Source organism: Veillonella sp. ACP1, from assembly GCF_000286635.1.
Taxonomy (GTDB): Bacteria; Bacillota; Negativicutes; order Veillonellales; family Veillonellaceae; genus Veillonella; species Veillonella atypica.
The window spans coordinates 173,014-230,684 of the sequence record NZ_ALKL01000010.1 but is presented as its reverse complement, the minus strand read 5'-3'; the positions used below and the strand labels follow the sequence as shown (position 1 = coordinate 230,684).

The 57,671-nt window shown below is 37.7% G+C and carries 52 protein-coding genes, 1 other RNA gene and 1 other annotated feature (1 of these 54 running past the window's edge); of the genes, 1 reads left to right on the top strand and 52 read right to left on the bottom strand.

The features are described from left to right. The 29 genes from dprA to gatC form a co-directional block, all read right to left on the bottom strand. Nucleotides 1–282 carry the beginning of a DNA-processing protein DprA gene (gene dprA, locus HMPREF1151_RS04255; protein ID WP_009661170.1) on the bottom strand. Its footprint begins 855 nt before the window's first position, so only the first 282 of its 1,137 coding nucleotides appear in the window; the start codon lies at nucleotides 280–282; the stop codon falls past the left edge of the window. Next, complete coding sequence (locus tag HMPREF1151_RS04250) at nucleotides 266–1,837, bottom strand: YifB family Mg chelatase-like AAA ATPase (RefSeq protein WP_009661103.1); 1,572 nt, start codon at nucleotides 1,835–1,837, stop codon at nucleotides 266–268. The genes dprA and HMPREF1151_RS04250 overlap by 17 nt, the downstream gene beginning before the upstream one ends. Nucleotides 1,838–1,847: 10 nt before the next feature. Next, a complete protein-coding gene (locus HMPREF1151_RS04245) occupies nucleotides 1,848–2,249 on the bottom strand; it encodes a YraN family protein (RefSeq protein WP_005379862.1) in 402 nt (133 codons plus the stop codon). Between the two features lie 172 nt (nucleotides 2,250–2,421). Then, nucleotides 2,422–3,222: a ribonuclease HII gene (locus HMPREF1151_RS04240; protein ID WP_009661176.1), complete on the bottom strand. Its 801-nt coding sequence runs from the start codon at nucleotides 3,220–3,222 to the stop codon at nucleotides 2,422–2,424. Then, on the bottom strand, nucleotides 3,215–4,120 hold the full coding sequence (gene ylqF / locus HMPREF1151_RS04235; RefSeq protein WP_009661229.1) for a ribosome biogenesis GTPase YlqF: 906 nt from the start codon (nucleotides 4,118–4,120) through the stop codon (nucleotides 3,215–3,217). Before ylqF ends, HMPREF1151_RS04240 begins: the two co-directional genes overlap by 8 nt. A 91-nt stretch (nucleotides 4,121–4,211) precedes the next feature. Next, entirely contained in the window at nucleotides 4,212–4,553 is a 342-nt protein-coding gene (gene rplS / locus HMPREF1151_RS04230; protein ID WP_005377523.1) for a 50S ribosomal protein L19, read from the bottom strand. A 170-nt stretch (nucleotides 4,554–4,723) separates the two neighbouring features. Then, entirely contained in the window at nucleotides 4,724–5,095 is a 372-nt protein-coding gene (locus HMPREF1151_RS04225; RefSeq protein ID WP_009661172.1) for a MarR family winged helix-turn-helix transcriptional regulator, read from the bottom strand. A 146-nt stretch (nucleotides 5,096–5,241) separates the two neighbouring features. Then, nucleotides 5,242–7,293, bottom strand: a complete 2,052-nt coding sequence (glyS, locus tag HMPREF1151_RS04220; RefSeq protein ID WP_009661148.1) for a glycine--tRNA ligase subunit beta — start codon at nucleotides 7,291–7,293, stop codon at nucleotides 5,242–5,244. A 1-nt stretch (nucleotide 7,294) separates the two neighbouring features. Further along, nucleotides 7,295–8,170, bottom strand: a complete 876-nt coding sequence (glyQ, locus tag HMPREF1151_RS04215) for a glycine--tRNA ligase subunit alpha (RefSeq protein WP_005377537.1) — start codon at nucleotides 8,168–8,170, stop codon at nucleotides 7,295–7,297. Between the two features lie 875 nt (nucleotides 8,171–9,045). Then, complete coding sequence (locus HMPREF1151_RS09825) at nucleotides 9,046–9,468, bottom strand: hypothetical protein (protein ID WP_038141311.1); 423 nt, start codon at nucleotides 9,466–9,468, stop codon at nucleotides 9,046–9,048. 65 nt (nucleotides 9,469–9,533) lie between these two features. Continuing rightward, complete coding sequence (locus HMPREF1151_RS04200; protein WP_038141247.1) at nucleotides 9,534–10,121, bottom strand: hypothetical protein; 588 nt, start codon at nucleotides 10,119–10,121, stop codon at nucleotides 9,534–9,536. Nucleotides 10,122–10,770: 649 nt separating this feature from the next. Beyond that, the gene (locus HMPREF1151_RS04190; RefSeq protein WP_009661265.1) at nucleotides 10,771–11,217 is read right to left on the bottom strand and encodes a hypothetical protein; all 447 of its coding nucleotides are present in this window, start codon (nucleotides 11,215–11,217) and stop codon (nucleotides 10,771–10,773) included. Nucleotides 11,218–11,534: 317 nt separating this feature from the next. Further along, entirely contained in the window at nucleotides 11,535–12,521 is a 987-nt protein-coding gene (locus HMPREF1151_RS04180; protein ID WP_009661314.1) for a DUF805 domain-containing protein, read from the bottom strand. A 285-nt stretch (nucleotides 12,522–12,806) separates the two neighbouring features. Further along, complete coding sequence (locus tag HMPREF1151_RS04175; RefSeq protein WP_038141243.1) at nucleotides 12,807–13,163, bottom strand: hypothetical protein; 357 nt, start codon at nucleotides 13,161–13,163, stop codon at nucleotides 12,807–12,809. Between the two features lie 323 nt (nucleotides 13,164–13,486). Then, nucleotides 13,487–14,764, bottom strand: coding sequence for a nickel-dependent lactate racemase (gene larA / locus HMPREF1151_RS04170; protein WP_009661057.1), 1,278 nt, complete (start codon nucleotides 14,762–14,764; stop codon nucleotides 13,487–13,489). Nucleotides 14,765–14,819: 55 nt separating this feature from the next. Further along, the gene (gene larC / locus HMPREF1151_RS04165) at nucleotides 14,820–16,109 is read right to left on the bottom strand and encodes a nickel pincer cofactor biosynthesis protein LarC (RefSeq protein ID WP_009661245.1); all 1,290 of its coding nucleotides are present in this window, start codon (nucleotides 16,107–16,109) and stop codon (nucleotides 14,820–14,822) included. Continuing rightward, the gene (larB, locus tag HMPREF1151_RS04160; RefSeq protein WP_009661206.1) at nucleotides 16,106–16,861 is read right to left on the bottom strand and encodes a nickel pincer cofactor biosynthesis protein LarB; all 756 of its coding nucleotides are present in this window, start codon (nucleotides 16,859–16,861) and stop codon (nucleotides 16,106–16,108) included. The genes larC and larB overlap by 4 nt, the downstream gene beginning before the upstream one ends. Beyond that, nucleotides 16,858–17,604 carry an ATP-dependent sacrificial sulfur transferase LarE gene (larE, locus tag HMPREF1151_RS04155; protein WP_009661255.1) on the bottom strand — a complete coding sequence of 249 codons (747 nt, stop codon included), beginning with the start codon at nucleotides 17,602–17,604 and terminating at the stop codon, nucleotides 16,858–16,860. Before larE ends, larB begins: the two co-directional genes overlap by 4 nt. Nucleotides 17,605–17,924: 320 nt before the next feature. Next, a complete protein-coding gene (locus HMPREF1151_RS04150) occupies nucleotides 17,925–18,626 on the bottom strand; it encodes a DNA repair protein RecO (RefSeq protein ID WP_009661261.1) in 702 nt (233 codons plus the stop codon). Continuing rightward, complete coding sequence (locus tag HMPREF1151_RS04145; protein WP_005379916.1) at nucleotides 18,613–19,947, bottom strand: hemolysin family protein; 1,335 nt, start codon at nucleotides 19,945–19,947, stop codon at nucleotides 18,613–18,615. The genes HMPREF1151_RS04150 and HMPREF1151_RS04145 overlap by 14 nt, the downstream gene beginning before the upstream one ends. Before the next feature lie 35 nt (nucleotides 19,948–19,982). Beyond that, a complete protein-coding gene (gene era / locus HMPREF1151_RS04140) occupies nucleotides 19,983–20,882 on the bottom strand; it encodes a GTPase Era (protein ID WP_009661117.1) in 900 nt (299 codons plus the stop codon). Then, nucleotides 20,875–21,351: an rRNA maturation RNase YbeY gene (ybeY, locus tag HMPREF1151_RS04135; RefSeq protein WP_005379920.1), complete on the bottom strand. Its 477-nt coding sequence runs from the start codon at nucleotides 21,349–21,351 to the stop codon at nucleotides 20,875–20,877. The genes era and ybeY overlap by 8 nt, the downstream gene beginning before the upstream one ends. Before the next feature lie 5 nt (nucleotides 21,352–21,356). Further along, nucleotides 21,357–22,325: a PhoH family protein gene (locus tag HMPREF1151_RS04130; protein ID WP_005379967.1), complete on the bottom strand. Its 969-nt coding sequence runs from the start codon at nucleotides 22,323–22,325 to the stop codon at nucleotides 21,357–21,359. After that, complete coding sequence (locus HMPREF1151_RS04125; protein ID WP_009661049.1) at nucleotides 22,322–23,299, bottom strand: TIGR01212 family radical SAM protein; 978 nt, start codon at nucleotides 23,297–23,299, stop codon at nucleotides 22,322–22,324. The genes HMPREF1151_RS04130 and HMPREF1151_RS04125 overlap by 4 nt, the downstream gene beginning before the upstream one ends. A gap of 14 nt (nucleotides 23,300–23,313) precedes the next feature. Beyond that, on the bottom strand, nucleotides 23,314–25,059 hold the full coding sequence (locus HMPREF1151_RS04120; RefSeq protein WP_009661257.1) for a B12-binding domain-containing radical SAM protein: 1,746 nt from the start codon (nucleotides 25,057–25,059) through the stop codon (nucleotides 23,314–23,316). Between the two features lie 64 nt (nucleotides 25,060–25,123). Beyond that, complete coding sequence (locus HMPREF1151_RS04115) at nucleotides 25,124–25,489, bottom strand: transcriptional regulator (protein WP_009661180.1); 366 nt, start codon at nucleotides 25,487–25,489, stop codon at nucleotides 25,124–25,126. A 148-nt stretch (nucleotides 25,490–25,637) separates the two neighbouring features. Next, nucleotides 25,638–27,086 (bottom strand): Asp-tRNA(Asn)/Glu-tRNA(Gln) amidotransferase subunit GatB, encoded by a 1,449-nt coding sequence (gatB, locus tag HMPREF1151_RS04110; protein ID WP_009661268.1) that lies wholly within the window; start codon nucleotides 27,084–27,086, stop codon nucleotides 25,638–25,640. After that, entirely contained in the window at nucleotides 27,083–28,543 is a 1,461-nt protein-coding gene (gene gatA / locus HMPREF1151_RS04105) for an Asp-tRNA(Asn)/Glu-tRNA(Gln) amidotransferase subunit GatA (protein ID WP_005383425.1), read from the bottom strand. Before gatA ends, gatB begins: the two co-directional genes overlap by 4 nt. 11 nt (nucleotides 28,544–28,554) lie before the next feature. Continuing rightward, nucleotides 28,555–28,845, bottom strand: coding sequence for an Asp-tRNA(Asn)/Glu-tRNA(Gln) amidotransferase subunit GatC (gatC, locus tag HMPREF1151_RS04100; protein ID WP_005379966.1), 291 nt, complete (start codon nucleotides 28,843–28,845; stop codon nucleotides 28,555–28,557). Between the two features lie 668 nt (nucleotides 28,846–29,513). Here gatC and HMPREF1151_RS04090 point away from each other — a divergent pair. Further along, nucleotides 29,514–30,038 carry a hypothetical protein gene (locus tag HMPREF1151_RS04090; RefSeq protein WP_009661311.1) on the top strand — a complete coding sequence of 175 codons (525 nt, stop codon included), beginning with the start codon at nucleotides 29,514–29,516 and terminating at the stop codon, nucleotides 30,036–30,038. Between the two features lie 215 nt (nucleotides 30,039–30,253). On the opposite strand, the gene ligA is transcribed toward HMPREF1151_RS04090, so the two are convergent. From ligA to radA, 23 genes are all read right to left on the bottom strand, one after another. Further along, nucleotides 30,254–32,257, bottom strand: coding sequence for an NAD-dependent DNA ligase LigA (gene ligA, locus HMPREF1151_RS04085; RefSeq protein ID WP_009661309.1), 2,004 nt, complete (start codon nucleotides 32,255–32,257; stop codon nucleotides 30,254–30,256). Nucleotides 32,258–32,287: 30 nt separating this feature from the next. Beyond that, nucleotides 32,288–34,477, bottom strand: coding sequence for a DNA helicase PcrA (pcrA, locus tag HMPREF1151_RS04080; protein WP_009661228.1), 2,190 nt, complete (start codon nucleotides 34,475–34,477; stop codon nucleotides 32,288–32,290). Between the two features lie 110 nt (nucleotides 34,478–34,587). Continuing rightward, complete coding sequence (locus HMPREF1151_RS04075; protein WP_009661058.1) at nucleotides 34,588–35,529, bottom strand: manganese-dependent inorganic pyrophosphatase; 942 nt, start codon at nucleotides 35,527–35,529, stop codon at nucleotides 34,588–34,590. 150 nt (nucleotides 35,530–35,679) lie between these two features. Continuing rightward, nucleotides 35,680–38,889 (bottom strand): efflux RND transporter permease subunit, encoded by a 3,210-nt coding sequence (locus tag HMPREF1151_RS04070; RefSeq protein ID WP_009661073.1) that lies wholly within the window; start codon nucleotides 38,887–38,889, stop codon nucleotides 35,680–35,682. A gap of 10 nt (nucleotides 38,890–38,899) precedes the next feature. Next, complete coding sequence (locus tag HMPREF1151_RS04065; protein ID WP_009661294.1) at nucleotides 38,900–40,030, bottom strand: efflux RND transporter periplasmic adaptor subunit; 1,131 nt, start codon at nucleotides 40,028–40,030, stop codon at nucleotides 38,900–38,902. A gap of 260 nt (nucleotides 40,031–40,290) precedes the next feature. After that, nucleotides 40,291–40,632, bottom strand: a transfer-messenger RNA (tmRNA) gene (gene ssrA / locus HMPREF1151_RS09650). A gap of 29 nt (nucleotides 40,633–40,661) precedes the next feature. Further along, entirely contained in the window at nucleotides 40,662–41,825 is a 1,164-nt protein-coding gene (gene bioF, locus HMPREF1151_RS04060) for an 8-amino-7-oxononanoate synthase (protein WP_009661177.1), read from the bottom strand. 1 nt (nucleotide 41,826) lies between these two features. After that, the gene (locus tag HMPREF1151_RS04055) at nucleotides 41,827–42,555 is read right to left on the bottom strand and encodes a 6-carboxyhexanoate--CoA ligase (protein ID WP_009661214.1); all 729 of its coding nucleotides are present in this window, start codon (nucleotides 42,553–42,555) and stop codon (nucleotides 41,827–41,829) included. Continuing rightward, nucleotides 42,552–43,046: a hypothetical protein gene (locus HMPREF1151_RS04050; protein WP_005377617.1), complete on the bottom strand. Its 495-nt coding sequence runs from the start codon at nucleotides 43,044–43,046 to the stop codon at nucleotides 42,552–42,554. The genes HMPREF1151_RS04055 and HMPREF1151_RS04050 overlap by 4 nt, the downstream gene beginning before the upstream one ends. Nucleotides 43,047–43,201: 155 nt before the next feature. Next, nucleotides 43,202–43,582, bottom strand: coding sequence for a glucosaminidase domain-containing protein (locus HMPREF1151_RS04045; protein ID WP_005377606.1), 381 nt, complete (start codon nucleotides 43,580–43,582; stop codon nucleotides 43,202–43,204). 21 nt (nucleotides 43,583–43,603) lie between these two features. Then, the gene (smpB, locus tag HMPREF1151_RS04040) at nucleotides 43,604–44,074 is read right to left on the bottom strand and encodes an SsrA-binding protein SmpB (protein WP_005377596.1); all 471 of its coding nucleotides are present in this window, start codon (nucleotides 44,072–44,074) and stop codon (nucleotides 43,604–43,606) included. 31 nt (nucleotides 44,075–44,105) lie between these two features. After that, complete coding sequence (gene rnr / locus HMPREF1151_RS04035; protein WP_009661100.1) at nucleotides 44,106–46,445, bottom strand: ribonuclease R; 2,340 nt, start codon at nucleotides 46,443–46,445, stop codon at nucleotides 44,106–44,108. 70 nt (nucleotides 46,446–46,515) lie between these two features. Further along, complete coding sequence (gene secG, locus HMPREF1151_RS04030; RefSeq protein WP_005377589.1) at nucleotides 46,516–46,752, bottom strand: preprotein translocase subunit SecG; 237 nt, start codon at nucleotides 46,750–46,752, stop codon at nucleotides 46,516–46,518. A 5-nt stretch (nucleotides 46,753–46,757) separates the two neighbouring features. After that, nucleotides 46,758–47,426, bottom strand: coding sequence for an RNA polymerase sporulation sigma factor SigH (gene sigH / locus HMPREF1151_RS04025; RefSeq protein ID WP_009661189.1), 669 nt, complete (start codon nucleotides 47,424–47,426; stop codon nucleotides 46,758–46,760). Nucleotides 47,427–47,554: 128 nt separating this feature from the next. Next, entirely contained in the window at nucleotides 47,555–48,091 is a 537-nt protein-coding gene (locus tag HMPREF1151_RS04020; protein WP_009661160.1) for an NYN domain-containing protein, read from the bottom strand. Nucleotides 48,092–48,100: 9 nt separating this feature from the next. After that, nucleotides 48,101–48,838, bottom strand: a complete 738-nt coding sequence (gene rlmB / locus HMPREF1151_RS04015) for a 23S rRNA (guanosine(2251)-2'-O)-methyltransferase RlmB (protein ID WP_009661308.1) — start codon at nucleotides 48,836–48,838, stop codon at nucleotides 48,101–48,103. Continuing rightward, complete coding sequence (locus HMPREF1151_RS04010; RefSeq protein ID WP_009661203.1) at nucleotides 48,831–49,316, bottom strand: Mini-ribonuclease 3; 486 nt, start codon at nucleotides 49,314–49,316, stop codon at nucleotides 48,831–48,833. The genes rlmB and HMPREF1151_RS04010 overlap by 8 nt, the downstream gene beginning before the upstream one ends. Further along, on the bottom strand, nucleotides 49,306–50,754 hold the full coding sequence (cysS, locus tag HMPREF1151_RS04005; protein WP_009661119.1) for a cysteine--tRNA ligase: 1,449 nt from the start codon (nucleotides 50,752–50,754) through the stop codon (nucleotides 49,306–49,308). Before cysS ends, HMPREF1151_RS04010 begins: the two co-directional genes overlap by 11 nt. 49 nt (nucleotides 50,755–50,803) lie before the next feature. Then, nucleotides 50,804–51,009 (bottom strand) — a binding site (T-box leader). Nucleotides 51,010–51,227: 218 nt separating this feature from the next. After that, entirely contained in the window at nucleotides 51,228–52,181 is a 954-nt protein-coding gene (locus tag HMPREF1151_RS04000; RefSeq protein ID WP_232198011.1) for a bile acid:sodium symporter family protein, read from the bottom strand. A gap of 118 nt (nucleotides 52,182–52,299) precedes the next feature. Continuing rightward, complete coding sequence (gene gltX / locus HMPREF1151_RS03995) at nucleotides 52,300–53,760, bottom strand: glutamate--tRNA ligase (protein ID WP_009661302.1); 1,461 nt, start codon at nucleotides 53,758–53,760, stop codon at nucleotides 52,300–52,302. 2 nt (nucleotides 53,761–53,762) lie between these two features. Next, a complete protein-coding gene (gene ispD, locus HMPREF1151_RS03990) occupies nucleotides 53,763–54,935 on the bottom strand; it encodes a 2-C-methyl-D-erythritol 4-phosphate cytidylyltransferase (RefSeq protein ID WP_009661191.1) in 1,173 nt (390 codons plus the stop codon). Continuing rightward, on the bottom strand, nucleotides 54,928–56,076 hold the full coding sequence (locus tag HMPREF1151_RS03985; protein ID WP_009661299.1) for a PIN/TRAM domain-containing protein: 1,149 nt from the start codon (nucleotides 56,074–56,076) through the stop codon (nucleotides 54,928–54,930). Before HMPREF1151_RS03985 ends, ispD begins: the two co-directional genes overlap by 8 nt. 70 nt (nucleotides 56,077–56,146) lie before the next feature. Further along, nucleotides 56,147–57,523: a DNA repair protein RadA gene (gene radA, locus HMPREF1151_RS03980; RefSeq protein ID WP_005377590.1), complete on the bottom strand. Its 1,377-nt coding sequence runs from the start codon at nucleotides 57,521–57,523 to the stop codon at nucleotides 56,147–56,149. Nucleotides 57,524–57,671: the final 148 nt, after the last annotated feature.

The following is a 57,671-nucleotide window of genomic DNA, read 5'->3' as shown; positions in this document are numbered from 1 at the left end:
AGGAAATAATACGTCAAGGTACGTAATATATTCTATATGCCAGTTCTTAAGAGCCTTATAGATAGTCTGTAATCGTTCGTCGGTCGCCTCTTTCTCGATTTGTCTATATTTTGTGGACGGAATGCCTAGTATTGTCGATAGGTTCTTACGATTTTGTAAAGCGCACCATGCCTCATAAGGTCCTCCAAACTTTTCGATTAAATCACGTATCGTTGCCGCTCCTAGTGAAGAAATACTCTGCATGGCGGCAATGTAAAAATTACTTTCATACTGTTGCTCCATCATGAACTCCTATCCTCGACACATGATATGGAATGTGCCGATACATCATAGCTTCTGAAATATGTTCGTTTTCTATATATAAGGACCCATCTAAATCTGCAATGGTTCGACTCACCTTTAGCAATCGATCAAAGCTACGCCCTGTAAAATGAAATCGTTCATATACGTCTCCTAACAAGCCCCAGCAATCATCGCGTATATTACAAAGTTCACGAATAGCACCATGTGGCAAGGCACCATTTGACTTAAATGGTTGGTCTTGAAAACGTTCTAATTGCATCTGGCGCCCTTGCTCCACGAGTTGTTTCATATCTGCACTGCTCATAGAATCAGAATCCATACATAACATATCGTTAAAACTAGGTCTCTCTACAAGGATGAATAGATCTATGCGGTCCAATATAGGTCCAGATATTTTATGCTGATATCTTTCTAATTCTGTAGAGCTACAAACACACTCCTTATGAGGGTCCCCATAATACCCACAAGGACATGGATTAGCGGCGAGTATACATATAAAATCTGCTGGATAGTCATAACTATTTTGTAACCGATTCACAGTAATCATATGAGATTCTAATGGTTGTCGTAACGCATCTAATACATAGCGCGGAAATTCTGGTGCTTCATCAATAAATAGCACCCCTTTATGGGCTAATGTAATTTCTCCCGGTTTTGCATTACTACCGCCCCCTATAATGCTCGCCAAGGTCGCTGTATGGTGAGGACATCTAAATGGTCGCCTAGCAATCAGCGTATTCTTTTCGAGCAATCCTGCCACATCATGAATACGTGTTGTTTCGAGCCGTTCTTCCCAACTCAGAGGCGGTAAAATAGTTGGTAATCGTTCTGCTAGCATCGTCTTACCAGATCCAGGCGGACCTATCATCATCACGTGGTGAACACCTGAAGCAGCAATAACCATGGCTCTTTTTCCTAGTTCTTGCCCTTGCACATCCTTGTAATCAATGAGGCTGTTAACCGCGTCATCACAATCGTCATCAACAGTGTCTACACGATATTCATCCGGTCGTATTACAAGTTTCACAATATTCGCCAATGTATGTGCACCATAGGATGTAATTGCTTCTATATTGTGCAGCAATGATACATTATCTGTACTTGTAAAGATCGTAAGAATCTTCTCATCAAGTGCTTTTATAGCCATACTAAGAATGCCTTGTGTCTTTTTAAGACTGCCATCTAAGGATAATTCGCCTATAAACAGAGTTGATTGTAATAATTTTGTTAGTTTAGGTTTGCGTAATCTAATTTGACCTGATGCGGCTAATACGCCTATGGCTATGGGCAAATCTAATCCGGAACTACTTTTTCTGACCTCTGCAGGCCCTAAATTGACGACGATGCGTCGCATAGGAAAATCAAATCCACTATTTTTAATGGCCGCCCGTACGCGTTCTCTCGATTCTTTTACAGCTTGATTCGGGAGTCCCACGATGTCGAAAACAGGTAGTCCTTGGGATATGTCCACCTCTACTGTTACAACGACGCCATCTAAACCATCTATGGTAGCACCATAGACCTTTGCATACATAATGGGCCTCCTACATGAAACACTGAGGCATATAGTGTACAGTGGCCTTAAAATCTTCATGTACATATACCTCAACTACATCAAAGGATAGTTCTTTCCATTTGCGGTTCTGGGCCCGCAAATCCCGTATAAAATACATGGCTGCCTGCTTAATATGCTTTTGTTTACGTTTTGAAACAGCCTCCCGTGGCAATCCATGGGTGACACCACGACGCGCCTTAATTTCAATAAAGTGATAGGTCAGCCCATTTTTGGCGATAATATCGATTTCACCAACCTTTGTTTTGTAATTGGTCGTTACAATTTTCAATCCTTGTTGCTCAATATACTGTCGAGCAATATCTTCTCCCCAATTACCAAGAGCTTTTGCATCTAATAGGTTACAATTTTGTTCACAATTCATCGTATTCATGGTTACCTCCTTATGTATATAGATGCTTTCGAATACTTATATATACAACATAAGACGGTCTGACCATGAATGTAAATAGAAAAGAGGTTCCTAATAGTCACCTAGGTGACCAATAGGAACCTCTTTTCTATAGATTTTTCATTTCTATCTCATAATCGAGTGTGTTATCTATTTAATTTTCTTCTCGATGCCATCCAACGATGGATTTAATTGGTTCGAAGCTCTTTCTATGCAATGGTGTCACGCCTTGTTGCTCCACAGCTTCTTTATGAAGTTCTGTATAATATCCCTTATGGATACCAAAACCATAGCCAGGATACTCTTCATCGAGGCTCTTCATATATCGATCCCGCGTAACCTTTGCAATGATAGATGCTGCTGCAATATTAGCACTTTTGCTATCACCTTTGATGATAGATTCAACAGGAATTGTTAAATCAGGTAATTTCATGGCATCAGCTACGACAGCCTCTGCAGGTACATCAAGGGTGCGAATAGCCTCATACATCGCTTGACGTGTAGCCTCATAAATATTGAGCTCATCAATTTTTTCTGGACCGCAAGAAATACAGCTAACCGCAACAGCTTCCTCCATGATGATGTCATACAATGCTTCACGTTTCTCTTCAGTTAACTTTTTAGAATCATTAAGGCCTGGAATTAATGTCATAGGAGGTAAAATGACCGCAGCTACGGTAACAGGGCCTGCAATAGGCCCACGCCCTACCTCATCGACGCCAGCCACATGATATAGCCCTTCATCATAGAACATGCCTTCATAGTCGTACATGCCCATCAAACGTTGTTGTTCTTTTAGCTCTTTTTCTTGACGTTTAATATAGGAGGCTGCTAATTTTTGAACGGAACTACGAGTATCCTCTTGTGCTAATGGTAAAATTTCCAGAGCTTGTTCCGTTTCAAAAAGGGCCTTAATATCGGCTACCTTTAACTTAGTGAATATCTCCTTATCCATTATGTGTATCCTCACCATCTTCTGGATAATACGGTTCTTCATCAACTTGATCTAGTGTAATTGTACCAAGCTTTGTATTGCGATAGTCTTGCAAAATAATGCGGCGCGCCTTATCAAGGTCTACAACACCACCGCTGACAAGACAGCCTCGACGACGACCAATGCTTTCAAGAATTGTATCCACATCGGCCATCTCTTCTTCTTTTAATTTGTAGCGTTCAATCAAGATATTAGGTGTATTCGTCAATAGATGGTTTAACAATTGCTTAATTACGTGCTCTAAATCATATACATCATCAGAAATGGCACCTGTCATAGCAAGACGAGCAGCAGCCCGTTGGTCCTCTAATTTAGGCCATAATACGCCTGGCGTATCAAGCAATTCCATATTCTTACCAATTTTAACCCATTGTTGACCACGCGTATGACCTGCCTTGTTAGCCGTACGGGTTGCTGCAGAACCAGCCAAGGAATTAATCAATGTAGATTTGCCTACATTAGGAATGCCTAAGATGATGGTACGTATAGAACGACTACGAATCCCCTTTGCTACCCAACGATCAATGATAGGTTTACTGAGACGTTCTACAGTAGATACTAATTTCTTATTACCCTTACCAGACTTGGAATCGATGGCTAATACAGTAATGCCTTGTTGCGTAAAGAATTCTGTCCATTCCTTCGTTGCTTTTGGATCTGCTAAATCTACCTTATTTAACAGTACAATATGCGGTTTTTGACCAACTAACTCTAGGATAACTGGGTTCGCACTAGAGCGGGGAATACGCGCATCTAATAACTCGATAACAACGTCTACTTTTTTGATGTACTCCGTTATCATACGCGTCGCTTTCGCCATATGCCCAGGGAACCAATGTACGATAGGTGAATCTGCCATAATGTCTCCTTTCTATCTATCTTGTATAAATGTATGTATATCTATATTTTAGCAAAAATAAAAGGCTGCCAACGGCAGCCTTTTAAGAACATTAGCGTTTTTCGCGAATACGAGCAGCTTTACCAGTAAGGTTACGTAAGTAGTACAATTTAGCACGACGAACAACACCACGGCGCATAACTTCGATTTTAGCTAAGCGTGGGCTGTGAAGTGGGAATGTACGTTCTACACCTACACCGGATGCAATACGACGAACTGTGAAAGTTTCACGTACGCCACCGTTTTGACGTTTAATTACCAAGCCTTCGAATACTTGGATACGTTCACGGCTACCTTCCACTACTTTTACGTGTACGCGTACTGTATCTCCAGCACGGAAAGTAGGGATGTCTGTACGAAGTTGTTCTTGTTCGAGTACGTTAATAATGTTCATTGTTTCCTCCTGTTTGCAGACATTCAATACCTACACCTTATAGGCAGCGGACTGTCTCAAATTAACAGTAATATATTATCACAAGTCAATGTACAATGCAAGAGGTTACACACTATATCTTGTATAGATTTATATACCCATTTCACCACAACTATATACAAGTATATAGCTTAATCAATGCGGCCTAATAGGTCATACAGATCTTGTCGGTCCTCTGACGATAATCGTCTAAACCGATGAGCTAACTGCTGTTCCCTATGTTCAACTAAACTATGTGCTTCTTCTTTCCCTGCATCGGTTAGTGTTACAACAGTTGTCCGCTTATCCATCGTATCGATGGTCTTTTCTACAAACCCCAATTGTATGAGTACATCCAGTTGCTCTGATACGGTAGCTGGACGAATCTGTAAACTATCCACTAATACACGTTGGCTCGTTCCCTTACCGATTGTATATAATTCCATAAGTATTCTATAACGTGAACCTTCACGCTTAGCCGTCACATTACGGAGGGCATTGAATAATTCAACATTTGTAATCATAATGACATCTCCTTACAACTTTGTATACTTTATGTATTCGACATAGATGCCAAAATTCCTGCATAAAGAAAAGGCAACCACAGTTGCCTTTCCTCAGTTTCACATAGTTAAGACAAATGTAATTTCCTAACTATATAAAATATATGTTATTTTAATGCACTAATATCGCCGATAATAGCCATCACGCTATATGCCAAACGAACAAGTTGTAAACGGTTAGCTTTAATAGCTTCATCTTTGTCCATAACCATAACATCTTCAAAGAATTTGTTGATGGCAGGCACCAATGTAGCAGGTACTGCCACAACAGCGTCATAGTCATTTTTATCCCATGCATCGATACTTGCTTCAGATGCTTTTGTAGCCGCTTCATACAAGGCACGTTCTGCATCTTCTTTCAATAGGCTTTCATCAACACCAGTATATGTTACATCTTTCACAAGATTATACATGCGTGTGAAAGCTTGTACTAATTCAACATTTTCATCAATGCGGTTAGCCAAGAGAGCTTTCACAAGACCTTCAGCATCAGCAACGGACAATTCATTGTTAGATAACAACAAGTCGATTACGTGATGAGGCACTTCACGATCAAGGAAGATATTTTTCAAACGCAATGTAATGAATTCTTCTACTTGGCCAAGCAATTCATCTTGTTTATCTGTAGGTACATTGAGAAGATTCATAGATTCCACGATGATTGGGCGCAAGGAAATATTCCATTCGCTGTTAAGCAATATGTTCAAGATCCCGATTGTTTGACGGCGTAATGCATATGGGTCTTGAGAACCTGTAGGAATCAAACCACGGCTAAATGTTGCAACGATGTTATCGATTTTGTCGATAATGGACAACACTTTACCAGCTTCTGTTTGAGGCAATACGTCGCCTGCAAAACGAGGTAAGTATTGTTCAAAAATAGCTTCCGCTACTTCTGGAGATTCACCGTCAAGTAACGCATATTCTTTACCCATTACACCTTGTAATTCAGTAAATTCTGTAACCATACCTGTTGTAAGGTCTGTTTTGGCAAGTTCAGTAGCACGTTCTAATACGACGCGCGCATCTTCGTGTAGTTCACATTCTTCACTGAACACACGGCCTAATGTTAACAAACGTTCAGTTTTATCTGCTAAGTTACCAAGACCTTCTTGGAATACGATTTTAGTCAAACCATCTTGACGGTCGATAAGAGGTTTCTTGCGGTCTTCATTGAAGAAGAATTTTGCATCATCAAGACGTGCGCGCAATACACGTTCATTACCAGCTTGAACTACTTCGATGGAATGGTCGGAGCCGTTACGAACTGTTAAGAACATTGGCAATAATTTACCATCTTGGTCAACTAATGGGAAATAACGTTGATGGTCTTTCATTGGTGTAATGATGGCTGCATCTGGAAGTGCCAAGTAAGACTCTTCAAAGCCACCACACAATGCTGTAGGCCATTCAACAAGATAGTTAATTTCTTCTAATAAATCATCATCCCAAACGATAGATGCATTTTTAGAAGCTGCAATATCATGTAATTGTTTAGAGATCAATTCACGACGCGCGTCTTGATCAACCATAACAAAGTTTTCTTTTAATGTGTCTACATAGGATGCTGCATTTTTGATAGTGATTTCATCAGCACCTAAGAAGCGATGACCACGTGTTACATTACCAGATTTTACAGTAGCAAATTCTACAGGAATTACCTCTTCATCAAGTAATGCTACAAGCCAACGTACAGGACGTACAAACTTAGCATCTAAATTGCCCCAATGCATGGATTTAGGGAAGTTAAGACCTGTAATCAATTGTGGCAACATGTCTGTGACGATATCTTTTGCAGGTACGCCTGCAGTTTTTGTTTCAGCATAGATATAACCGTCTTCTACAACGAGATCAGCTACATCAAGACCTTTACCACGGGCAAAGCCGATAGCTGCTTTTGTAGCATTGCCGTCAGCATCATAGGCGATGGATGCAGAAGGGCCTTTGTGACGTTCGCTGATTTCAGCAGATGTGTCAGCGAGACCTTTCACGATAAGAGCTAACCGACGTGGTGTGCCGTATGTTGCGATGCTTTCAAAAGGAAGATGGGCATCATTTAATTTTGTTTCAGCCAATGTTTTCAATTGACCTAAGATATTTGGCATAAAGCCGGCAGGAATTTCTTCTGCACCGATTTCAAATAATAAATCCTTTGCCATCTTATTTATCTCCTTTCAAAAGTGGGAATCCTAATTCTTCGCGTTTAGCAAGATATTGTTGTGCACAAATACGAGCCAATGCACGTACGCGGCCGATGAAAGCAGTACGTTCGCTGATGGAAATAGCACCACGGGAATCAAGCAAGTTGAATGTGTGGGAACATTTCAAAACATAATCGTAAGCTGGTAATACATAACCGGCGCCGCAAACTCGTTTTGCTTCTGCTTCATACATATCAAATAATTTGAAAAGCATATCTGTATCAGCTAATTCAAAGTTGTAAACGGATTGTTCAACTTCGTTGGCATGCCAAACATCACCGTATGTAACATTTTCATTCCATTTAAGATCATATACGTTTTCTACGCCTTGAATGTACATAGCCAAACGTTCTAAACCGTATGTAATTTCTACAGAAACTGGTTTACAGTCGATGGAACCAACTTGTTGGAAATATGTGAACTGAGTTACTTCCATACCGTCGAGCCATACTTCCCAGCCAAGACCCCAAGCACCCAATGTTGGAGATTCCCAGTTATCCTCTACGAAACGGATATCGTGATCTTCAGCATGAATACCAAGAGTTGCCAAGGATTGTAAGTACAATTCTTGGATATTATCTGGAGATGGTTTCACGATAACTTGGAATTGATGATGTTGGAACAAACGGTTAGGGTTATCACCATAACGACCATCTGCTGGACGACGAGAAGGTTCTACATAACATACAGCCCATGGTTCAGGACCAATAGCATGCAAGAATGTAGCAGGATTCATTGTACCTGCGCCCTTTTCGATGTCATATGGATTTTGAACGATACAACCTTGTTCACTCCAAAACTTTTGTAGATTTAGTATAATCTCTTGAAATGTCATTGCTGCCTCCACTTTACACAACCGACATAAAATCAACCATTTCGTTACAAACAAAAAAGTCCCTGTAACGAAAAACGTTACAGGGACGAGTATACCCGCGGTTCCACCCTATTTGGCTTGCGCCCTCTTTTTTCTATGTTGGCCTTTACTAACAGATACCTGCGTTCCTGCCAATGCTCTACAGCGCCTTCAACCAAATGTGAGCTTACACCATCCTCACTCGCTAGAGAGGTTTACTACTCTGCTTCATCGCATATATTATACACAATATTGTAGCAATATAGAGGGAAGAATGTCAAACTAATATTTTATACACGTAAAGCTAGTTTCAATATAATAAAAAATATTGAGAAGCAGACAAAAGATGTTAAGTAAAAATCATAGTGAATTGCACTTCCTGTTAAAATATCATCTATTATTCCATATAAAATATAAAGTATAGCTAATACTGCAAATCCATATACTATTAATCGTCGCATTATATTTTCCTTTCAATGATTTATTTAATACCTATAAAATCTCAGATCAAATCTATTTTAGATATAAAATTTCATTTTAAGTCAAAAGTTTATACTCTTAGAACACGTTTTAGTATACCAAAGAATATTAACCAACAAACAAAGAATGCTCCATAAAAATCATAGTGAATTTCGGCACCGGTCATATAATCATAAGCAATACTATATATTATTGAAATTAAGATAAATAATGCAAATGCATAGAAAAAGAATTTTTTTACAACAGCCATTTTAATAATTTCCTTATATAAAAAATTAAATTCACTTAAAAAAATCAAATAAGAGTCCAATCATGCTATATATAAGTAATTCATGTGAGTAAACACAGATATAAATTAATGGGCATCAGTAATGCGGTTACTTTACATATAAAGATTTAAGAATCCAAAGAATTATAGAGCCTCCAGCAATCAATCGTTCCCAATTATTCATATCCGCATAGAAGATAATCCATATCAAAAATAGAATATAAATTATTAACCATATATAGTCATATAGTGAATAGGATCCAAATGAAAGTCTAAAAGCAGAATTATTAAGTTCATCTTCTTTCACAATTTTATCTATCCATCCTACTAAGAACCATAAACAGAAATAAAATGTAGAGTGTCCTTTATTGATATATTTTCGATATATTAAAACAAAAAGTTTTCTATGACAAATGAGAGGCCACATAAGTATTACTACTATAATAGTACATACTAGTGTTGCCTGTGGGACCGCAATAATACCATCAATAGGTATAGCATTTATTGCATTTAATGTCCATGCAACTATCATAAATAAAGAACACCATAATCTATACCTAATCAGACTTATGAAATTACGTTTCTGTTTATATACATTCATTTATTTATCCTATCCGTAATGGATATTTCTTTTCTATAAAAGTATCTTAAATCTAAATCTTTATTTATCCAAAATTTAGATATCTGACTTCTAATAAGCCAAAAATCTTCCTTACAAATTATACTTTTATCAATAAGACTTAAATTGCCTTGAATGGCATCCCAAGCAATAATATAGTAATCATGACCAGAAATAGTAATTTTTATGGCTATATCAATACTATTTATTTCATCTGAATAAAATGTGGTAAATTCATCATTAACAATAATAATCTGTTCTATGATTCCATTAATATTATTTGATACTATTTGATGGTAATCTGTATCTTCATTCATTTTAATACAACGTATTATTTCAAAATTAGGGTATTCATCATACTCTTCAGTTTCTATATAGTCATTAACAATCTCAATGTATGAATCCTGAATTTGTAAATATATCACTACATCATTATTTTCATCTAAATTTTTTTGACTTCTATCTGGAGTAAATCCAAATAATTTTTGAGAAAAAATATTATCTACATGTTGATTCATTATACCTGCAAGTATATCTAAACTGTTTTTATTTATATGATTAATCATAATTCCTACACTACTCTATTTCTTAACGATGTTTAACTATTCAATATCTCTTTTTTAATCAATTTTCCTTATGATTCTACGGCCCGAACATTTTATCTAACCTATTATTTACTATTCTTTATTCGCTTATGTTACCTTTAACCATATAATAAAATCAAAATTGTACATTTCTATATCATCATTTTTGTACCTTCTCACAATATCATTTCCATATTCACAAGGTACTCATCATATATGAATGATCTTATCTCCCAATCTTATAAATATGAAATTACACATAAAATAAAATGGCCATTAAAAATAATAATATGGTAAACAAAGAAAATAAGTAATAAATCCATTTATTATCACTATTTTTAAATATTAGTGAAAACAGGTAAGCACTAAATGATAATAACAAAAACTCAATTAGATACTTAAATTGTTTATTTATAAAATCTAAAAACTTGAAGTCCGTAAAAAATACAAATAAAAATATACCCAAACTAATAAGTCTATATAATTCATTTTTATCTTTATTAGATCTTCGTATATATTGGACTACACTATAGGCAAAGAGTAAAAACAAGAATGTAGTAGAAACATAATATATTAATTTCATTTATTATACTCTCCTTGTCCTTTAAGCTTTTCATTTATCTAAATATCTTTATGCTTTACTCTTAGCAAATATCATATACAGATGAGCACCAATAATTAGATACGATACTTCATCAATATAGTTAGAAACTATTCCCACAACAATAAGAAAAATTGGATAACTCCATGCTGGTATAGATGAAATAGATTGTATACGTCTCATACCAGCTAAAAAGTACCAGGAGATACAAAATATACCAAGTAAACATATCAAAATATAATATATCAAATAAGAACCATAACTGATGTTCTCTATAGCATTAAGTTTACTAAATAAAAAGATATCAAGATAAAATCCTATTATGGACATAAAACTATACGCAAAAAAATTACCACCACTCAATCGAATTGAATAGTCAAATCCTTTTATATGAAACTTATATCCTAATATAATACAAAAAAAAGAAAATACTGGTATAATCCACCAAGTATAACTTACTAAAAAATCATGTAACACTATTCTTTCTCCTTTTTATATTGCTCATGCCTAATGTAGAGTGTAATAAATAGACTAATAATGAGTACAGGAAAAATCATCTGACTCATTGTTTTTGTATGATGATCTATTAAAATCAAAATAATTTTTAATAACGAAGATACTATAAGTAGAATTGGGCTTAACACAAATAAAAATTTATTTCGGATTATTTGTCTTCCTAATAATGTTTGTACCGCGACCACACAAAAGTAACCTAGATAAATTAATTTACTCATTTTCCTCACTTATATAATATTAATTAGATTACTTATAAACTTTATACATTGAATATAAATTTAAACCTCCTCAATACCTATAATAGAGGGTTTAAAAAGAATTAAATATAAAACATATATGTTTACATAAGGTATCCATAATCCCAATAGCCATAACGCACTTGCTCCAGAGTCATGTAATCGTCTAATAATCATACATATGTTAGCCAATAGTAACCAATAATAAAAAATATATGCTATATAATCGTGCCACATATGAGATACAAATTGACTTTGAATCATGGTACTTATAATTTGATTTAACAAAGCAATAGTTATGATAAATATAATATTACACCATATAATCTTTGAGCGACTTTGCCTACCTTTGATATTCAACATATCGGTAATAAATGTTTTTTTCATCACCTTAAAAATGTCATTTAATCCAATATATTCAATAGTTGATTCATCTAATTTCCTATATTCAATGAGATCGTGATATATAATCTTATGATTGCCTATTAAAGCACCATAACTAGCTAAACCATATTTTAAGTTTCTTGGAATATGCTTGAGTAAAATAAACAAAAAAGCTAGTAACATGATTCGTATTGACATCCAAAAATATAGAGAAAATTCAAATGTAACCGAATTTAAACCTGTAGTAAAAACACGATAAATATATATACCGCCAAAGAATATTAAAGCAAAAGCAAAACAATAACTAACAAGTTTTCCACCTGTATGTAAATCACTATCATTAAAACGATACTGTATTAATCTTGACATTCCTATAGCGCAAATAAGCAACTGTAAACTTGCTAATATAATATATTCAGATTCAGTAATCCTTAAATCACTTATTATAAACAAATCAAAATTTTGAAACTCTAATCTAATTATTCCTTCGCTTAAGGCTGCTAATAAATAGCCCATTATATATAACGTATAAAATATAAATAATAATAAAGCTATAGTATATTCAATTTTATTTAAACGAATATTATGCTTAAGCATTATCAAATTTTGCTTTAAAATATAATACTCATCCTGTATATAGCTCATATACCCTTCTCTCTTAATCTAGTAAAGTTTGTAATTTATTAATCTTATATTTATATCACATTATATAAAAATATTAATAAATTTTAAACCACCTATCAAAGATTACAAATCATCTTTAATAGGTGGTTCATTTTATTTCCCCTTAGCGATACGATCTAAGAGTTCAATATGTTAATGTAAATTACGCTTTCACCACAACAGATACATCGTCAGGAAAAGCACGGTCTGTTTCATGAGCCTGTTCTATATCACCCGCAAAAGCATTGATAATATGTTTTTCAGCATCTAAAATAAGAATACAAAAGCTAATCCACCAGCCATTATTCCAATACCACTAAGATAAAGTAGTCCACCTTTTAAAATTTCTCGACGTCTTTCTGGAGTTTCTGCCGTTTTATATAAATATATGAAAAGACATAGAAAAGATATATCCATAAGAACTAGGATAACTGACGATATATAAAAACATAGCTTAAATGGAATATAACCATATTCGTATAATTTACTTACTATAATTCCAGGAATCCCGAAGATAAGCAATATACTAATAATCAAAAAAGCATCTTTCCATTTATTCCTATAAGACTTTATTAATTGATAAAATAACAATCCCATAAAAAAATATAACAATAAATCACTCATTTAATTATTCCCTCACCTATCATTCTTCTTCTTATTATTATTTTCATTATCTTTTATAATATCTTTTACTCCAGTAGAAACTGCTTTTTGAATCTGTTGTCCTCAAAAAACATCTAGAACATTATAACATGTAACTTCATCAGGAACCCTCTCTTCATTAGCTAAATAAGTTTGGTAATTGTGAAGTAAAAGATGTTTCCACAAAATTATTGAGACTAACTAAATGTTAAACCACCCATCAAAGATTACCAATCATCTTTAACAGGTGGTTTATTTTATGACTCTAAATATTATTTTCTAAGAGTTCAATATGTTATTGTAAATTACGCTTTCACCACAACAGATACGCCATCAGGAATAACTGTAATACTTGCATCTTTACCTTTTAATTCCAAAGCCTTATTCAATGCTTCATCAAATGTTGTAGCATGTTGCAAATGCATATCGGTAAGCATCTTAGGGTCGCATTGATCTGTTACAACGATAACTGTAAATTGATCTAGAATACGAGCCAAGATTTGCATTTCCCATTGGTCTGGAATGGTTTTATTACGAGGCACCTTAGCAATGCGGTCGAGTAACTCACGAGGTGTTTTGGCATTTTTAAGGTTTTCGTATAATGATTCCCCACCATGACCATCATTACAAGCGGCAATCATAATGATAACGCCATCTTTTTTACAAGATGCTTCGGCAGCTGTCATGCCTTTTACAGCTTGATATACGTTTTGGTCTAATGGATACCCACCATTTGTAGTGATAACGATGTCTGCTGGTACAGCTTTCACACTAGCTAGTTCAGATACAAAAGCACAGCCAGTTTCATGGGCCTCTTCCATATCACCAGCAAAAGCATTGATAATATGTTTTTCCGCATCGATGACAACATTTAAAATAAATGCTAATTTCGCAGTACGACCAGCGTATACCATATCCTTATGAATTGGATTATTCTCGATAATACCTGTACGAGCATATGGGCTATTGATAAATTCAGCACAGTGATTTGCCATTACAGTCACTTCCGAAGCAATGCCTGGCAATACGCTTTTTCTACCGCCAGAGAAACCAGCAAAGAAATGTGGTTCAATGAAACCTTCAGAAATTAATAGCTCCGTTTCTACAGCTAGTTTATTGATGATGCAATCCCCACCGGATGGCAATACGCCTATTTTAGTCATTTGACTAGCATCACCAGAGATATGGTTTACAATCTTTTCATTAGCTACGATTTCAGGACCAAATTTATCTACCATTTCTTCATGCGTAGTAGGTCGATGGAAACCAGTAGCTAGTAAGATAGTAATATCGATGGATGGATTAGCTTCACGAATACGGCGAAGTAGAATTGGCATCGTAATTTTACTAGGCACCGGACGCGTATGGTCACTTGTGATGATGACCATGTTGGATTTACCCTTTACCAATTCTTCCAAGCGTTGGCTACCGATAGGATTATCTAACGCATGTTCTACCAATGCCTCTTGTGAAAGCTCCGCCTTATAGGAATGGGCTTTAGATTCTAATACACCTGCTATATTTTGATCAGGAATATTGATATCTACAAATCCTTTTGCATAAGGTACATTAAATGTTTTCATGGGAATCACTCCTTAACTTAACACTAACAAACTATAAATAACCCGCTACGACAAATCAATCCTCCTTCTTACGCAATTGTCGTTTAAGGTCTAATAAACTCATATCATTTTGCTTAGCAATAGTAGCCAGTGAATCATATTCATATTTATGTCTCTTTACACCAAATCCACTGCTTGTTTTAAAAACAATTCTATTGCCTTCCCAATCTATGTCTCCTGTAGACCGGTTCAAAATATATCGATTACAGCGGTGGTATCGAATACCAAGGCTCGTAGTATGCTTGAATATTAAATCACGCAGATTATCGATATCGTCTACTTTACAAAGAACAGTTAACATCGTACTAGGTCGTTGTTTTTTCATCATAATCGATGTGGTAAACACGTCTAGTGCTGGTGAAAGTAATAACTGTTCTACTGCATAGCCGATTTCTTCTGGCGTCATATCGTCGAGATTACAAGACATTTCAATAATTGTGTCTTCTAAATCATTGTTCATTTCTACAAAGGCGCGAATGCAATTCGGTCTTTCAAATTGTTTAGTACCAAATCCATAAGATACCTTTGTTGGTGTCATAACTGGCATATGGCTAAAAGCTGTGCCAAAATACTTGGCTAACGCTGCGCCTGTAGGTGTACATAATTCCCCTTTAATTTGATAATCTGCATACACTGGAATACCAGATAACAACTCCATCGTTGCTGGTGCTGGCACAGGCAGTTCTCCATGAGCACAGTGAACCGTGCCAATTCCTACATGTATAGGTGAGATGATAATCTCATCAAAATTCAATGCCTCTAAGAGTACACAAACGGCTACAATATCTGCAATAGCATCGAGCATGCCCAGCTCGTGGAAATGAATTTGCGTCACTGTAGATTTATGAACCTTGGCCTCCGCTTGAGCTACTAGATTATATACGTTTATAGCATTCTGTTTACACGTATCGGAAATAGATAAATTATTAATTATATCCGTTACACCTTGTAAGCCTCGACCATGCACGTGATGTTCGCAATGTATATGGTGCTCCAAATGTTCTTCATGCGTATCTGTCTCACCATGTTCCTGATGAGCATCGTGATGGTGATGATTAGTATGATGCTGGTCATGGGGACTACCTGTATGATGTTCAGACTCTTCTATACCATTAATGGTAACTGCTACCCGATAACCTTGTAAGCCCTTATCTTCTTTCGGAATAAGTGTATAGGTAACATTAGGTATCCCTATTTGATTAAGTCGTTCTATCCATATTTCAGGGTTATCTACTAAACCGAGTAATGTCGCGGTCAGCATGTCTCCTGCAATGCCCATTTGACAATCTAAAAATAATCGTTTCATTTACTTTCACCTATATGATTAATCATATTCGCCGTATAAGCAGCACCAAATCCATTGTCTATGTTGACAACCGTAACACCGCTAGCGCAGGAATTGAGCATCGATAATAACGCCGTAACACCACCAAATGCCGTTCCATAACCAACACTAGTTGGTACGGCGATAACAGGTACATCCACAAGGCCCCCAACAACACTTGCTAAAGCCCCTTCCATACCGGCAATGACAACGATAACCTTAGCAGACATAATAGTATCTAAATGTTGTAACAAACGATGAATACCCGCCACACCTACGTCATAAATTCGATTGACCGTATTACCATAAAATTCAGCTGTAATTGCACATTCTTCAGCCACTTTATAATCACTTGTACCGCCGGTAACAATAGCTATACTTGAATCTGTTTTCTTCGTAGGCATATCACCAACGTAGCCGATATAAGCATCCTTGATATATGTCAAGGAATGGTGTTCTTGAACCTCTGCCGCCACATCAGGTGCTAATCGTGTAATCAATATATGACCTTGCCCATTAGACTGCATGGAGGAGATAATACCCACGATTTGTTCACTAGTTTTACCAGCACCATAAATAACCTCTGGTACACCTTGCCGTAATTGACGATGTAAATCAACGTTGGCATACCCTAAATCCTCTATCGGTTTCATCTTTAGCTTTAATAAGGCTGCATCCACATCTACCTGTCCATTTTTTACTTGCTCTAAAAGGAATCTAATATCATCGCTCATGAACGCACCTCTAAATCTAATACAACATCATCAAACATAGATTTAAAAAATATGAGAATCTCAATCCTATTCTTAATAACAATAGCTATTTGATTCTCTAGAACTTGAATTTTAGCAGTATTTCCTATCAGACGAACTCTAAAATCTGATAAACCTAACGAAAATAAATACCCTTCCGCTTTTTCGATATGTTCTAAATCATGACCTGTTATGTGCTGTCCCGCTTGAAATCTCGTAGCTAAACAGGCATAGGATGGTTTATCCCAGGTAAATAAATTAGCCTGTTTGGCCAACTGGCGAATCATAGATTTTGTTAAACCATAGTCTCTTAGTGGCGACTTAACAGATAGTTCAGCTATTGCTTTCATACCAGGGCGATCATCTACATCATCACTGGCATTGGTTCCATCGCATAATATGGAAAATCCATCGCGTTTAGCCTGTTCACTTATCGTTGTGAATACATGATGTTTACAGTAATAGCATCGATCACTTGGGTTGCTCGTTACATCATCATGTTCGAGTACATCAATATCTATGATTTCTAATGGAATACCGATACATTCTGCAATTTTCTTGGCATCATCTAATTCAAACTGTGGCACAAACTGGGACTTAACAGTATATGCTTTGCATGGAATGCCAGATTGTTTGACAGCATACGCTAAATAGGATGAATCTACACCACCAGATAAAGCCACACCTACATTACCTAATGTCTTTATATACTCGATTAATTCCATTCCATACAATCCTTTAATAAATTTCTATAATCTATAGTTTCAAAATAAAAAAATAAAATAGAGCCATCACTATAGGCTCTACTATCACTCTACTATATATAGAACAACCATTAATGTATTTAGTATAAAACTTTTTGTTCCCATTTTCTAACTCATAAATGAGATATATATTCAGGTAATTCATTATATTTTTTCTATATAAGAAAACCACTTATCTTAAATAGGTTTATCTAACCTATTCGAGATAAGTGGTTTAAAATTTATAAAAATTTTTGATAAGGAGTCTTATGAATCGATACCTAACAATTTATTAGTATATATTATAAACTCATCAGAAATTTTACACTTTGCAGTTGTTTACCTATTTCCTGTTCACAATAAGAAAATAGTAATCGTTCTAGTTCCTTCCATACAGTTCCAGGAAGTTCAATAGGTGCTGCATCGCCCCATTGATAGGCCAAAATAGTTGGCATTGCGTTGCGTAATGCAAGGGATGGATTCATATGCGTATGTAGCCGTAGTTCGTTCCAGAATAAATCAATTCCATCTCCAGTATTAAAAGCCTCATGTTGTGGCATTACCCCCGCTAACGACAACATTTGCCATCCCAATATAATAGTCCCTAATCGTACATTTCGTTGACGTATCGATTTTGAATAATTGACTACAGTATTAAATACATTACGATCAACATCATACGATGCAAATAGTTCTTGTAACAGTTCACTGGCTACGGCTGCATAGGCAATGTTATCAAGGTTTGTATCTAGCGATTCCACTACATAGGACCCATCTATTTGTGTGACTTTCACAAATTCTCCATCCTGCACAACTGTGATATACATAGCGCTGAAGGGGCGTAAATACGATGCATTACGCAATGTTTGCAATCGTTTATGCGGAAAAGAGGCCCTAATAATACCTAAGGACGGTGTGATAAAGGTAAACACCGAATAGAGCTTGTATTTTTTTCGGCTCACCACGATGGCCGGCGTATTAAAAGCGCCACTAATCTTGTTCATGTTCATCATCCGTAACAGTTTCAGACTCAGGTAAAGGTGTTACACGCAACCGTGAAATACGATAACCTTGCATCTTAATTACTTCAAATGTATAACCATAAGCATCAACAGTATCCCCCACAATTGGAGTACGGCCTAATAGACCGAAGATATAGCCACCAATCGTATCGGAATCGGAGTCTTCAATGTGAATATTCATCATTTCAGACACTTCATCCACAAGAACCTTGCCGTCAAACTCAAAGGAGCCATCAGAATAACTCATCGTAGCCGGCAAATGAGGTTCATGTTCGTCTTGAATATCCCCTACCAATTCTTCGATGATATCCTCTAACCCCACAAGGCCTACCATACCGCCGTATTCATCGACAACAACAGCTTGGTAAATACGACGCGTTCGCATGTATTGCAATAAGGTAGATAATTTCATAACCTCAGGAACCGTCAAGATATCTCGTTTGATGTTGCGCAAATCTTTTCTAGCCTGCTTTTGACGTTCCATCAAATCCTTAATATGTACAAGGCCTACAATATGATCCTTATCTTCCACACACAATGGGTATCTCGTATGCGATGTAGAACGAATCACCTTCATGGCTTCATCATAACCATCTTCCACGAAAATACAATCCACATCTTGGCGAGGCACCATAACCTCTTTTGCCATACGTTCCACAAAGTTGAAAACATTGTCTATCAACTCAGATTCTACCTGATTTAACTGACCTTCTTCATGACTTCTAGAAATCATCATGCGTAGTTCCTCTTCCGTATATACAAGGTCTAGTTCAGTTAAGTATTTTGTTTGGTAAAATTTAAGGATGCAGTTGGATATTTTACTAGCTAACCAGACAAAAGGATATACAATACGACCAACGCCAACGACGATGCGACTATGCATATTTACATATTTTGTAGGAAATGATAAACCCAATGCTTTCGGTACAATTTCGCCAAAGATGAGGACGATAAGACTAATGATAATAAGCAAGATCAGGTCTAAAATATGATGAACCCATGTACCATGGATATTAAAAATATCCATGATACCTACCACAAAACTATTAAAGATATATGTGCCAGTACCTGCTAAGGTGAGAATGAAAAAGAGTATTAGAAATTGTGTAGTATTAAGGAAATACTCAGGATTTTGGTATAGCTTTAACAAGAATTGGCGATCCTTTTCATGTAGGATTTCCATATCTTCTACGTGTTCCTTGCGCAACCGTGCAAAAGAGAATTTTGCTACCACCAAAAAGTTAATTAAGAAAATACATACTATGCCGAACCCAATCGGTAACAGGGCATCTATACTGTCCATAACAATCCTTTCTAACTATAATCAATCTAAATAATCTATTTTTTATATCCCAATTCTGAAAGCACACCCGATTTATTACGCCAATCCTTTTTAACCTTAACCCATAAATCAAGATATACTTTTGTAGCCAATAACTTTTGAATATCCATGCGCGCTTCTGCACCAATCTTGCGTAATAGCGCACCTTTGTTACCAATGATGATACCCTTTTGAGAATCTCGTTCACAATAGATGGTAGCACGAATATATGTAGTTCCATCATCACGAGTCTTCATTTCATCTACATCTACAGCGATGGCATGAGGAATTTCATCACGGGTAGACAACAAAATCTTTTCGCGAACGATATCAGAAATAATCAATCGTTCTGGTTGGTCCGTAATCATATCTTCTGGGAAGTATTGAGGACCTTCTGGCAAATGCTCACCTAGCACATTAAGAAGTTCAGATAAATTTTCTTTATTCTTTGCCGAAATAGGAATGACACCAGCGAATGGATACGCATCTTGATAAGATACAATAGCTTCTAACACTTGTTCTTTTTGTAGTGTATCAATTTTATTGACCACGAGGAATACCGGTACTTTCACACGTTTTAATTGTTCAATGATGAAATTATCCCCAGGACCGCGTTTTTCATTGCCAGCCACAACAAATAGAACAGCCTCTGTTTCCTTCAACGATTCAATGGCTGCATCGACCATGAATTCACCTAATTTATGTTTTGGCTTATGTACACCAGGTGTATCCATGAAAACGATTTGTTTTTCTTCATCGGTGTAAACACAAATAATGCGGTTACGCGTTGTCTGTGCCTTATCGGATACAATGGCAATCTTGTCGCCTATCAAAGCATTAATCATGGTAGACTTGCCTACATTTGGTCGCCCTACAACGGCTACGAAGCCGGATTTAAAATGTTCTGCTTTATTCATTATATGGTTGATCCTCTCGTACATACCCTAAATTAGAAAGCACAAATTCTTCTTCTGTGCGCATTTCTTTTTTATCTTCATCGGTCATATGGTCATAGCCTAAGATATGCAAACAACTATGTGTTGTTAAATAGGCTAATTCCCGTTCAAAACTATGCCCGTACTCGACAGCTTGTTCATGAGCTCGTTCCAAGGAGAGTATCATATCCCCCAATAGGTGATGTTCCTCTTCACTACCTTCGTAATCGTCCCCTTCATTAAGGGCAAAAGACAATACATCTGTTGGTCTATCAATACCGCGATATTCCTTATTTAGTTCATGAATTTTCTTATTGTCGCATAGTAGAATGCTTAACTCATCATCTTCAAGTCCATACACGCGGCTCACTTCATCGCAAACCTTTTGTATAACCTCTTCAATCTTAGTATCTCGGGCTATACCATCATCATAACTAATTTGTATATGCATAATTCTTATTCTTCCTTTGAAAGCTTTTGATGGTATGCATCATAGGCTTTAACGATGCGACCTACCAAATCATGACGCACCACATCTTGATCTGTAAAATACACCATATGAATACCAGACACGCGTTTTAATACCTTTTCTGCTTCATAGAGACCAGAGGTTACACGCGGAGGCAAGTCAATCTGTGTTTTATCACCATTGACGACCATTTTAGAGTTATTACCTAAACGGGTTAAGAACATCTTCATTTGCTCTGCCGTCGTATTCTGTGCTTCATCCAAGATGACGAAGGCATTTTCTAATGTACGACCGCGCATGTACGCTAATGGTGCCACCTCGATTGTGCCCCGTTCCATAAAGCGTTGTACTTGTTCAATACCAAACATTTCGTGCAACGCATCATAAAGCGGACGCAAATATGGATCCACCTTATCTTGTAATTCGCCAGGTAAGAACCCTAGTCGTTCACCAGCCTCTACGGCAGGTCGCGTCAAAATAATCTTGTCTACATTGCGGTTCTTCAAGTAAAATGCGGCTAATGCAACAGCTAAGAACGTTTTACCTGTACCGGCAGGTCCAATGCCAAAGGTAATAGTATTCTTGCGAATACTGTCTACATATTGCTTTTGACCTTCCGTCTTTGGCGTAATGCTTTTACCGCGCATCGTTACGGACAAAGTATCCTCGAACATAGAGTGAAGGGCATCCCCTTTGCCATTCATCACCATCTTAGCCGCAATGCGAACTTGAGATTCTGTAATCGTACTGCCTTCTTTATAGAGGAATACCAGTTCCTCTAATGTCCGATACAACGCCTCTACTTGAAGCTCGTCCCCTTTTATGACAACTGTATCACCACGGGATACAATATCCGCAGGAATGACTTCATTCATCATTTGTAAATATCTATTGTGTTGACCTAGTATAGATTGTGCTAAGTCATAGGTAGGAAAGGTAAATACCCGTTCGCTCATGCTTGTCCCCCATCTATAAATTTACGTACTGCTTTACCATTTAAATAATCACATAAATCGCCTTGATGTGCATCTAGTTCATCCATCATATCGTCGATTAAATCCTGTACACGCCACCAGCCCATAGACCAATTGGTAAATAATGTATTATCCTCTGGGGCACGACCCACTAATCGTTGTAACACGATATCTGGATGGAGATGACGTAAAAACTGAACGACGCGCTCCGCATACTCTTCGGCACTAATCAAGGTGATTTGACTTTCTTCATACCATTTAGCCATCAATGTATGTTTCACAATATATAGGGCATGTAACTTTACTTGGTCAACGCCAAGGGATGATAAAATTTTGGCCCCTTCAATGGTATCCTCCATCGTATCCCAAGGCAAATTAACAATCATATGTGTGGTCACATTAAATCCATAACGCTTAATGCGTAAAACCGCATCGATAAATTGCGCTAAATCATGGCCTCGATTAATTTTCTCAAGTGTATGATAGTTAACGGTTTGCAATCCTAATTCAATGTAGATATCCTTATGAAATCGTTGTTGTATGTCCTGTAATACATCTAAATACTCATTAGAAATACAATCAGGTCTCGTAGCGATTGCAATCCCTACGGCTTCATCAATACAACCTTGTTCCATATAAGATTTAAAATCCTCAAGAGGTAAATAGGTATTACTAAAGTTTTGATAATAAGGTATAAATTTTTTAGCCTTATATTTAGGTCCGATGTGTGCAATATTTTCTTCTAATTGCATGCGCACCGTCATCCATGCAGGTCTATTTTCATAACCAGCACCGATTTCCCCACAGAATGTACATCCTCCAACACCAGCTGATCCATCTCGATTAGGACAGGTTAAAGGTAATGCAACAGGTAATTTATATACCTTTTCACCATATGTTTCTTTATAAAATTTTGACACCATCCGGTACCGTTTCGGTCTCGTTGTATCTGACATAATACTCCTCTATATCATTGTATGTTTTCAGGGCGAATGAATGGGGCCACCTCTTTATTCACATCTATAATCACTGTGAAATCCCCTTCAGGTATATGTTGAATGCCTAAATATGATGCTGTTTCACGGCTCATATTCATTTCCATATATTGTTGGCGAATTTTGCGCCATTCTTTAAACGTATAATTGGGAATAAATGTAGACGCAATCTCTTCGTTACGCCAAAACGCTTCACCTACTTGTAGTAATTCCTTTGTTTGTTTAGGCAACCCTACTGCGTCGCTGCGCACCTTACCGCGATAGCTTACCAATGTATCGTATTGCAATAACTCTGCAGCTATCGTATCATCTTTTGCAAGGAAGAAACGATATAAGAATTCAATTTGGTCTATATCCTTAAGATTAACCTTATGATTACCTTCCTTAAGCCATGCACGTGTCATATCACAAAAATAGGTAAATGCATCCGTTTCACCGTGAATCAATTGTTGTCCGATATAGCCAAATGTTGTTCTAAATCGTTCGCTATTATAAAAACGCTCAAATACATCTTCAAAATATTTCAAGAAACGTACATCATCATAAGGTAGTACATGCGTGCTTAGAACCTCATATGGTGCCAATGGATCTGCCACATATTTATATTCACGCATCCGTCGTACACCAGATCCTTTTAGCAATTTTAAGAATCCAATTTGTAATGCATGAGGTTGTAAGCTAAATAAATCGTTAAAAGATTGTCCAAATCGATTAAAATCCTCGTGAGGCAATCCTACGATAAGATCCATGTGGACATGCGTACGTCCTGCTTGAATAATAGGACGTATAGATTTTTGAATGTATGGCCAATCATTATAGCGATTGATAGCATCTAATGTTTTCTTATGCGTACTTTGTACACCTACCTCGATTTGAATACGTCCAGGCGGCGTTTCACAAAGAATGTTGGTTTCCCACTCCGTCATAAGCTCCGGTTCCATTTCTAAGTGGAAATTCATATCTGTATCGCTATCTCTCATGAACTCCATAAGTGGTCTATGATGATGAGGTGCACAGTTAAAGGTGCGGTCTACAAATTTTACTTGCTTCACTCCATGATCAATAAACCATTGCAATTCTTCTAATGTCCGCTCTTGAGGAAAGAATCGCACTGTATTCTTATTGCCTGACAAACAATACTGACAGGAAAAAGGACAACCACGAGAGGATTCATAATAAATAATCTTATGCTCTAAATCCTCCATATCTTCTTCTGTATATGGAAATGGTATAGACGATAAATCAGAAACCTCTACAGCCTCTAAAGATCCTAGAATACTACTATCCCTACGTCCTCTCACGCCGGGAATCACAGGGTCTAATCCATCATTACCAAGCTGTAATGCCGTTACAAGGGCATGGAATGCTTCCTCGCCCTCACCTTGTACAATATAATCGATATTCGGACACCGTTCTAATAATTCATCGGCTGTGAAAGAAACCTCTGGTCCGCCCAATACAATTTTAATATCTGGTCGTACAGCTTTCACCATATCCACCACATGCAAGGTCATTTCTATATTCCAAATGTAGCAGGCAAAACCTAGGACATCGATATCATGCTCTGTAATATCGCTAAGAATATGCAAAACAGGCATATTAATAGTATATTCCACTATATCGTATGCCTGTCCATGGGCTTCACCATAAGCCTTGAGATATCTCAAGGCTAGTGAAGAATGTATAAATTTTGAGTTTAATGTTGATAGAACTACGTTCATAGTACCCCTTTAGCATCATCGAATGGACTTGCCACCGTCTTGTCATAATAGATATATTATACCATTAAAACAAGCCTAAGATAAAGGAGATAATAGCCCCTACTAGGATGACCACGCCAACGATGGACAAGATGATGCCGCCAAAGAATACGATAGCTGCTAAGATTGCAACTAATACAATAATCATAATGATACGGCTTATCCAACTAGAACCGCCAAAATGATATACCTTCACACGAGGGCCATAGTCTTGAAATTGCTCATACCCACTTCGGTCTTCTTCTTTTTGAGTAGGTGTAAATTCAACTTGTACAGTATCCCCTTCTTCATCAATGGTAACGCCATCAAAATCGCGGCGCTCTGTATCGCTTAGGACACGTGTCTTAGTTTCTTGTTCTTTATTTTCATTCATTGTATTTTGGTTATTCATGATATATTCCTTATCACAAAACTATTAATCAATTTTATACAATTTATTATACCATAATAGTCATGGAAACAAAATATCCCCTATGGTAAATATACCATAGAGGACAATTCGTTTATACAATATTAAGATGAACTAAGTCAAGACAGTCTTAGTCGTTTAAGAATTTTTGTAATAATTGGTTAACCATACCAGGGTTAGCACGGCCTTTGGATTCTTTCATAACTTGACCTACCAAGAAACCGATAGCTTTGCCATTACCGCCCTTAAAGTCAGCCACTGGTTGTGGGTTATTAGCGATAACTTGTTTTACGATTTCTTCAATAGCGCCAGTATCTGTAATTTGAACAAGACCTTCTTCTTTTACGATAGCATCAGCATCCTTGCCGGATTCCCACATAGATACGATAACTTTTTTCGCAATTTTACCAGAAATGGTGCCTTTTTCAATAAGAGCAATCATACCAGCCAAGTTTTCAGGGCTTACCTTAGATTCACCAAATGTTAAGCCGCTTTCATTGATCATCTTAGACAAGTCACCAAGCATCCAGTTAGCCACAGTCTTAGGATCTGCGCCAGCTTTCACAGCGGCATCTAAATAATCAGCCGTCTTACGAGCCATGGTAAGGATGGTTGCATCTTCACGAGACAAGCCATATTCGGATACAAAGCGCGCAATTTTAGCGTCTTGCAACTCAGGCAAAGAATTACGTACTTCTTCGATTTTTTCGTCTGTAATTACGATTGGTACCAAGTCTGGTTCTGGGAAGTAACGGTAATCATTTTCTTCGTCCTTCTTACGCATGCCAAGAGTGATGCCTTGTGCATCATCCCACGTACGTGTTTCTTGGTCTACTTTGCCGCCTGCTTCGATAAGCTTAGCTTGACGCAATGCTTCGTATTCAACAACCTTTTGAATAGCTGTTAAGGAGTTAACGTTTTTAGTTTCTGTACGTGTACCAAATTCTTTGGAGCCACGAAGGCGTACGGATACGTTACAGTCACCACGCAAGGAACCTTCTTCCATACGACCGTCAGATACTTCTAAATATTGCAAAATGGAACGCAATTTTTCAACGTATGCTCTCGCTTCTGCACCGGATCGAATATCTGGTTCAGATACGATTTCAAGAAGAGGTACGCCTGTACGGTTATAGTCGACATTAGAAGAATTAGAATCGGAAATCGTATTACCGCTATGAACCAATTTACCAGCGTCTTCTTCCATGTGAATACGTGTGATACCGATGCGTTTAGTTTCACCATTTACTTCAATGTCTAAGTGACCATTCAAGCAGATTGGCAAATCATATTGAGATGTTTGATAGTTTTTAGGCAAATCAGGATAGTAGTAGTTTTTACGGTCAAATTTGTTGAATTTAAGAATTTCACAATTCAATGCTAAACCTACTTTGATGGCAAATTCTACTACTTGTTTATTCAACACAGGCATAGCACCAGGTAAGCCAAGACATACTGGGCATACATGTGTATTTTGATCACCGCCGAATTCAGTGGTACAACCACAGAAGATTTTAGACTTAGTCTTAAGCTCTGTATGAACCTCTAAACCAACGACTGTTTCGTATTTACTACTCATAGAGAAACCTCCCCAGTTGGTGCTACTAATTGACAATCTGGACGTGCTTGTTCGAATGTGAAAGCGGCACGTAACAATGTTTCTTCGCCCATTGCAGGACCCAATAATTGTAAGCCGATTGGCAAGTTATCGCTACTCATGCCCGCTGGAATGCTAATACCAGGAATACCAGCTAAGTTAGCTGGAACTGTACAAATATCTTCTAAGTACATTGCTAATGGGTCATTGATTTTTTCACCAAACTTATACGCTGTGTTAGGGGCTGTTGGAGCCAATAACAAATCAACCTTGGAGAAGGCTGCATCAAATTCATTTTTGATAACGCGACGTACTTTAAGAGCTTTCAAATAGTATGCATCGTAATAACCTGCGCTCAATACATAGGTACCGAGCAAAATACGACGTTGTACTTCTGGTCCAAAGCCTTCTGTACGAGTTTTAGTAGACATTTCTACCAAATTATCTGCAGGCACACGCAAACCATAGCTTACACCATCATAACGAGCCAAGTTGGAACTTGCTTCTGCCAATGCGATAATATAGTACGCAGACAAAGCATATTTTGTGCTAGGCAAGGAAACCTCAACGATTTCAGCACCTAATTTTTTATATGTTTCAATTGCTTCATCAATAGCCTTGCGTACTTCTGCATTAAGACCATCGCCAAAGAATTCTTTTGGTACACCAATTTTTAAATTCTTAACATCGTTCACAAGCGCTTTTGTATAATCTACACGTTCGCCAGGAATTGATGTGGAATCCTTAGGGTCATGGCCAGCAATGGCATTTAATACCAATGCAGCATCAGTTACATCGCGTGTAACAGGTCCAATTTGATCCAAGGAGGATGCAAAGGCAATCAAACCATAACGTGATACATTACCATAGGTAGGCTTCATACCTACCACACCACAGAAGGATGCTGGTTGGCGGATAGAACCACCTGTATCGGAGCCCAATGCCCAAATAGCAGAGCCACTGGATACTGCAGCTGCACTACCACCGGAAGAACCGCCTGGTACGCATTCCAAATTCCATGGATTAGCTGTTTTAGCTAATGCGGAATTTTCTGTGGAACCGCCCATAGCGAATTCATCCATGTTAAGTTTACCTAAGCTAACCAAGTGATTAGCATGTAATCGTTCAATAACGGATGCATTATATGGAGGAATGAAATGTTCCAACATTTTAGATGCACATGTAGCAGGTTGATCTTTAATACAAATATTATCCTTAATAGCGCCAGGAATACCTGCTAATGGGGAAATAGCTTCACCTTTAGCAATTGCTTCATCTACAGCTTTGGCAGATGCTAATGCTAATTCGTGAGAATCAGATAAATACGCATGTACCTCTGGTTCCACTTTTGCTTTGTGACTAATCACTGCATTTGTTAATTCTACAGCACTGATTTCTTTGTTCACTAATTTAGTGTGTAATTCATGAATTGTTGCCACAGTGAAACCTCCTATTCTTGTACAACGCGTGGTACCTTAAAGTACCCGTCTTCTTCTTCAGGTGCATTAGACAATGCTAAGTCGTGATCTAAAGAAGGTTTAGTCTCATCTTCTCTAAATACATTATGCAAAGGAACAGCATGAGCCATTACTTCTACATCATCTAATTCTAATTCATTTAATTCTGCTACATACGTTAAGATATCGGATAATTCCTTCTCAACGCTAGCCATTTTATCTTCTTTTACTTCTAATCGGGACAGTAAAGCGATTTTTTTAATTTCCTCTTGGCTGATTTTCATCGGTCCACATCCTTTCATATCTTATTATTATATAGCATAGATGTTTTATTTTCAAAGGGAATAACACATCTATGTTAAATATATAAATATAGAATTAAGAATTAAAAGATACTTCAATTATTCTTGTCTTTTAATGATTATATATATATCATTAAAGTAAATGATATATATAATATTGAGCTTTTTAAGGAAGTGATTTATTTGATTAGACTTTTATTCTTATTGATATTTATATTAATTCCGTTTTCAACAAATGCTATATCCTTAAATAAATTAAGAAGTAATCCGATTAAGTAAAAATTGGTATACTCTGATAGTTTAGTTGATCAATATATTAATGATGATTCTATTTATATTATAAAATCTACAGCTTATTTAGTTTCTTATAAATATAATACACTTACAGAACTAGATAATACATATTATTATGACTATAGTAATAATGTTTCAACCCTATTAAATAAAACTTATTCAGAGGCTGAATTTGGTAATCAAGTTACAAAATATAATTATGATGGAGAATTATACGAAGGACCGAAGATTCCTAAAGTATTGTCACCAGCATATGAACCAGCGATCTATTCTTTTTATAAATCTTATAATATGTATTTTAACTTACCTTCTGAGATTCAAAAATTCTAAGTTACATTAAGGAGTACAGTACTATTATGATTAAATTTTTATTTGCTATATTTTTAATTTTATTTCCGCTCACAACAAACGCAATTTCTCTTCAAGAAATAAAAGATAATCCATCAAGATTTAAATACATATATGCTGATAATAGAGGAGATGGATATGTTGATATAAATAGTATAAATGTTATAAGATACTCGCCTCCATATTATGTTATAAATTCCCAACTATATTTAGTTGACTATAACAACAATGCAATAGCTCAATTAAATAGCACATATTTCTATGACTACAATAATAATGTAAGTGCTACTTTAAAAAAAAGTGAAAATAAAACTGATTTTACAAATAAAATCTTAAAATATGCAGGTGTAAAACATCGAATAAATTCTATGCCAACATATAATTTTGACGGTACAGCAATATCTATTACGCCTTATTCTGAAAGTATATCTATCCCTGCGCTTCTTTCTCCAGCATATACAGCAGCTATGTTTACATTTTATAAATCATATAATATGTATTTTAATCCACCTGCCCTAAATCAGAAGTTCTAACTATTTAAAGCCCAAAATAGCCATAATTTATATATTATGATTATTTTGGGCTTCATTTTATAAACAATACAATTTTTTGATGGGACTAGTTTGTCTCAACAGTTATAAAAAAACTTGCTATACCTGTGCAGCGACATTACGTAGGACGGAGCCAACAGGTGTAGCAAGTTCTTTTTAACCAGTTCATAGAAAATCTAACGGGATCCATCAAAAAATTAATCAATTTCCCCTAATTCTTTTAATAGTTCTACAAACTCTTCTTCGTTCATGACGCGAATGCCCAGTTCATTGGCTTTAGTAAGCTTACTACCGCTATCTTCACCAGCTACAACAAGTGTAGTTTTCTTTGACACAGAGCCTGTAACCTTTGCCCCATGAGCTTCAAGAATTTTACCAGCTTCGCTACGACCCATGACCTCGAGTTTACCAGTAAGAACAACGATTTCACCTTCCATTTCATTACCGGTGGTTTCTTGTACATCTACGTCCATTTTTAAACCGGCTTCGATTAAGCCATTGATTATTTTAATATGTTGAGGGTCCTCTCGATATTCGATAATGCTATCTGCCATGGTAGGACCGATTTCTTCTACCGCTACTAATTCGTCTTTACTAATCGTTAAAAATCTATCCATAGACTTCACAACATTAGCAATTGTACCGGCCGCTTTAGAACCGATAAGGCGAATGCCAAGGCCAAATAATACGCGGTCTAACCCACGAGATTTAGAATCTGCAATAGCTTTCACAAGATTATCTGCCGATTTTTTACCCATACGGTCCATACCCATGATGGATTCCGTAGTCAAATGATATAAATCAACTACATTGGTAATCAATTTTTCATTGATTAAATTTTCCACAATACTTGGGCCAAGTCCATCGATATTCATCGCATCACGAGATGCAAAGTGAATGATTTGTTCCTTTTCTATAGCAGGACAATGTTTATTGGTACAGCGAATGGCCGCTTCACCTTCGCGACGTACTGCTGGACTTTCACAAACAGGACAACGATTGGGAATTGTGAAAGGAACCTCACTGCCCGTACGTTTTTCAGGCAATACACGAATGACTTCTGGAATGATTTCAGCCGCCTTGTGAATAAGTACATGGTCACCAATACGAATATCTTTTTCAGTGATGAAATCTTGATTATGTAATGTAACACGGCTCACATTAGTGCCAGATACAAACACAGGTTCTAATTCTCCAGTTGGCGTCAATACACCAGTACGTCCTACATTAATGGTTATATCTTTGACAACTGTTTCTACCTCTTCTGGAGGATATTTATAAGCCGTAGCCCACTTAGGGTCCTTTGCGGTTGAGCCTAACATCTCTTGATCATTAAAATCATTGACCTTTATAACCATACCATCTGTATCGTATGGCAGTTCATGACGTTTTTCGCCCCAATAATTAATAGCCTTAATTACTTCGTCTACCGTCTTACAAACGCGATAATGAGGATTTACAGAAAAATGGAAATTCTCCAATGTATGTAACAATTCCTCTTGCGTATGAATATTAGCGCCGCTTTCAGAACCGATGGCATAGGCAAAGAACGCAAGATTACGACTTGCCGTGATAGCAGGGTCTTGTTGACGCAAGGAACCTGCCGCTGCATTGCGAGGATTGACAAAGGTCGGTAACCCTTCTTCATCGCGTTCCTCATTGATACGCTTAAATTCGCTATGTGGCATGTACGCTTCACCGCGAATTTCGATAAATTCTGGCGCATTTTCTAGGTATAAAGGAATGGATTTGATAGTACGCACATTGGCTGTTACATCTTCCCCTACCTTACCATCACCACGTGTGACGGCACGGACAAAGATACCATTTTCATAGTGCAAATTAACAGCTAAGCCGTCAATTTTCAACTCCACCACATAAGCCTTTGTTTGATGTCCCAATTCCTTCGTTACCCGTTGGTCAAAAGCGCGCACTTCATCCGCACTAAACACATTGGATAAGCTGAGCATAGGTCTACCATGGACTACTTTTTCAAAGGGACCATCCGCTTTGATGCCAACCCGCTGTGTCGGAGACGATGGCACAATATATTCAGGATGTGCCGTTTCTAAATCCACGAGCTCACGATATTTTTGATCATATTCAAAATCGCTCATTGTCGGATTATCTTTTACATAATATAGATACTGAGCATGAGTCAATTCTTTTTGTAATTGTTCTATTCTATCTTTAGGATTCATAATTATCCTCTATATCATACAGTGATTGTTCTAACCTTTTTTTACCGGTGCAAACTTAGCCATAACTACACGAACACCTTGTGTAGGGAATTCTATAGTTAGCTTCATGCCAGCCCCTTCACCGGAAACATTGACGACCTTACCATTTCCCCATTTGCTGTGAATCGCAGTATCCCCAACCTTCCAATCAGCTATAACTTCATTGCGAATAATCGGTTTTGTTACAGGGCGACTAGCGACCGACATATGTCTTGGCACTGTTGGTTTAATATCATCAGGAATTCTTCGTTTTGCACGTAAACTATCAACTAATTCAGCAGGGATTTCATCGATGAAACGAGACGGTAAATAACTGCTAGTACGACCGAATACGGTACGGGTTGTAGCATTAGAAATATATAATTCCTTCTCAGCACGCGTAATCCCTACATATGCGAGGCGTCGTTCTTCTTCGATTTCCTCAGGATTCATCAAGGTACGGCTATGTGGGAATAAGCCCTCTTCTAAGCCACCGAGGAATACGATAGGGAATTCAAGGCCTTTTGCCGCATGCAACGTCATCAAGGTAACCTTGGATTCCTCTTGTTCAAAGGAATCGACATCATTTACTAATGCTACTTGTTCCAAGAAGTCTTCAACAGTCCCCGTTGGATTCGTATCTTGGAAATCCTTCGCCACAGATAATAATTCACCGATATTTTCTGCCCGCGCTTGGTCTTGTGGATCCGTACTTTCCTCTAATTGAGCCAAGTAGCCAGTTCGATCAAGGATAGCTTCTAAAATATCAAGAACGGATTTATCATCCATTTCTGCAACAAGTGTAAAAATTAAAATGCCAAATTCTTCAAGTTTCTCTTTCGTTTTACCCTTAATGGTATCGACCAAATGTAATTGCGTTAAGGTCATAAATAGGGATGTACCATTTTCACGCGCATAATCTTGTAACTTAGATACCGTAGTAGCACCGATACTACGCTTTGGCACATTAATAATACGCAATAAACTTAAATCATCAAACGGATTATATAATACGCGCAAATAGGCGAGCACATCTTTGATTTCTTTTCGATCGTAGAACTTAGTGCCACCTACCATAGTGTACGGTAAAGCACGTTTAATCAATGCTTCTTCTAGCACACGGGATTGTGCATTGGTACGATATAAGATAGCCATATCACCATACGGTACGCCGTGAATATCATGTTTTTTTACAATTGTATCGCCTATGAAAGCGGCCTCTTCATGTTCCGATTGAGCCGTAAAGTGTTGAATTTTAGCCCCTTCTACCTTATCGGTCCAAAGGTTCTTTTCTGGACGTCCTTCATTATGGTCGATAACTGCATTGGCTGCATCCAAGATAATTTTGGTAGAACGATAGTTTTGCTCTAATTTAATGGATGTACAATTTGGATAATCCTTTTCAAAATCGAGGATATTTTGAATATCTGCACCACGCCATGCGTAAATACTTTGATCAGCATCACCTACGACGGCAATATTTTTCCAATGAGATGATAGCAAATACGCCAATAAATATTGAGCATGGTTCGTATCTTGATATTCGTCGATCATAACATATTTAAACCGTTTGCTGTATTTATCTAGTACGGCAGCGTTAGATTGTAATAATTTTACCGCTACGAGCAATAAATCATCGAAATCTAATGCGTTGTTTTTACGTAACTCTCGTTCGTAGTACTCATATACATCAGCAACCTTTTGTTGGTAAAAGTCACGCGCTTGTTTTCTATAATCTGAAGCGAACATCAATTTATTTTTTGCATCAGAAATAGCACTAATCATAGCACCTACAGGATAATATTTATCATCCAAATTAAGGGCCTTCAACGCTGCTTTTATAACGACTTGAGAGTCGGATGTATCATAAATTGTAAAATTACTGTTGTAACCTAAAAAATTATCTAATTCAAAGCGTAAAAATTTAGCACAAAAGCTGTGGAATGTACTTAGCCAAATTCGATTAGCTACATCGCCTACAAGGCCTTCTACACGGCTTTTCATTTCCTTAGCCGCCTTATTGGTAAATGTGATGGCTAAGATTTCATAAGGATTTACACCTTGAGCTAGCAAATATGCTATACGTACAGTTAATACCTTTGTTTTCCCTGATCCTGCACCTGCTAAAATCAATAGTGGGCCTTCGGTATGTTGTACGGCTTGTTGTTGCTCCCGATTCAAGCCATCTAACAATGATTGCATGGTATCTCCTTATCTATAACATAAAATGAGTAATTATTAATGACCATCACATATAATAAAAACGTTGCAAGAGCAACGTTTTTATTACCATGATATGTCTATATCCTTTATTATTTCATAGCTCCTAAAATTGGAGGTACAATTTGTTTCTTACGGGACATTGTATTTGGTAAGAATACAGCATTATCTTTTACATCTTTACCAAATGCGTTAACTACAACAGATTCTACATCACCGCTATAGATCAATGTTGTGCTTTCATCAAGAATATTGGTAACCATAATATAGGATGCCGCATAGCCATTAGCTGTACGAAGAGCTTCTAGAGCTGCTACTAATTCAGCTTGTTTAGCCAATACATCAGTTGTATCCATAACGGAAATTTGACCGATAGAAATCGTTTGACCTGCTTCGGAGAATTCCTTCATATCAGTACGAACGATTTCATCGTTTGTTAAATCAGAAATATCTGCGCCAGCTTTCAACATTTCTAAACCATAAGATTCAATATCTACACCAGCGATGGCAGCAAGTTTATGGGCCATTTCCTTGTCTGTTTCTGTACATGTTGGAGAGCGGAACAATACAGTATCAGAAATAATGGCAGATAACATTAAACCAGCAATATTCTTAGGAATTTCTTGATTATTTTCAATATAAAGTTTAGTCAAAATTGTATTTGTACAACCTACTGGTTCCATGCGAATGAATACAGGGCCATCAGTTTCGAAATCACCAATACGGTGATGGTCGATAACACCACACATATTCATAGATTTGTAACCATCGATGATTTGCTTGGATTCATTGTGGTCAGTTAAGTATAAATCGCCACCATTAGGAGCGAACTCTTCCCAGTTTGTAACGATTTGTGGGTGTTCAAAACCGAAATGTTCCAATGCGTATTTAGTTTCCTTATTCGCATCACCAGCACATACAGGCGTTGCAGGTGTACCCATTTGTGTTAACAAATTAGCATAAGAAATAGCAGAACAAATAGAATCAGTATCAGGGCTTTTATGACCAGCCACAAATGTTTTTACATCACTCATGTTTATACCTCTTTTATATAAATATTTCACAATATCGCCCAGGCGATAATTAAATCGTTTTAACTAGCATATTATACCATAAAACAGTCAAAAAAACACGCCTATAAGCTATGTTATAAGCGTGTTTTATTTGTGTTATGAAATTTGGATTTAGTGATTCTTATTACGTTTTGTAAAGAATCCAGGACCAATCTTTTCAATAATGATGAAAAGCATTGGAATGATAAAGATACCAAAGAATGTAGCGGTTGTCATACCTGCTACTACCGTGATACCCATTGATGTACGAGCACCAGAACCGGCACCAGTAGAAATTGCCAATGGCAATACACCAAAAATGAATGCAAAGGATGTCATCAAGATTGGACGCAAACGAATCTTAGCCGCTTCGATAGCCGCATCGACGATATCCATACCGCGTTCATCTACACGAATCTTCGCATACTCGATGATCAGAATGGCGTTCTTCGCCGCCAAACCTACCAAGGTTAATAAACCGATTTGCATGTAAATATCATTTGCTAATTGGAATCGACCGGTAAAATTCAACAAGAATGGTACTAATGCAGCACCAATCATACCAGATGGTACGGAGAATAATACAGCAAATGGAACTTTCCAGGATTCATACAATGCAGCAAGAATCAAGAATACAAATGTCAAGCCAAGACCTAGAATCAACATGGTTTGTGATCCAGCCTTCAATTCTTCGCGGGATTGATCGCCCCAATCATAGGTATAACCAGCTGGCAATGTTTTAGCAGCTGCATCCTTCAATGCTTGAATTGCATCACCAGAAGCATATCCTTGAGCCGCAGAGCCGCCAATTTTAACGGCCATAGCATTATCGAAACGCGTGATGGATGAAGGGGTTGACGTCTTATCTTTCGTAATGTAGTTAGCAATAGAAACCATTTGACCCTTACTATTACGAACAGCAAGCATATTCAAGTTGTCAGCATTTTGACGGAATTGATCTTCTGCTTGAACAACAACCTTATAGTTCTTACCATACGATGTATAATCATTAACTTGAATACTACCATAGAAACCTTGCAATGCAGTGAAGATATCAGTGAGTTGAACACCATCTTGAGCAGCCTTATCACGATTGATTTCAAATTGTAAGGATGGGGTTGATGTATTAAATGTGGTATACACTGTTTGAATAGCCGGATTAGTTCTAGCTTCTGCCATAAATGCCTGAGCCCGTTCCGCCATTACCTCAGCACTATCACCAGCTTTATTAATGATATACATTGTAAAGCCACCAGTGTTACCAAGGCCTGGAATGGATGGAGGATTCAAAGCTACTACACTGGCTTCAGGTACACTCTTCGCACCAAAGCCAAATACTGCACCCACCATAGCATTAACAGATTGATTAGATGATTTACGTTGATCCCAATCTTTTAATACCGCAAAGGAAACACCAGCACTAGATTTTTGAGAGCCCCCTAAAAGGTCAAACCCAGAAACAGTAAATACTTGTTCTACATTATCTTTAATGCCCGGTGTTTGTTCTAAGAAATCTTTGATTTTATCAAGAGTTTCCACGGTACGAGCAGACGTTGCTCCTGGTGGTTCATTTACAGCAATTAAGAAATATCCACTGTCTTCTGCAGGTACGAAACTTGTAGGTAAGAAATGGAATACAATACCTGTACTAGCAGCAAAGACGAGCAATGTAATAACGGTTAAGCTCAAACGATGACTTAATCGAGCTAACACCTTGCCATACCAATCGCTAAAACGTTCAAGACCACGATTAAATTTATTGAGTTGACGATGAACAAAGTCTTCACGTTCTTTTTGCACATGAGGTTTTAACATTATCGCACAGAGCGCAGGTGTTAATACCAATGCAATAACAGCAGAAATTGCTACAGATACAGCAATCGTTAAGGCGAATTGTTTATACAATATACCCGTCATGCCACCCATAAACGCAACAGGTACGAATACGGCAGCCAATACGAAGGCAATACCGATAACTGGGCCTTGTACATTTTTCATAGCCGCAATGGCAGCTTCTTTTGGAGATAAACCATTATATTTTAACTCATATTCAACAGCCTCTACCACTACGATAGCATCATCGACGACAAGGCCGATAGCCAATACCATGGCAAACAGTGTTAATGTATTGATGGAGAAATCTAATAATACAAACGCGCCAAATGTTCCTAGTAATGATACAGGTACTGCAATCATCGGAATCAATGTAGAACGCCAAGATTGCAAGAATACATACACTACGATGAGTACGAGCAATAAAGCTTCAAAGAATGTATGCTCTACTTCATTAATAGAGGCACGTACGAATTTCGTATTATCTACTACTTCGTGATATTCCAAATCTTGTGGGAAAGACTTAGACTGTTCTTGCAATATTTTTTGAACATTTGAAATCGTCTCTAAAGCATTTGCATCATTTTGTAAGGAAATGGCAAAACCAGCAGACGGACGATGTTCAACAAATAAAATCTCACCAGATGGAGCATTTGGTTCGCGATATGAAGACTTAGCGACAAAATCGTACCCTTTTGCGCCCACATCTATACGAGCTATATCTTTTAAATGTAATACAGTACCATTAGAGTTCTTGATAACAATATTACCAAATTGTTGCTCTGTCACTAGACGGCCATCAATTTTAATAGGATACTGGAATGCTTGTTCTCCATTAGTAGGATTTTTACCAACTGTACCAGCCGCAGCCTGTACGTTTTGCCCTTTAATAGCAGATGTTACATCAGACATGGTAATGCCTAATTTTTGCATCTTGCTAGGATCTAACCAAATGCGCATTGCATAGTCAGAACCGAATTCTTGAACGGAACCAACACCTTTTACGCCCTTAATGGCATCCATCAAATAGTTTGTACCATAGTTTTTAAGGAATGTACTATCAAAGGTACCATTAGGAGAATTCAAGGAGAAAATATACGCCATATCGCCAGAGGATTTTGTCGTTGTTACACCAACTTGTTGGACCTCTGAAGGCAGTTGAGCTAGCGCCGCTTGCACACGGTTTTGGGTATTAACCGTATCCATATCGGGATCACTACCTTGATTAAACTGTAATGACAAAGAATATGTACCAGTACTAGCACTATCAGATGTCATATAGTCTAAATCTTGAACGCCTACAATTTGAGACTCAATTACACTGGCTACAGTATCATTCAGTACTTGAGGCGTAGCACCTGTATACATGGTACTAACACGTACACTTGGTGGTGAAATTTGTGGATATCGAGCTACCGGAAGATTAACCATTGAAAGCAAACCGATTAATGTAATCATGATGGCAATAACAATGGCAAAGATAGGTCGATTAATAAAGAATTTCGACACGTCTTACCTCCTATTGTTTAGCTGTATCAATTTGTGTTTTAGACAATTCAGTGGCTTGTACCTTTGCACCATTTTTAACCTTAGTTAAACCATCTACAACGATTTCATCACCATTTACAAGACCAGATTTAACGATTGTGAAAGCCCCTGTAGTGCCACCAAGTTCAACAGCCTTTTGAGATACTGTTCCATCTTGACCGATGACATATACAAAGTTTTTATCCATAATTTGTAAAATAGCTTTTGTAGGTACCAAAATGGCATCCGTTAATTTTTCACCAGGAGAAATAACGGTAGCAAACATATTAGGTAACAATAAATGGTCAGGATTAGGGAAGGAAGCTTTCAAAATCAACTTACCTGTGGAAGGATCTAATGTTCTTGCCGCTTGAACAACAGAACCTACTTGATTATATTCCTTGCCATCAGCTAAGCGTAATTTTAAATTAAGACCGCTGTTTTCATCACCAGAACGAGTAGCCATGAATTCAAGATACTCTTGTTCAGTCATGCTAAATTCAACAAAAATAGGATCTACAGAATCGATGGTTACCAATGTCGTAGAGCCAGCATTAACAAATGTACCTATATCAACAGCATCCATACTCAATGTGCCGGAATATGGTGCATAAATGATAGTATCACCCAAGTTATCTTGCGCAATCTTCAATGCTGCTTGTTGTGCTTCTACAGCTGCTTTAGCTTGCTCTGCAGCAGAACGTTGAGTATCTACGCGTTGGCGTGCAATCGCGTCTTGACTTGCCAATGTTTCGTAACGACCTAAATCAGTTTCTGCATTTTGATAATCTGCATTAGCTCTTGCTACATTAGCTTCCGCTGTTGCTACATTGGATTCATATTGGCGAGAGTCGATGCGATATAAAGGTTGACCAGCTACTACTTGGTCCCCACCTTTAACAAATTTTTCCACCACATAACCAGTAACACGAGCATGTACAGCCACAGAATTTTCTGCCTTAACCGTACCCGTATAGGTTTGATCAACTTGTGCGTTTTGCGATACGATTTTATACGAGTTTACCGCCACATCAGCTGATTGCTGTTGTTGGCTACCACAGCCTGCCACCAGTAAAGCAGATACTGCTAATACTGCTAACATGCGTGAATATCGAGACTTCATTACATGTACTCCTTTTCATAACACTAAATTTATAAGATCCAAATTCATAAATATCTCAATATATTGTACTTTATTCCGATTAGATAGTCAAGATTTCTATGTCCTATAAACCTAGATAAAATCTATGTTTATATGCATTTAATTGTGTGCAATTTCACACCATATTTTGTTGACTTTCATAAAAATTTGTGTACAAAGCAAAAAATACCGAAGACTTAGTATCACTACACGATACTAAATCTTCGGTATGAATCATCTCATGGTGGAGATGAGGAGAGTCGAACTCCTGTCCAAAAGCGTTGCCATATAGACCTCTCCGAGCACAGTCTATGATTTAAGTCTCAAGTACCTATCGTTCACAGACAAACTACAGTACTCCAGTTCATGTTGTCTCGCCTAATTCATATGAACGACTAAATTAAGCCAGCCTACGGTTTGACGTCCATTCACACTTGGTAGGCACAAGTATGAGGGACGTAGCTTATGCAGCTAATGCAAAATTTTCTTCTGCGTTTAAATGTTTTCCCACCGTTTAACGGCCCAATGGAACGCCGACTCGCTATCTATACCACACTCGCCCCTGTCGAAACCTTTACATCCCCATGGGTTTGTTGGTTTATCTATCATACCCCTAATGTATATTCATGTCAACTAGTAATTCATGTAGCGTTTGTGCTACATAATCAAGTTGTTCTTTGCTATGAGCAGCAGTCACCGTCATGCGGAGGCGACTTTCACCAACAGGAACCGTAGGAGGTCGAATGGCCGTAATAATAATGCCTCGTTCTTCTAACTCACGGGCCAATGTTAAGGCTCGTTCATTCTCGCCTACCACAATCGGGAATATCGGTGTTTCATCATCACAATCAATGCCCATAGCCTGTAATTTATGTGCCATATATACAGTATTATCACGTAATGTATCGACCACAGATGGTTCATCTCGTATAATTCGTAGGGCCTCTAAAGCCGCACCGATATCCGCCGGTGACAAAGCTGTAGAAAATATAAAGCTACGACTATAGTTAATCAGGTATTCTATTAATTCCTTACGCCCCGCCACATAGCCACCAACAGAACCTAAAGCCTTGCTCAAGGTACCAAGCTGTACATCTACATCGGTTAGACCAAAATGATGAGCTGTGCCTCGCCCATTACCGATGACGCCAGTTGCATGCGCATCATCTACCATAAGAAGGGCATTGTATTCCTTGCTTAACTCATATAGTATATCCAATGGTGCAATATCACCATCCATGCTAAATACACCATCTGTAATAATCATTTTATACGCCGATTTGTAATTCTTAAGGATATATTCCGCATGTTCTACATCTTTATGTTTATACCGCTCAATATGAGCTCCACTAAGACGACATCCATCGATGATGCTAGCATGGTTCAATTCATCGCTAATAATGACGCTATTCTTATTCATTAGGGCCGTAATCGTACCGACATTAGCCATATACCCCGTATTAAATACGAGAGACTGCTCTGTTTCTTTAAAATTTGCTATGGCGATTTCCAGCTCCTTAAACAATGGAAAGGATCCCGATGTCAGTCTAGCACCCCCAGAACCTGTGCCATATTGTTGAATTGCTTCAATGGCCGCTTGTTGTACACGAGGTTCATGGGTAAGTCCCAAATAATTATTAGATGCCATCATGATATACTCGCTATCACCGCGTTTTACACGCACCGCATCTAAAGGCTCATAGGTCTTAATCGTTCTCTTATTTTGTTCTTGTTCTTTAGCCTCTAGTTTTTTCTGAAAGTCTTGATAATAATCCACGTTACCACCGTACCAATACTGTTGTATTTTCTAAATAATCGACAATTTCACGAATAGGCTTATCGGTATCTACAAAAAATACACGGCCCCCGATAGGATTTCCCATTTCTTTCATATTCGGAATGCGATGATATATGCCATTACACGCCACATACCCCACTGTATAATCAGGATCATCAGACCAACAAAGTTCGCCTACAATCCCTGGACAAGATTGTACCTTTGTAGCCAGTACAAGAGCTTCACGCATGTGCACATTCATAGGTCTTGTTTCGTTGCCACACGCATCCATATGACTTACACGAACACCGCGCATCGTGTCTTGATCCAATCGCACACCTGTATTGGCATCCATTAGAATAGCACCACGCATATTACCTGGTAGTTGGCCTAGTTCTGTGAAAGCATGTTCTACGGCCTTATGCGACACTACTGACTGTAATAACTCTTTTGCTAATTCATGCGATTCTTTTACAGACTCAGTCTGATGTTCATCAATAGCGATACAATCAACGTAAGCAATATCTTCATCATGAACCGCATCTATACGAATATTTATAAAATCTGACTTGCCTTTACTATGATGCAATGCACGATGAATTAAAGAGGCCGCTACAGATTCTAAATCACTTTCCTCTACAATGCGTTCAGCACCTGATATATGACGGCCCCCTTCTTCATGAGGTCCCCCTTCTGCACCACGCATGCGAATACTGTATAACCCCATCATCGCACGACCTTTCGAGGTACACTATGCGTAGCAGCGGATATAACCTTTTTAAATACAGCAGTCATAATTGGCGCTACAACAGCAGTAAAAATCATACCTGGTACTGCGAGCATAACCATAGCTAGAGCTCCTTTACCAACATAGACGGATAGAGTTAATCGAGCTACCGTCGAAGCAATAGGACCGCTTAGGATTACACCAAGCATATGATTTTTGCAAATCCACAATAAGAAACCCACAACTAATCTAAACTGCATAGCAATAGCAACACTTAGAAAATTTTGTGTTCCCAATGCCAACCCAATAAGACTGGATAAACAACCACTGATGATATACTTTTTAAACCCAAATGCCGCACAAATTGCCACCGCTAGAGGCGCTGATAACTGGAACTCAATGCCCGGCACAAGATTAGGAATCTTGATAGCTCCCAAGATAGTAATCATAGCAGTTAAAATACCGATTTCTGTGATTTGACGAATTTGACTCATAGTATTCACCTCTTCATGTACTTACATTGTCAACTATATAAATCACACTTTGTTTACATTATAAGAAAATGTGTGATTTTTATCAACTTATATTTTGTATTAAGTTAACAATATGCATAAAAATAAGGGACTGTAAAACAGTCCCTTAACCATATTTAGAAATTGATTGTATTAAACACTTGTAATACAGAGCCATAATAAGAATTAAAATCTGCTGTAAAGTATCCGCCATTGTACAAGGCATTGATATACGAATACAGAGATGTAGCATTTGTCATGCCATCTTCTCTATAGTATGTCAAGTAATTACCAAAATAGTTTGCAAAATCAATAAAATCCGTAAAATGTCTCCAGCTGCCATCTGATGCTGTAACACCACCTAGATTATGATGGGTTGCTTGTAGTTGAGATGTAAACCCACCTGTTTCAATGTACCATTGAGTATATATAAATTTAGGATCTACATGCACTCCGTTTTCAGCTGCTTTTTGAGCTGATATTTTTGCCAAACTATAAAAGTATTGATTAACTTCCACTAAACATCCTCCTATTATATATCAGTATTTTTGTTGTTCTTTCAAACGCTTAGCAATGTCACGCTTTGCATCCCGTTCTGCCATATCTTGGCGTTTATCGTACAATTTTTTGCCTGTTACAAGACCAACCGTTACCTTCACATAGCCACGACTAAAATGAAAGTTCAACGGAATCAAGGAGAATCCCTTTTCTTTCACTTGTTGGAATAATTTTTTTATTTCCGATTTATGCATCAATAGTTTACGTGTTCGCTCGGGCTCATGATTAAAGCGATTGCCCTGTTCATAAGGACTGATATGAACACCGTAGAGAAGCATTTCGCCCTTATCAATGCGGATAAAGCTATCCTTCAGATTTAATTTACCTTGGCGAATTGATTTAATCTCTGTTCCCGTCAATGCGATGCCCGCTTCATAGGTTTCATGAATATTAAAATCATGACGTGCCTTACGGTTATCTGCAATTAATGATGGAGCATCTTTCTTTGCCATAGTCACCTCACAATAGCTATTAATATTTTTATTATCGTTTACGTTTCTTTACTTTTTTCTTAGACCCTTTATGGTCTTTGCGTCCCTTTTTATTCTTTGGAGCACTAGATGTGCCAGAATATTGTTCTCTTCGTTTAGAAGACTTGCTATGCCCCTTGCCTTTTCGTTTAGATTGTTTAGAGATACCAGAACGCCCAAACGGTTTCTTTTCTCTTACCCCTACATAACCTTCGGAATTCTTCATCATTTCTTGAATTCTCATAAGATTATCCACTTCGCCGAGTACGAAATCGATTTGACGTTTTTCTACATCAGCTTTCACCAATGTCACCGTTACCGTATCACCTAAATGATAGATTTGACCCGTGCGCTTGCCAACTAAGAGGAAATGTTCTTCATCGTAAAAATAGTAATCATCAGTCATCATGTTCATATGAACAAGGCCATCGATACCATTATCTAACTCTACAAACATACCAAAGGATGTAATACTAGATATTTTGCCCTCAAAGACTTCGCCAATAAACGGAACCATATATTGGGTTTTCTTTAAATCGACTGTGTCGCGCTCAGCAGCTACAGCCACTTGTTCACGTTCTGAAGAATGCACAGCAGCACGTTCTAAAAATTCTGTTTTAGTATCGCGGTTTGCATATCCATCAGGCCATCCCATATCAGCTTTTAATAAGCGATGTACCATGAGATCTGGATATCGTCTAATAGGCGATGTAAAGTGTGTGTAGCATTTCGACGCCAACCCAAAATGGCCTGCATTATCGATGCTATATTTAGCTTGTTGCATAGAACGCAATGTCATGATTTGAGCCACTTGTTCAATATCCGTGCCCTTAACAGCATCTAAAATATGTTGGAACACGCGTGGCTCTAATTCATCAAGATGTAATCGAATATCTTGCCCTAAATAATTGAGTACCTTTTGATACATACTCATCTTTTCTTCGCTCGGTGTTTCATGGATACGATATACACTCGTACGGTTTGTATTCTTGAGATGAGTAGCTACCGTTTCATTAGCTATAAGCATACATTCTTCAATAAGTCGTTCTGCTAATGTCCGGTCGCGACGTACAATGCGCAATGGTGTGCCTTCTGTATCTAAAAGCACCTTATATTCAGGAAAATCAAAATCCAATGCACCACGACGACGACGCATATCATTCAAAATCTTTGCTATATCGGATAAATTGTGAATCATCGGCATAAGAGGCGCCAAGTCATCAGGAATGATATCCTCAGTTAATGCTTTATAAATCTCTTTATAACTGCAACGGCGATTGACATGGATAATAGATGGTTGAATCCGATAATTAACAACCTTACCATGTGTATCAATTTCCATCATACAGGTCATGGCATATCGATCTTCGCCAGCGTTTAAGCTACAGATACCATTGGATAACACCTCTGGTAACATAGGGATAACTCGGTCAACTAGATAGACGGATGTCCCCCGTTTATAGGCCTCTCTATCGATAGCCTTTTGTGACACTACATAATGGCTTACATCGGCAATATGTACACCTAGTTCATAGTTACCATTATCGAGTTTACGACCACTGACTGCATCATCAAGGTCCTTTGCATCTTCACCATCGATGGTAACCATTGGCACATCGCGTAAATCCCAACGTTTGGGATCATCTGTAATGGTCGTATTGATATGTTGACTCGCTTTCACAACATCTTCAGGGAAGGAAAATGGCAAGTCATAATTAGCCATAATACAGTTAATATCAAGGCCTACATCCCCTTTGTAGCCCAATACTTCTGTAATGACACCTTCTGGTTTCTTATCGCCTTCTGGCCATTTGATGATTTTTACGAGGACCTTAGCACCACTGCGAGCATCTAAAGTATTATGTAAATCGACATAAATATCGGTACCCAATCGTTCATCATCAGGGATGACAAAACCAAAGGATTGCTGTCTGTCATAGGTACCTACAACAGTTTCATTAGCTCGTTCTATGACTTCAGTGACAACACCTTCTCGTTTATGGCGTGAATCACGAGATGTGATAATACGTACACGAACCTTATCATTGTGCATAGCAGTGCCCTTATTTTGTTCTGCTATATACACATCCTCTTCATCAGGAGCTGTGATAACAAATCCAAAGGATTTTCTATAGCCCTTGTAAATACCTTCAATAAATTCTGTATCATTATTATAGGCGTATACATCTTTTCGTATAAAGCTTAAGCGCCCCTCTTTTAATAGCTCTTTAGCGGCATCCATAAAGGCATCCAGTTCACGTCCACCCTTAATATGACAATCCATAGCAGCATCATCGATATGATACGTATGGGGATAAATAGATTTATAAAACGCTAACACTTTTTCTTTCATACAAACACCTCCTTTGCATAGTATTAATATATGCTGAAAAAAAGAAAAGCCTGCTAGGCAGGCTTTCAAATTAGAATTGGTTAATCATTGCCCCTAGAACTAAGCTCAACACAGCAAAGATAATACCTAAAATGATTGTACAGCGAGATAAGAACCCATCTAAACCACGTTCTTTACCACCGAATGTAGAATCTGCCGCACCAGAAACGGCGCCGCCCATACCAGAACTCTTACTAGTTTGAGCAATTACAACAACAATCAATAAAATGGACACAATGATTTCTAAAACCATCAAAAAATTTGTCACAATAGTCATCCTTCCTGTGTAGGAACATCTAATACACGATGTTCCAAAAACTTCTCTAATTTACGTTTAACCCTTTGTAAAGCATTATCAATCGACTTGATGCTACGGTCAGTACCTTTTGCCATCTCCTGATATGATTTACCATCTAAATAGCCTTCTAACACTTGCCACTCTAGATCACTTAAAATATGTCCTATGTTTTTTTCGATGTCATCTAGCTCTTCTTGGCTAATAATGAGGTCTTCAGGATTTGTGCTTCGTGCTGATGAAAGCATTTCTAACAAGGTCCGTTCAGACTCTTCTGTGTACACAGGCTTATTTAAAGAGATATAAGAATTGAGTGGAGCGTGCTTTTGACGTGTCGCAGATTTTATGGCCGTAATAATTTGCCTTGTAATACATAGTTCTGCAAAGGCCCGAAAAGATGCTAATTTATCATGTCTAAAATCACGAGTAGCTTTATACAAGCCAATCATGCCTTCTTGAATGATATCATCTCGATCGGCACCTACAAGAAAATAGGTACGCGCCTTAGCGCGCACAAAATTTTTATATTTATTGACTATATAGTCGATTGCAAACTCATTTTGCTCTTGTTGAGCTATGACCACAACTTGCTCATCAGTCATTTCTCTGAAATTGTAATCGGACTTTTCCGTATGAAAATTGTTCATAGGTCCTCCATACAATCACATATTGTAGAAATACCAATATATGTTATTATACTTGAATTATATATGTTCTGCAATATTTATGAAATAGAATGTACTTCATACTACTACAGTAGGTCTATCTGTTCTGCTTACTTTGTACCTCTCCGTATGGCTTCTAGTTTTTCAGCCACATCAGGATCTAAGTGGTCATATACTTCATTTCTCCTGAGTACCATTTGGTCTCGATGATGTTTATGTGTATATTGCAAGCGTTCCTCTTGCTTGGCAAGACGCATATCATTTTGTAATTCTCTTGCTGGAATCCGAAGTCCACCAGAACCTAATATTTGATTTTGTTCGGCTCCGTCTGAGGTGACAACATAAACATTGGTATACTTGCCTTGCCGTAAGAATACCTCTCGTTCAATAAAAGAATCTGCCGTTTCACCATCATCTGTATATACTTCAATAAATCCTTTAGTGATTTCTTCTATGCTCGCTATAGACTTAGTATATTTACCATCAAAAACGAGTATAACCTCATAACCTTTAAATTTACCATAGTTTAAAAGTTGATTACGCAATTCCATTCGAGCGTGTTCCAAGGATTCATTAGCCAGTTTTTTTAAACTTTGCCATGCGAAGATGACATTATATCCATCGACGATTAAAATATCCTTTAGCATGCAGCACCTCTATTTTACCTTCATAGTCCGTTGTCGAACTGCTTCATACATAAGAATGGCAGCTGCTACAGATGCATTTAAAGAATTTAAATTGCCATACATCGGAATGGTAACTAGGAAATCACAAGCTTCCTTTACAACACGGCTAATCCCCTTACCTTCATTGCCGATGACAAGGACAGTAGGTATGGTTAAATCGGCTTCATACAAGGTGCGATCACCTTCCATATGAGCGCCAAGAACCCAGAATCCTTGTTTTTGCAACTGTTTAATCGTTTGCGTAACATTACCGACTTGAACGAGTGGAATCTGCTCTACCGCACCGGCAGATGTTTTAGCAACCGTTGCATTAATAGGTGCATTATGGCGTTTTGGAATCAAAACTGCTGTGGCCCCCACACACTCAGCAGTACGGATAATAGCCCCCATATTATGAGGATCCTCTACACCATCCGTCAAGATAAGCAATGGATTTTCATGATTAGACTCTTGCAGTACTTCTCCAAGGTCTTTAAATTCTACAGCATTAACAAAAGCAATGACACCTTGATGAGGTACATCCGTCTCATAGCGATTCATCTGCTTAACAGGGGTTGGACGAACCTCAACTCCCTTGGATTTTGCTAGTCCTACGATGTCAGATAAACCCGTTTTAACTTTGTCATCACTCACCAAAATGCGTTGTATAGAACGGCCTGCTTTTAATGCTTCCTTTACGGCATTTCTGCCTACAATATAATTATCCATGTGAAAGTCCTCTTAATGTAATAGAATAGGCCTCTTTCATCAATTCATTAAGTCGGTCCTGCTGACCTGTTTCATATAGGAAACCAAGGACTGCTTCAAAGGCGGTACTATTTCGATATTCTCGTACAGAACTACTCTTAGGTACATTGACATTACTATTTCGAGCTCGTCTAGCAATTGTTTGTTCATCCTCTGTAAGCATTGATTCTAATTGATCCAATACTTTTGACTGAGATTTTGCACAAATAAATTCAATTACCAATGTATGTAGAACCTGAACCTTTGAAATACTCATTTCTACAACGCGTTGTCTAATGTACATAGAATACACAGCATCACCAATATAGGCCAACATAACAGCATCTGAAGCTAATACTTCAGATGCTGGTTTAGATACAAAAGAATGGTCTTCCGTATCTAAGAGTATTAATTTTTTTATAGCTTCTTGTTTCAGAAATTGAAATTGCTTAAATTTCACGCTTTTTCCACCGTGCTCCTGTAGGAGAATCTTCAATTGTAATACCAATTTCAGCTAATCGATCGCGAATGCAATCGGCAAGAGCCCATTGTTTTTGCTCACGGCACGCTTGGCGAACAGATAAAATAACGTCCATCAATTGTTCGTATTCTACAGCGTCAGCACCAGTATTACCTTCCCAAGCTTTTTCTAATACGCCAATGACCTCTGTCATAAACTTGAAGATACGTTTTACCTCAGCGATTGCTTCTTGGCAAACAACACCTTCACGACCTGTTACAGCTTGGTAATAAATGTTGATTTCTTTAGCAAGTCCGAACATGCTAGATGTAGCTAAAGCAGTATTGAAATCATCGCTCATAGCAACTTCGAATTCTTCTTCATATTCTTTAGCTTTTTCTAATAAACGTTGAGCATCATCACAAGGGCCAGCTTCACATTTTTCAAGATATAAAAGATTTTCGATAGCAGTGCCTAATCGTTCCAAAGATTTGTTAGCTTCTTCTAAACGTTCATCGGAGAAATCCAATGGACTACGATAATGTGTGCTTAATAAGAAGTACCGTAAAGCATCTGGACTATATTGTTCCAAAATATCTTTCACCAAGAAGAAATTATTCAAGGATTTAGACATTTTTTCAGAATTAATCGTAATAAATCCATTATGCAACCAGTATTTTACAGAAGGATGATGGCCAGAGCAGCCTTCAGATTGAGCAATTTCATTTTCATGATGAGGGAAAATCAAATCACTACCACCGCCATGGAAATCGAATTCTTCGCCTAAATATTTTTGGCTCATAGCGGAACATTCGATGTGCCAACCTGGACGACCGTTGCCCCAAGGACTTTCCCAGAATGGTTCACCTGGTTTTGCAGCTTTCCAAAGTGCAAAGTCCATAGGGTTCTTTTTACGACCATCTACTTCAATACGAGCGCCAGCTTCCATATCATCTAATGTACGGCCAGACAATTCACCATAATGGTCAAATTTTTCTACGCTAAAATACACATCTCCATCTAGCTCATAAGCAAAGCCCTTATCAATAAGCGTAGAAATCATCTTGAGAATATCAGGGATATGAGTAGATACGCGTGGATATACATCAGCACGTTCTACACCAAGTGCATCCATAACTTCAAAATAGCTATCGATATAACGATTAGCAATTACGTCCCATGCTACGCCTTCACCATTAGATGTATTAATAATCTTATCGTCTACATCAGTGAAGTTTTGTACATACGTTACTTTATATCCTACATGTTTCATGTAGCGACGAATTACATCCCACGTTACAAAAGGACGAGCATTCCCAATATGAGGATGGTTATATGGTGTTACACCACAAACATACATCTTTGCTTCACCTGGTGTTACAGGAGTAAATACCTCTTTTTGGCGCGTCATTGTATTATAAACTGTAATTTCTCTCATCGATACTGATGCCTCCATATTCGAAAAATAAAAAAGAACCCTCATCTCATACAGAGACGATGGTCCGCGGTTCCACTCTGTTAGGTACCAATGTAGTACCCACTCATCGCATAACGGCGCGTCACCGGACAAACCTACCTATAATCGGGATGTCAGCTCATGAATGCATTTCGTCTACCTATCCTTAAACCCTCCCACCATCGGTTCTCGCTAAAAAGTTAGTTGTAGAGTACTTCTTTCAATCTTAGCTTTTAATGTATACCTATATTAAGATATAAAATAATTTTACCAATAATGCTAGATAATGTCAATAATTACAAGAAAAACCTCCATCTTCTGTACCATTGAATATATCCCTTTATTAAGGGAATTAAACATATTATGGATTGCGAAAATGGAGGTTTAACTACATCTTTTATTGAAATGTATTATCAGTTAAAGCTTTTAAAATGATGTACCTACTCTATTGTATACTAAGCTTGTTCTAATTTTTCTTTATCGTCATGTTTACGACAAATACCGGCAAAAATAGAGCCTGTAAAATTATGGATGATAGAGAATACTGCACCGGCCACAGCTGCTTGCGGTGTAAAATGTTTCATCGCTAATGACACGGACAATGCAGAGTTTTGCATAGCCACTTCAATTTGCATAGCACGACGAGATGATACATCAATATTAAGAACCTTACAAATAAAGAATGTAACAACATAGCCACTTAAGTTTTGTACTAAACAAGCCACAAAGATGATGAGACCTGTTTCAGCAATTTGTTTTTGGTTAACCGCTGTTACGGCAGCCAAGATAAGTAATACTGCAATGGCCGCTATAGTAGGACATACAGATTTAACAGGTTCAATTTTAGATCCAATAAAGTAATTCAATACGATACCTAGAATGATTGGAACCAATACGATTTTAACGATGGATATAAACATCGGCATAAATTGAATTTCAATGGATGATGTAGCACCTGCGTACAATACTACAAATAATGGTGTTAAAATTGGAGCCAATAATGTAGATACGGTCGTGGCAGATACGGACAATGGCACATTACCATTAGCCAAGAATGTCATTACATTAGAAGCTGTACCACCTGGACATGCACCTAGCAAGATGAAACCAATACCAATTTCTGGTGGAAAGTTAAAAATAAAAGCTACTAAAAAGCCTGCTAAAGGCATCCATAAAAATTGAATGACAGATACGAGGATAACCTTCATTGGTTGTTTAAACACATCAAGAAATACTTGTGCTGTTAACGTTAAACCCATAGCGAACATTACAAATTGTAACATATATGCCACATATGGCGTCATCCATGCAAAAAATGTCGGTAGCATATAAGCTAATACGGCCATCAATAAAACTATCCAAGATAAATAGCTATTGAAGAGATGGTTAATAGATCGAATTAAACTCATCAAAACACTCACTTTCATAAAAATCAAAATAAAATACGCCGATAATTATAGCAAATCTGTACATTATATACAACAAAGGCCCTCACACCATTGGTATGAGAGCCTTTCAATAGTTCTATTATTTAGTTAAAGCACCTACATTGTCTAAATGATGTAAGCATTTTTCTTTACCAAGCAATGTAACAATATTGTTTAAGTCAGGACCATGCATTTGACCAGTCAAGGCAACACGCAATGGCATGAATACAAATTTACCTTTCAAAGCAGTTTCTTTCATAACAGCCTTGATAGCCTTTTTAACGGCTTCTGGTGTAACTTCGTCCATGTCTGCTAATTTTTCTTTGAAAGCATTCAATACAGTTGGCGCAGATTCCTCGTTAAGCACTGCCTTTAACTCTTCTTCATGACCTTCTTCGAGGAATACTGTTTCCCCCATGAACATGCCTACATGATCTTTAATTTGAGCACCAAAGCTAATATGATCACGGAATGTAGAACAAAGTAATGTTAACCAATCAATATCAGATTGATTCAAGCTATCTGGAGCTAAACCAACTTCTTTTAAATGTGGCAAGCAAAGGCGGAATAATTCTTCATCGCTCAAGTTTTTCATGTAATGGAAATTGATGTGGTTTAATTTATCGATATCAAATACAGCTGGGTTCTTAGCAACGCGATCCATAGAGAAGGCTTGAATCAATTCATCTTGTGTAAAGAATTCTTCTTCACCTTCTGGAGCCCAACCAAGAAGTGCCAAGAAGTTTACTAATGCTTCTGGCAAGTAGCCCAATTGCTTGTATTGATCAACAGATGTAGCACCATGACGTTTAGACATCTTCTTATAATCTTTGCCAAGAATCAAGGAGATATGACCAAATGTAGGAATTTCCCAACCAAGTGCTTCATAAATAGCCATTTGACGAGGTGTGTTGGATAAATGTTCTTCCGCACGAATAACGTGAGTGATTTTCATCATGTGATCATCCATTACAACGGCAAAGTTATATACAGGGATACCATCGGATTTTACGATTACAAAGTCACCTACACCATTGGACTCGAAGGATACATGACCACGAACCATATCATCGAATGCATAGGTTTTATTCAAAGGTACGCGAAGACGGATAGTTGGTTTTCTACCTTCTGCACGATATTTTTCTTTTTCTTCTTCTGTAAGATGGCAACAATGACCATTATATTTAGGGGTTTCACCGCGTTCCATTTGCGCCTGACGTACTTCATCAAGCTCTTCAGCTGTACAGAAGCATTCATAAGCTTTATCTTCATCAAGTAAGCGTTGTGTTACTTCATTATACAAATCAAGACGTTCTGTTTGACGATAAGGACCATTTTCACCACCTACGTCGATGCCTTCATCCCAATTCATACCGAGCCATTGCAAAGATGCTTTAATATTTTCTTCACTTTCACGAGTAGAACGAGATAAATCTGTATCCTCAATGCGAAGTACAAACGTACCTTTTTCCTTACGTGCTAATAGCCAGTTGAACAAAGCGGATCGAGCACCGCCAATATGAAATGGACCTGTTGGACTTGGCGCAAAACGTACCTTCATAATTAAACCTCTCCTTCATATACGGAAACTACTGCCTGTGCTGCAATGCCTTCACGGCGACCAATGGCACCAAGCATTTCATTGGTAGTAGCCTTAATACTAATGCGATCTAATGGAATTTCTAAAACAGATTGTAAATTAGCCTTCATCGTATCGATGTGTGGCTTTAATTTTGGCGTTTCAGAAATAACCATAATATCTATATTATAGGCTTCTAAGCCTCTTTCTTTCAACAAGGAATTCACATGTTTTAATAAAATCATGCTAGAAATCCCTTTATATGCATCATCTTCTGGTGGAAAATAGTAGCCGATATCCTTTAAACCAGCAGCACCAAGTAAGGCATCCATCAGCGCATGAATCAATACATCTGCATCGGAATGACCATCGGGGCCAACAGGCGATTCGATATGAACACCGCCCAAAATACAAGGTCTTCCTTCCTTCAATCGATGAATATCATATCCAAAACCTACGCGCATCTGTTGCTCCTTGATTCCTAAATACCGTTTAGCCACCGCTATATCGTTTGGTGTCGTAACCTTGATGTTCTCATAATCGCCATCTAAAATGTACACATCTTTACCGATATATTCAACTAAGGACACGTCGTCCGTCCCCAAATAAGCATCACGCTGAGCCGTTTCTTGAGCTTCTTTGAATATATTTTTTAGGAAACCTTGTGGCGTTTGAATATTCATCAACTCGTTACGATTCAATGTTTCTAAAACCTGTCCATCGATATCAACACGCTTAATCGTATCTGTAGATGGTACACCTATAGTCACAGCACCATGAGTCTTGGCGCCTTCAATAACACTTTTAAATAACTCTGGCTTTGCTAAAGGTCTAGCTCCATCGTGAACGAGGACAATATCCATATCATCGCTAACCGCTTGTAAACCTGCATACACAGAATCTTGTCGCTCTTTGCCACCTGTGATAATTTTAATTGATTTTGAAAGCCCTAATGACGCAATATGCTGCTTCATATAGGCTGCTTCGCCATCAGCAACAACGAGAATAACTTCACTCACTGCTTTAACTTGTTCAATATTACTTAACGTCCATTGAATAATCGATTTATTGCCAAGTTTAATGAAAATTTTGTTCTCATCATGACCCATCCGGCGACCTGCGCCAGCAGCTAATACAATACAGCTAACCTTACTCATGCTTACCTCCATCTACACGCGCAAAAATCATACGACCTGCACTTGTTTGTAAAATGGATGTAACCATAACCTCAACCTCTTGACCTACATATGGACGACCGTCTTCTACGACAATCATAGTCCCATCATCTAAGTAGGCAACGCCTTGTTGAATCTCTTTACCTTCCTTCATCACTTGTACGCGAATCCATTCACCTGCAATGAGGGCCGGTTTTAATACATTGGCTAATTCGTTTAAATTTAAAACCTTAATGCCTTGTACGCGAGCCACCTTATTGAGATTAAAATCATTGGTCATAAGCTTCCATTGTTTCTCTAAAGCTAATCGCATCAATTTAGAATCAACTTCGTGTAGATCATCATAGTCATCTTCTACAATTTCAATAGATACAAGTTTTGCATCCTGCATTTCTTTTAAAATATCTAACCCACGACGGCCACGATTTCGTTTCATCGCATCTGCGGAGTCGGAAATAATTTGTAACTCATTTAAAACAAAGACAGGAACTACCAATGGGCCATCAATAAACCCAGTAGCGCACAGCTCCTTAATACGCCCATCAATAATAACAGAAGTATCTAATAACTTTGCAGTTGAATTTGAGTCACTGGACTTGTGAGATCCAAACATGTTGAAGCCTCTACTTTTTTTAGTCCCCGCTTCACTGCGTTTCCATTGCTTTAAATAGTTAAGATACATTTCAGGTCCCTTACGGGCCATCAAACGTACACCGCTATAGCCAAAAATGGCACTTAAGATGATTGAAATATACGGTCCAATGATAGGAACCTGATTGAATGCTGCACCAATTAAATTAGCAATAATAAGACCAAATAATAAACCGATGGTGCCTGCAATCAATTCTTGGTTAGGAATATGTGTTAATACCCGTTCCAATCGTCTAGCAATGACTAAACCTTGTTTTAAAATAAAGGACGAAATAAAATAGCCTATTAAAATACCAATTATTGTACCAAGCACAATAACTGAAATACGTGCTACAGTGAGCGACATATCTCCAAAGCTTGCAAATTGAGATACTAAATAAGGATCAATAATAGGGGCTAAATTGTCCATACCTACGTATGCGGCCGTACCGATGAGGATAGCAATCACATACCGTAAAATGCCATAAATCATGGCATCACCTCCTTCAAATACCATAGAGTTTATACTCAATGAATTAGCCTTCTATGAACTATAACATGTATTAAGAAAATGCGAGTTGCATCGCTTGTGCAATTGACGTAACACCACGGATTTGAATAGACTTATCATCGTGCTTAATTTGCTTGTAGTTCCCTTCTGGGATAATAAACTTTGTAAAGCCCAATTTCTTAGCTTCATTAATTCGTTGTTCTATGCGTGGGATACTACGAACATTACCGGTCAATCCAACCTCTCCAAGAATCACCATGTCATGAGGCACTACGCGATTTTTTAAATTGGATACAATGGCAACGGCCATCGATAAATCACAAGCCGGTTCATTAACCTTTAACCCACCGATTACATTGACGTAGACATCCTTATTGCCCAACGTAAAGCCGCAGCGTTTTTCCAATACTGCTAGTAGCACAATTAGACGATTCAAATCATAGCCAATAGCCGTACGCCTTGGCATTCCAAAGGCTGTTGTAGCTACCAAACTTTGAACCTCTACCAGAATGGGACGAACCCCTTCTAGATAAATCATGACCGCACTACCACTTTCATCATCTGCTCTTTCAGCTAACAAGGACGCCGACGGATTAGCCAGCTCTGCTAAACCATCTTCAATCATGGTAAAAATACCGGTTTCCGATGTGGAACCAAAACGATTTTTGATGGCTCGTAATATACGGAACTGATAGGAACGTTCCCCTTCAAAATAGAGTACTACATCCACCATATGTTCAAGCATACGAGGGCCTGCAATATTGCCTTCCTTTGTTACATGACCAATGATAATGGTGGGAATATTCTGTTCTTTACAAAACCGTAATAAATGCGATGTACACTCACGAACTTGACTAACACTACCAGGTGCGGCTTCAATATCTGCAGTAAACATTGTTTGTATGGAGTCGATGACCAGTAATGATGGTTTTGGATCTAACGCGACCTCAAGAATATGGTCTAAATCTGTATCGGCTATCACATGTAATCGTTCGCTATTAATATGTAATCGTTCCGCTCGCAATTTTAATTGTAATTGTGATTCTTCGCCAGATGCATATAAAACAGTACCAACTGTATCGGCCACCTTTTGAGAAACTTGTAAAAGCAATGTTGATTTACCAATACCAGGGTCACCACCTAATAACATTAATGCACCAGGCACAATACCGCCACCAAGCACTCTATCTATCTCCTTATAGGTCGTAGGAATTCTAGACACAGCTGACATTTCAATATCTGGCAATGCCACGGGTTTAGTCGTATTGGTGCCCACCCCACGCACAGATGGTGTACGGCTGTGTTTAGTGTCTTTCACCACTTCTTCAACCAGTGTATTCCATTCACCGCATTGAGGACACTTTCCCATCCACTTGGCAGATTCAGCACCACAATTATTACAAAAGAAAACTGTTTTTACCTTTGCCATACAACCCCCATGAAAAGTAAAAGGTCATGAATGATAATTCACTCATGACCTTTTGTGCATAATTTATACTACGGTCAACTATTATCACTAATAGTATACCATTTTGACATTAAATTTTACATAAAAGACTGTATGAAAATAATATCTA

Excerpts from the sequence above, each read along its gene's own strand:
- HMPREF1151_RS04150 (WP_009661261.1), bottom strand. The coding sequence starts at position 18,626 with ATGAACAAGATTAGTGGCGCTTTTAATACGCCGGCCATCGTGGTGAGC.
- radA (WP_005377590.1), bottom strand. The coding sequence starts at position 57,523 with ATGGCAAAGGTAAAAACAGTTTTCTTTTGTAATAATTGTGGTGCTGAA.
- HMPREF1151_RS04240 (WP_009661176.1), bottom strand. The coding sequence starts at position 3,222 with ATGGATAAGGAGATATTCACTAAGTTAAAGGTAGCCGATATTAAGGCC.
- ylqF (WP_009661229.1), bottom strand. The coding sequence starts at position 4,120 with ATGGCAGATTCACCTATCGTACATTGGTTCCCTGGGCATATGGCGAAA.
- ispD (WP_009661191.1), bottom strand. The coding sequence starts at position 54,935 with ATGAGTAAGGTTAGCTGTATTGTATTAGCTGCTGGCGCAGGTCGCCGG.
- HMPREF1151_RS04055 (WP_009661214.1), bottom strand. The coding sequence starts at position 42,555 with ATGATGGGGTTATACAGTATTCGCATGCGTGGTGCAGAAGGGGGACCT.
- HMPREF1151_RS04000 (WP_232198011.1), bottom strand. The coding sequence starts at position 52,181 with ATGAGTTTAATTCGATCTATTAACCATCTCTTCAATAGCTATTTATCT.
- HMPREF1151_RS04125 (WP_009661049.1), bottom strand. The coding sequence starts at position 23,299 with ATGTCAGATACAACGAGACCGAAACGGTACCGGATGGTGTCAAAATTT.
- HMPREF1151_RS04020 (WP_009661160.1), bottom strand. The coding sequence starts at position 48,091 with ATGCTAAAGGATATTTTAATCGTCGATGGATATAATGTCATCTTCGCA.
- HMPREF1151_RS04175 (WP_038141243.1), bottom strand. The coding sequence starts at position 13,163 with ATGAGTGATTTATTGTTATATTTTTTTATGGGATTGTTATTTTATCAA.
- era (WP_009661117.1), bottom strand. The coding sequence starts at position 20,882 with ATGAATAAAGCAGAACATTTTAAATCCGGCTTCGTAGCCGTTGTAGGG.
- HMPREF1151_RS04050 (WP_005377617.1), bottom strand. The coding sequence starts at position 43,046 with ATGAGTCAAATTCGTCAAATCACAGAAATCGGTATTTTAACTGCTATG.
- rplS (WP_005377523.1), bottom strand. The coding sequence starts at position 4,553 with ATGAACATTATTAACGTACTCGAACAAGAACAACTTCGTACAGACATC.
- HMPREF1151_RS04250 (WP_009661103.1), bottom strand. The coding sequence starts at position 1,837 with ATGTATGCAAAGGTCTATGGTGCTACCATAGATGGTTTAGATGGCGTC.
- gltX (WP_009661302.1), bottom strand. The coding sequence starts at position 53,760 with ATGAAGGTACGTTTTGCGCCAAGTCCAACAGGTCCATTTCATATTGGC.
- cysS (WP_009661119.1), bottom strand. The coding sequence starts at position 50,754 with ATGAGAGAAATTACAGTTTATAATACAATGACGCGCCAAAAAGAGGTA.
- HMPREF1151_RS03985 (WP_009661299.1), bottom strand. The coding sequence starts at position 56,076 with ATGATTTATGGCATTTTACGGTATGTGATTGCTATCCTCATCGGTACG.
- pcrA (WP_009661228.1), bottom strand. The coding sequence starts at position 34,477 with ATGCAATCATTGTTAGATGGCTTGAATCGGGAGCAACAACAAGCCGTA.
- larC (WP_009661245.1), bottom strand. The coding sequence starts at position 16,109 with ATGAAACGATTATTTTTAGATTGTCAAATGGGCATTGCAGGAGACATG.
- gatC (WP_005379966.1), bottom strand. The coding sequence starts at position 28,845 with ATGAAAATCAGCCAAGAGGAAATTAAAAAAATCGCTTTACTGTCCCGA.
- smpB (WP_005377596.1), bottom strand. The coding sequence starts at position 44,074 with ATGGCAAAGAAAGATGCTCCATCATTAATTGCAGATAACCGTAAGGCA.
- HMPREF1151_RS04065 (WP_009661294.1), bottom strand. The coding sequence starts at position 40,030 with ATGAAGTCTCGATATTCACGCATGTTAGCAGTATTAGCAGTATCTGCT.
- rlmB (WP_009661308.1), bottom strand. The coding sequence starts at position 48,838 with ATGGATAATTATATTGTAGGCAGAAATGCCGTAAAGGAAGCATTAAAA.
- HMPREF1151_RS04180 (WP_009661314.1), bottom strand. The coding sequence starts at position 12,521 with ATGAGCTATATACAGGATGAGTATTATATTTTAAAGCAAAATTTGATA.
- glyS (WP_009661148.1), bottom strand. The coding sequence starts at position 7,293 with ATGGCAAAGGATTTATTATTTGAAATCGGTGCAGAAGAAATTCCTGCC.
- ligA (WP_009661309.1), bottom strand. The coding sequence starts at position 32,257 with ATGAATCCTAAAGATAGAATAGAACAATTACAAAAAGAATTGACTCAT.
- larE (WP_009661255.1), bottom strand. The coding sequence starts at position 17,604 with ATGGAATTAATCGAGTATATAAAGACATTAGGTAATGTAGGTGTGGCT.
- sigH (WP_009661189.1), bottom strand. The coding sequence starts at position 47,426 with ATGAACAATTTTCATACGGAAAAGTCCGATTACAATTTCAGAGAAATG.
- HMPREF1151_RS04120 (WP_009661257.1), bottom strand. The coding sequence starts at position 25,059 with ATGAACGTAGTTCTATCAACATTAAACTCAAAATTTATACATTCTTCA.
- glyQ (WP_005377537.1), bottom strand. The coding sequence starts at position 8,170 with ATGACATTTCAAGAGATTATACTAAATCTACAAAAGTTTTGGAGTGAA.
- HMPREF1151_RS04130 (WP_005379967.1), bottom strand. The coding sequence starts at position 22,325 with ATGAGCGAACGGGTATTTACCTTTCCTACCTATGACTTAGCACAATCT.
- HMPREF1151_RS04225 (WP_009661172.1), bottom strand. The coding sequence starts at position 5,095 with ATGATTACAAATGTTGAATTATTCAATGCCCTCCGTAATGTGACGGCT.
- HMPREF1151_RS04245 (WP_005379862.1), bottom strand. The coding sequence starts at position 2,249 with ATGAATACGATGAATTGTGAACAAAATTGTAACCTATTAGATGCAAAA.
- larA (WP_009661057.1), bottom strand. The coding sequence starts at position 14,764 with ATGAAAACATTTAATGTACCTTATGCAAAAGGATTTGTAGATATCAAT.
- HMPREF1151_RS04075 (WP_009661058.1), bottom strand. The coding sequence starts at position 35,529 with ATGAGTGATGTAAAAACATTTGTGGCTGGTCATAAAAGCCCTGATACT.
- HMPREF1151_RS04115 (WP_009661180.1), bottom strand. The coding sequence starts at position 25,489 with ATGAATAACCAAAATACAATGAATGAAAATAAAGAACAAGAAACTAAG.
- gatB (WP_009661268.1), bottom strand. The coding sequence starts at position 27,086 with ATGAGTAGTAAATACGAAACAGTCGTTGGTTTAGAGGTTCATACAGAG.
- HMPREF1151_RS04200 (WP_038141247.1), bottom strand. The coding sequence starts at position 10,121 with ATGATTAATCATATAAATAAAAACAGTTTAGATATACTTGCAGGTATA.
- ybeY (WP_005379920.1), bottom strand. The coding sequence starts at position 21,351 with ATGCATATACAAATTAGTTATGATGATGGTATAGCCCGAGATACTAAG.
- HMPREF1151_RS04090 (WP_009661311.1), top strand. The coding sequence starts at position 29,514 with ATGATTAAATTTTTATTTGCTATATTTTTAATTTTATTTCCGCTCACA.
- rnr (WP_009661100.1), bottom strand. The coding sequence starts at position 46,445 with ATGAAAGAAAAAGTGTTAGCGTTTTATAAATCTATTTATCCCCATACG.
- larB (WP_009661206.1), bottom strand. The coding sequence starts at position 16,861 with ATGAGCGATGATATTAGATTCCTTTTAGAGCAAGTAAAAAATGGACAG.
- HMPREF1151_RS04145 (WP_005379916.1), bottom strand. The coding sequence starts at position 19,947 with ATGGACAGTATAGATGCCCTGTTACCGATTGGGTTCGGCATAGTATGT.
- HMPREF1151_RS09825 (WP_038141311.1), bottom strand. The coding sequence starts at position 9,468 with ATGATAGTTGCATGGACATTAAATGCAATAAATGCTATACCTATTGAT.